The sequence below is a fragment of the Pantoea sp. WMus005 genome (genome assembly GCF_013415305.1).
Lineage (GTDB): Bacteria > Pseudomonadota > Gammaproteobacteria > Enterobacterales > Enterobacteriaceae > Pantoea > Pantoea rara.
Window position 1 is genome coordinate 114,408 of sequence record NZ_JACBXU010000005.1, and the last position, 56,650, is coordinate 171,057.

At 56.3% G+C, this 56,650-nt stretch carries 55 protein-coding genes (2 of these 55 only partly in view); 34 read left to right on the top strand and 21 right to left on the bottom strand.

Annotation, left to right across the window (positions count from 1 at the left end; all coding sequences use genetic code 11):
* Both HZZ01_RS17430 and iolE read left to right on the top strand, forming a co-directional pair.
* On the top strand, positions 1–670 hold the 3' portion of the coding sequence (locus HZZ01_RS17430; RefSeq protein ID WP_013359358.1) for a Gfo/Idh/MocA family protein. It extends 341 nt beyond the left edge of the window; 670 of the gene's 1,011 nt are visible here — the last part of the coding sequence; its start codon lies off the left edge, out of view; it ends in the stop codon at positions 668–670.
* A 47-nt stretch (positions 671–717) separates the two neighbouring features.
* Positions 718–1,614, top strand: a complete 897-nt coding sequence (gene iolE, locus HZZ01_RS17435; protein WP_179898782.1) for a myo-inosose-2 dehydratase — start codon at positions 718–720, stop codon at positions 1,612–1,614.
* Positions 1,615–1,663: 49 nt separating this feature from the next.
* Here the strand turns inward: iolE and HZZ01_RS17440 are convergent, their stop codons facing one another.
* Positions 1,664–2,218, bottom strand: coding sequence for a DcrB family lipoprotein (locus tag HZZ01_RS17440; protein WP_003852180.1), 555 nt, complete (start codon positions 2,216–2,218; stop codon positions 1,664–1,666).
* A gap of 117 nt (positions 2,219–2,335) precedes the next feature.
* Positions 2,336–3,001 carry a 7-cyano-7-deazaguanine/7-aminomethyl-7-deazaguanine transporter gene (locus HZZ01_RS17445; RefSeq protein ID WP_003852182.1) on the bottom strand — a complete coding sequence of 222 codons (666 nt, stop codon included), beginning with the start codon at positions 2,999–3,001 and terminating at the stop codon, positions 2,336–2,338.
* Positions 3,002–3,205: 204 nt separating this feature from the next.
* Here HZZ01_RS17445 and tusA point away from each other — a divergent pair, with 204 nt between their 5' ends.
* Entirely contained in the window at positions 3,206–3,457 is a 252-nt protein-coding gene (tusA, locus tag HZZ01_RS17450) for a sulfurtransferase TusA (RefSeq protein WP_179898783.1), read from the top strand.
* A gap of 53 nt (positions 3,458–3,510) precedes the next feature.
* On the opposite strand, the gene HZZ01_RS17455 is transcribed toward tusA, so the two are convergent.
* Both HZZ01_RS17455 and HZZ01_RS17460 read right to left on the bottom strand, forming a co-directional pair.
* Complete coding sequence (locus HZZ01_RS17455) at positions 3,511–5,787, bottom strand: zinc/cadmium/mercury/lead-transporting ATPase (protein ID WP_179898784.1); 2,277 nt, start codon at positions 5,785–5,787, stop codon at positions 3,511–3,513.
* A gap of 94 nt (positions 5,788–5,881) precedes the next feature.
* Positions 5,882–6,511, bottom strand: a complete 630-nt coding sequence (locus HZZ01_RS17460; RefSeq protein ID WP_179898785.1) for a lysoplasmalogenase — start codon at positions 6,509–6,511, stop codon at positions 5,882–5,884.
* Positions 6,512–6,656: 145 nt separating this feature from the next.
* On the opposite strand from HZZ01_RS17460, the gene HZZ01_RS17465 reads away from it, so the two are divergent.
* A complete protein-coding gene (locus HZZ01_RS17465; RefSeq protein WP_179898786.1) occupies positions 6,657–7,013 on the top strand; it encodes a DUF2500 domain-containing protein in 357 nt (118 codons plus the stop codon).
* Between the two features lie 26 nt (positions 7,014–7,039).
* Here HZZ01_RS17465 and HZZ01_RS17470 read toward each other — a convergent pair whose 3' ends face one another.
* On the bottom strand, positions 7,040–7,312 hold the full coding sequence (locus HZZ01_RS17470; RefSeq protein ID WP_003852192.1) for a DUF1145 family protein: 273 nt from the start codon (positions 7,310–7,312) through the stop codon (positions 7,040–7,042).
* Positions 7,302–7,901 carry a 16S rRNA (guanine(966)-N(2))-methyltransferase gene (gene rsmD / locus HZZ01_RS17475; RefSeq protein WP_010671526.1) on the bottom strand — a complete coding sequence of 200 codons (600 nt, stop codon included), beginning with the start codon at positions 7,899–7,901 and terminating at the stop codon, positions 7,302–7,304. The genes HZZ01_RS17470 and rsmD overlap by 11 nt, the downstream gene beginning before the upstream one ends.
* Before the next feature lie 232 nt (positions 7,902–8,133).
* On the opposite strand from rsmD, the gene ftsY reads away from it, so the two are divergent.
* The 4 genes from ftsY to rpoH all read left to right on the top strand — a co-directional run bounded on the left by ftsY (position 8,134) and on the right by rpoH (position 12,547).
* Positions 8,134–9,801, top strand: coding sequence for a signal recognition particle-docking protein FtsY (gene ftsY / locus HZZ01_RS17480; protein WP_179898787.1), 1,668 nt, complete (start codon positions 8,134–8,136; stop codon positions 9,799–9,801).
* 5 nt (positions 9,802–9,806) lie between these two features.
* On the top strand, positions 9,807–10,475 hold the full coding sequence (gene ftsE / locus HZZ01_RS17485) for a cell division ATP-binding protein FtsE (RefSeq protein WP_003852197.1): 669 nt from the start codon (positions 9,807–9,809) through the stop codon (positions 10,473–10,475).
* Positions 10,465–11,448, top strand: a complete 984-nt coding sequence (ftsX, locus tag HZZ01_RS17490; RefSeq protein WP_179898788.1) for a permease-like cell division protein FtsX — start codon at positions 10,465–10,467, stop codon at positions 11,446–11,448. The genes ftsE and ftsX overlap by 11 nt, the downstream gene beginning before the upstream one ends.
* 241 nt (positions 11,449–11,689) lie before the next feature.
* Complete coding sequence (gene rpoH, locus HZZ01_RS17495; RefSeq protein ID WP_003852201.1) at positions 11,690–12,547, top strand: RNA polymerase sigma factor RpoH; 858 nt, start codon at positions 11,690–11,692, stop codon at positions 12,545–12,547.
* A 60-nt stretch (positions 12,548–12,607) separates the two neighbouring features.
* Here the strand turns inward: rpoH and panM are convergent, their stop codons facing one another.
* On the bottom strand, positions 12,608–13,003 hold the full coding sequence (panM, locus tag HZZ01_RS17500) for an aspartate 1-decarboxylase autocleavage activator PanM (protein ID WP_179898789.1): 396 nt from the start codon (positions 13,001–13,003) through the stop codon (positions 12,608–12,610).
* Positions 13,004–13,399: 396 nt separating this feature from the next.
* Here panM and HZZ01_RS17505 point away from each other — a divergent pair, with 396 nt between their 5' ends.
* From HZZ01_RS17505 to ugpQ, 10 genes are all read left to right on the top strand, one after another.
* Positions 13,400–14,512 carry a branched-chain amino acid ABC transporter substrate-binding protein gene (locus tag HZZ01_RS17505; protein ID WP_179898790.1) on the top strand — a complete coding sequence of 371 codons (1,113 nt, stop codon included), beginning with the start codon at positions 13,400–13,402 and terminating at the stop codon, positions 14,510–14,512.
* A 134-nt stretch (positions 14,513–14,646) separates the two neighbouring features.
* Positions 14,647–15,573: a high-affinity branched-chain amino acid ABC transporter permease LivH gene (gene livH / locus HZZ01_RS17510; RefSeq protein WP_009087789.1), complete on the top strand. Its 927-nt coding sequence runs from the start codon at positions 14,647–14,649 to the stop codon at positions 15,571–15,573.
* Positions 15,570–16,841: a high-affinity branched-chain amino acid ABC transporter permease LivM gene (locus HZZ01_RS17515; RefSeq protein WP_179898791.1), complete on the top strand. Its 1,272-nt coding sequence runs from the start codon at positions 15,570–15,572 to the stop codon at positions 16,839–16,841. The genes livH and HZZ01_RS17515 overlap by 4 nt, the downstream gene beginning before the upstream one ends.
* On the top strand, positions 16,838–17,602 hold the full coding sequence (livG, locus tag HZZ01_RS17520) for a high-affinity branched-chain amino acid ABC transporter ATP-binding protein LivG (RefSeq protein ID WP_179898792.1): 765 nt from the start codon (positions 16,838–16,840) through the stop codon (positions 17,600–17,602). The genes HZZ01_RS17515 and livG overlap by 4 nt, the downstream gene beginning before the upstream one ends.
* Position 17,603: 1 nt before the next feature.
* Positions 17,604–18,317, top strand: a complete 714-nt coding sequence (gene livF / locus HZZ01_RS17525; protein ID WP_008926291.1) for a high-affinity branched-chain amino acid ABC transporter ATP-binding protein LivF — start codon at positions 17,604–17,606, stop codon at positions 18,315–18,317.
* 400 nt (positions 18,318–18,717) lie between these two features.
* On the top strand, positions 18,718–20,034 hold the full coding sequence (ugpB, locus tag HZZ01_RS17530; protein ID WP_179898793.1) for a sn-glycerol-3-phosphate ABC transporter substrate-binding protein UgpB: 1,317 nt from the start codon (positions 18,718–18,720) through the stop codon (positions 20,032–20,034).
* 55 nt (positions 20,035–20,089) lie between these two features.
* The gene (gene ugpA / locus HZZ01_RS17535) at positions 20,090–20,977 is read left to right on the top strand and encodes a sn-glycerol-3-phosphate ABC transporter permease UgpA (protein WP_179898794.1); all 888 of its coding nucleotides are present in this window, start codon (positions 20,090–20,092) and stop codon (positions 20,975–20,977) included.
* Positions 20,974–21,819 carry a sn-glycerol-3-phosphate ABC transporter permease UgpE gene (gene ugpE, locus HZZ01_RS17540; RefSeq protein ID WP_179898795.1) on the top strand — a complete coding sequence of 282 codons (846 nt, stop codon included), beginning with the start codon at positions 20,974–20,976 and terminating at the stop codon, positions 21,817–21,819. The genes ugpA and ugpE overlap by 4 nt, the downstream gene beginning before the upstream one ends.
* A gap of 1 nt (position 21,820) precedes the next feature.
* Positions 21,821–22,894: a sn-glycerol-3-phosphate import ATP-binding protein UgpC gene (locus HZZ01_RS17545; RefSeq protein WP_179898796.1), complete on the top strand. Its 1,074-nt coding sequence runs from the start codon at positions 21,821–21,823 to the stop codon at positions 22,892–22,894.
* Positions 22,891–23,634, top strand: coding sequence for a glycerophosphodiester phosphodiesterase (gene ugpQ / locus HZZ01_RS17550; RefSeq protein WP_179898797.1), 744 nt, complete (start codon positions 22,891–22,893; stop codon positions 23,632–23,634). Before HZZ01_RS17545 ends, ugpQ begins: the two co-directional genes overlap by 4 nt.
* On the opposite strand, the gene HZZ01_RS17555 is transcribed toward ugpQ, so the two are convergent.
* Positions 23,631–23,918, bottom strand: a complete 288-nt coding sequence (locus HZZ01_RS17555) for a DUF2756 domain-containing protein (RefSeq protein ID WP_179898798.1) — start codon at positions 23,916–23,918, stop codon at positions 23,631–23,633. The genes ugpQ and HZZ01_RS17555 overlap by 4 nt on opposite strands.
* A 212-nt stretch (positions 23,919–24,130) precedes the next feature.
* Between HZZ01_RS17555 and ggt the strand changes: the two genes are divergently transcribed.
* On the top strand, positions 24,131–25,876 hold the full coding sequence (gene ggt, locus HZZ01_RS17560; protein ID WP_370463499.1) for a gamma-glutamyltransferase: 1,746 nt from the start codon (positions 24,131–24,133) through the stop codon (positions 25,874–25,876).
* Positions 25,877–26,124: 248 nt separating this feature from the next.
* Here ggt and HZZ01_RS17565 read toward each other — a convergent pair whose 3' ends face one another.
* Positions 26,125–26,619: a GNAT family N-acetyltransferase gene (locus HZZ01_RS17565; RefSeq protein WP_179898800.1), complete on the bottom strand. Its 495-nt coding sequence runs from the start codon at positions 26,617–26,619 to the stop codon at positions 26,125–26,127.
* 347 nt (positions 26,620–26,966) lie between these two features.
* Here HZZ01_RS17565 and HZZ01_RS17570 point away from each other — a divergent pair, with 347 nt between their 5' ends.
* From HZZ01_RS17570 to gntU, 4 genes are all read left to right on the top strand, one after another.
* A complete protein-coding gene (locus HZZ01_RS17570) occupies positions 26,967–27,662 on the top strand; it encodes a pirin family protein (protein ID WP_179898801.1) in 696 nt (231 codons plus the stop codon).
* 102 nt (positions 27,663–27,764) lie between these two features.
* Positions 27,765–28,760: a gluconate operon transcriptional repressor GntR gene (gene gntR / locus HZZ01_RS17575; RefSeq protein WP_179898802.1), complete on the top strand. Its 996-nt coding sequence runs from the start codon at positions 27,765–27,767 to the stop codon at positions 28,758–28,760.
* Positions 28,761–28,900: 140 nt separating this feature from the next.
* Positions 28,901–29,437, top strand: coding sequence for a gluconokinase (gene gntK / locus HZZ01_RS17580; protein WP_179898803.1), 537 nt, complete (start codon positions 28,901–28,903; stop codon positions 29,435–29,437).
* Between the two features lie 2 nt (positions 29,438–29,439).
* Complete coding sequence (gene gntU, locus HZZ01_RS17585; protein ID WP_179898804.1) at positions 29,440–30,780, top strand: gluconate transporter; 1,341 nt, start codon at positions 29,440–29,442, stop codon at positions 30,778–30,780.
* A gap of 24 nt (positions 30,781–30,804) precedes the next feature.
* Here gntU and HZZ01_RS17590 read toward each other — a convergent pair whose 3' ends face one another.
* The 3 genes from HZZ01_RS17590 to HZZ01_RS17600 all read right to left on the bottom strand — a co-directional run bounded on the left by HZZ01_RS17590 (position 30,805) and on the right by HZZ01_RS17600 (position 32,319).
* Positions 30,805–31,122: a DUF805 domain-containing protein gene (locus tag HZZ01_RS17590; RefSeq protein WP_179898805.1), complete on the bottom strand. Its 318-nt coding sequence runs from the start codon at positions 31,120–31,122 to the stop codon at positions 30,805–30,807.
* On the bottom strand, positions 31,119–31,544 hold the full coding sequence (locus tag HZZ01_RS17595) for a hypothetical protein (protein ID WP_179898806.1): 426 nt from the start codon (positions 31,542–31,544) through the stop codon (positions 31,119–31,121). The genes HZZ01_RS17590 and HZZ01_RS17595 overlap by 4 nt, the downstream gene beginning before the upstream one ends.
* A gap of 181 nt (positions 31,545–31,725) precedes the next feature.
* Entirely contained in the window at positions 31,726–32,319 is a 594-nt protein-coding gene (locus tag HZZ01_RS17600; RefSeq protein WP_179898807.1) for a YhgN family NAAT transporter, read from the bottom strand.
* A gap of 217 nt (positions 32,320–32,536) precedes the next feature.
* On the opposite strand from HZZ01_RS17600, the gene asd reads away from it, so the two are divergent.
* The 7 genes from asd (at position 32,537) to HZZ01_RS17635 (ending at position 44,983) form a co-directional block, all read left to right on the top strand.
* Entirely contained in the window at positions 32,537–33,646 is a 1,110-nt protein-coding gene (asd, locus tag HZZ01_RS17605; protein ID WP_179898808.1) for an aspartate-semialdehyde dehydrogenase, read from the top strand.
* A gap of 751 nt (positions 33,647–34,397) precedes the next feature.
* Positions 34,398–36,581 carry a 1,4-alpha-glucan branching enzyme gene (gene glgB, locus HZZ01_RS17610; RefSeq protein ID WP_179898809.1) on the top strand — a complete coding sequence of 728 codons (2,184 nt, stop codon included), beginning with the start codon at positions 34,398–34,400 and terminating at the stop codon, positions 36,579–36,581.
* Entirely contained in the window at positions 36,578–38,560 is a 1,983-nt protein-coding gene (gene glgX, locus HZZ01_RS17615; protein WP_179898810.1) for a glycogen debranching protein GlgX, read from the top strand. Before glgB ends, glgX begins: the two co-directional genes overlap by 4 nt.
* A 10-nt stretch (positions 38,561–38,570) precedes the next feature.
* Positions 38,571–39,863 carry a glucose-1-phosphate adenylyltransferase gene (gene glgC / locus HZZ01_RS17620; protein WP_179898811.1) on the top strand — a complete coding sequence of 431 codons (1,293 nt, stop codon included), beginning with the start codon at positions 38,571–38,573 and terminating at the stop codon, positions 39,861–39,863.
* A gap of 63 nt (positions 39,864–39,926) precedes the next feature.
* Positions 39,927–41,360 carry a glycogen synthase GlgA gene (glgA, locus tag HZZ01_RS17625; RefSeq protein ID WP_179898812.1) on the top strand — a complete coding sequence of 478 codons (1,434 nt, stop codon included), beginning with the start codon at positions 39,927–39,929 and terminating at the stop codon, positions 41,358–41,360.
* Between the two features lie 19 nt (positions 41,361–41,379).
* Positions 41,380–43,827, top strand: a complete 2,448-nt coding sequence (gene glgP, locus HZZ01_RS17630; protein ID WP_179898813.1) for a glycogen phosphorylase — start codon at positions 41,380–41,382, stop codon at positions 43,825–43,827.
* Positions 43,828–44,047: 220 nt separating this feature from the next.
* Positions 44,048–44,983, top strand: a complete 936-nt coding sequence (locus tag HZZ01_RS17635) for a LysR family transcriptional regulator (protein ID WP_179898814.1) — start codon at positions 44,048–44,050, stop codon at positions 44,981–44,983.
* On the opposite strand, the gene mdcH is transcribed toward HZZ01_RS17635, so the two are convergent.
* The 9 genes from mdcH to glpD form a co-directional block, all read right to left on the bottom strand.
* Positions 44,964–45,866 (bottom strand): malonate decarboxylase subunit epsilon, encoded by a 903-nt coding sequence (gene mdcH / locus HZZ01_RS17640; RefSeq protein ID WP_179898815.1) that lies wholly within the window; start codon positions 45,864–45,866, stop codon positions 44,964–44,966. The genes HZZ01_RS17635 and mdcH overlap by 20 nt on opposite strands.
* Complete coding sequence (locus HZZ01_RS17645; protein ID WP_179898816.1) at positions 45,863–46,480, bottom strand: malonate decarboxylase holo-ACP synthase; 618 nt, start codon at positions 46,478–46,480, stop codon at positions 45,863–45,865. Before HZZ01_RS17645 ends, mdcH begins: the two co-directional genes overlap by 4 nt.
* A gap of 1 nt (position 46,481) precedes the next feature.
* Complete coding sequence (locus HZZ01_RS17650; RefSeq protein WP_179898817.1) at positions 46,482–47,441, bottom strand: AEC family transporter; 960 nt, start codon at positions 47,439–47,441, stop codon at positions 46,482–46,484.
* Between the two features lie 134 nt (positions 47,442–47,575).
* Entirely contained in the window at positions 47,576–48,376 is an 801-nt protein-coding gene (gene mdcE, locus HZZ01_RS17655; protein ID WP_179898818.1) for a biotin-independent malonate decarboxylase subunit gamma, read from the bottom strand.
* The gene (locus HZZ01_RS17660) at positions 48,376–49,209 is read right to left on the bottom strand and encodes a biotin-independent malonate decarboxylase subunit beta (protein ID WP_179898819.1); all 834 of its coding nucleotides are present in this window, start codon (positions 49,207–49,209) and stop codon (positions 48,376–48,378) included. The genes mdcE and HZZ01_RS17660 overlap by 1 nt, the downstream gene beginning before the upstream one ends.
* Positions 49,202–49,501: a malonate decarboxylase acyl carrier protein gene (gene mdcC / locus HZZ01_RS17665; protein ID WP_179898820.1), complete on the bottom strand. Its 300-nt coding sequence runs from the start codon at positions 49,499–49,501 to the stop codon at positions 49,202–49,204. The genes HZZ01_RS17660 and mdcC overlap by 8 nt, the downstream gene beginning before the upstream one ends.
* A gap of 8 nt (positions 49,502–49,509) precedes the next feature.
* Complete coding sequence (locus HZZ01_RS17670) at positions 49,510–50,370, bottom strand: triphosphoribosyl-dephospho-CoA synthase (protein WP_179898821.1); 861 nt, start codon at positions 50,368–50,370, stop codon at positions 49,510–49,512.
* On the bottom strand, positions 50,370–52,025 hold the full coding sequence (gene mdcA, locus HZZ01_RS17675; RefSeq protein WP_179898822.1) for a malonate decarboxylase subunit alpha: 1,656 nt from the start codon (positions 52,023–52,025) through the stop codon (positions 50,370–50,372). Before mdcA ends, HZZ01_RS17670 begins: the two co-directional genes overlap by 1 nt.
* Before the next feature lie 334 nt (positions 52,026–52,359).
* Positions 52,360–53,865 carry a glycerol-3-phosphate dehydrogenase gene (glpD, locus tag HZZ01_RS17680; RefSeq protein ID WP_179898823.1) on the bottom strand — a complete coding sequence of 502 codons (1,506 nt, stop codon included), beginning with the start codon at positions 53,863–53,865 and terminating at the stop codon, positions 52,360–52,362.
* A gap of 227 nt (positions 53,866–54,092) precedes the next feature.
* Between glpD and glpE the strand changes: the two genes are divergently transcribed.
* The 4 genes from glpE to malP form a co-directional block, all read left to right on the top strand.
* The gene (glpE, locus tag HZZ01_RS17685) at positions 54,093–54,419 is read left to right on the top strand and encodes a thiosulfate sulfurtransferase GlpE (protein WP_179898824.1); all 327 of its coding nucleotides are present in this window, start codon (positions 54,093–54,095) and stop codon (positions 54,417–54,419) included.
* Between the two features lie 29 nt (positions 54,420–54,448).
* Positions 54,449–55,270, top strand: coding sequence for a rhomboid family intramembrane serine protease GlpG (glpG, locus tag HZZ01_RS17690; RefSeq protein ID WP_136198033.1), 822 nt, complete (start codon positions 54,449–54,451; stop codon positions 55,268–55,270).
* 31 nt (positions 55,271–55,301) lie between these two features.
* The gene (locus HZZ01_RS17695) at positions 55,302–56,060 is read left to right on the top strand and encodes a DeoR/GlpR family transcriptional regulator (RefSeq protein WP_179898825.1); all 759 of its coding nucleotides are present in this window, start codon (positions 55,302–55,304) and stop codon (positions 56,058–56,060) included.
* A 155-nt stretch (positions 56,061–56,215) separates the two neighbouring features.
* Positions 56,216–56,650: the beginning of a maltodextrin phosphorylase gene (malP, locus tag HZZ01_RS17700; RefSeq protein ID WP_179898826.1), read on the top strand. Its footprint extends 1,971 nt past the window's final position; 435 of the gene's 2,406 nt are visible here — the first part of the coding sequence; it begins with the start codon at positions 56,216–56,218; the stop codon falls past the right edge of the window.

The following is a 56,650-nucleotide window of genomic DNA, read 5'->3' on the forward strand; positions in this document are numbered from 1 at the left end:
TCAGGCAGGTAAACGCCTTGTGCAGGTCGGCTTTATGCGTCCTTACGATGCGGGCTATCGCGCCCTGAAAAAGGTGATTACCGATGGCGACATCGGTGAGCCGCTGATGCTGCACTGCGCACATCGTAATCCGACGGTGCCAGAGAACTACACCACGCCGATGGCGATCACCAACACCCTGATCCACGAGCTGGATGTGCTGCGCTGGCTGACAAACGACGACTATAAAACGGTGCAGGTGATCTTCCCGCGCGTGACGTCGAAGTCGCATGGCCAGCTGAAAGATCCGCAGATCGTCCTGTTCGAAACCCACAAAGGGGTGCGCATCGACGTTGAGATCTTCGTTAACTGCGCTTACGGCTATGACATTCAGTGTGAAGTGGTCGGTGAAGAAGGGATTGCCCGCCTGCCGGAGCCTTCTTCAGTACAGCTGCGCAAAGATGCCCGTCTGTCGAACACCATTCTGGTGGACTGGAAAGATCGCTTTATCGAGGCGTATGACGTTGAGCTGCAGGCGTTTATCAACGACATCAAAGCGGGCCAGCTTACCGGTCCTTCTGCCTGGGATGGCTTTGCCGCCTCTGTGGCAGCCGATGCCTGCATCAAAGCGCAGAACAGTGGTGCGATTGAGCCGGTAGAGATGCCGCCGCGTCCTGCTTTTTATAACTGATTCAGCTGTCTATGCGGCCTGGCCGCTCTCCGCCTGGGAATAAGAAAATGAACAAAGAGAACGTAAAACTGGCGATCGCGCCGATCGGCTGGACCAATGATGACATGCCGGATCTCGGCAGTGAAAATACCTTCCAGCAGACCGTCAGTGAGATGGCGCTGGCTGGCTTTACCGGCAGCGAAGTGGGGAGCAAATACCCGCGCGATCCGGCGATTCTGAAGCCGATGCTCGACATTCGCGGCATCGAAATCTGCAACGCCTGGTTCAGCACCTTTTTCGCCAACGGCGACAAAGAGAAAACCATCGAACAGTTCATTGAGCACATGAACTTCCTGCATGCGATGGGCGCACGGGTGATTGGCTGCTCCGAGCAGAGCAAAAGTATTCAGGGCACCACGCTGGCGGTGTTCGAGAAGAAAGCGATCTTCACCGATGAAGAGTGGCGGTTAACGGCAGAAGGCTATAACGAACTTGCCCGCATAGCGGCAGATAAGGGGATGCGCGTGACGCTGCATCACCACATGGGTACCGGCATTCAGACCACGGAAGAGATCGACCGGTTTATGGCGATGACTGACGAGCAGGTCGGGTTGCTGTATGACACCGGCCACGTTTACTACTCCGAAGGCTCCCAGCAGAAGATGCTGGCAGTGCTGGAAAAATATCTGCCGCGTATCTTCCACGTTCATCTCAAGGATGTGCGTGATGAGGTGGTCGCCGAGGTGCGTGAGAACCATCTCTCGTTCCTGGAGGGCGTGAAAAAGGGCACCTTTACCGTGCCGGGCGATGGCGTGATCGACTTCAAACCGGTTTTCAAAATCCTGGATGATTACGGCTACAAAGGCTGGATGGTGGTTGAAGCGGAGCAGGATCCTGCGCTGGCTAATCCCTTTGAATATGCAGTGAAAGCGCGGAAATATATTCGGGAAAATACAGGTTTATAACGTGCTCTGAACAAAGGCTGGCTTTCCTGTGGAGAGCCAGCCTTTTGTTTTATTTCAGCGTAATGCTTTTCACAATGTTGTCAGCATCGCTCTGTGCCTGCTGCTGATTATCGCCTGGCAGCGTAATCTGCAGTGTCACCAGCTTGCCATCCACTTTTGCCAGCACCACGGAAGACCATGAGGTCTGGTTGTTGGCAGAAATCACGGTATCCAGCTGCTGTGCGGGCTGATCTTTCAGCGTCACAGATTTGTTCGAGACGACCTGCAGCTGCGGGTCGCGGTTACGCTGCTGCTGTTCCATGCGCTTTGACAGCACATCCAGCCCATCACTGGTCGGGTCACCGGCAATCACAATAATGGCGCGGGCACCGGTTTCATCCGCATAAACGTGCATGTTTGTGGTCTGCGAACCCAGTTTCCCGCTTTTGTCTGACATGCCTGGTGGCAGTGAGAAGCTCAGTTTGCCATCCATCAGCGTGACAGTCTGCGCCGACTGACTGGCGCTGACGCCGTTGTCATTTGCCGCTTCATCTTTCTTCTGGTCACAGGCCGCTAAGCCAAGAACCAGTAAACCCATTCCTACATATTTCACCAGGTTGCGCATCAGAATCCCTTTTTAAGTTTCCAGTCAGGCAGTAATACAACAGGAATCAGGTTGCAAACGCAACCTGATGATTGTCAGAAGATCTTAGCGGGTAATGGCAGAAAACTGTATGGGCGCTTAGCCGAAATTTACCTGACGGGCGGTCTGGCGCTCCGCCAGACGTTTCAGCGCGGCGTTGAGCAGCACGCCGTAGGCGGGCAGGAAGAAGACCATGCAAATCAGCACTTTGAAGCTGTAATCCACGAGGGCGATCTCAACCCAGTGCTGCGCCATAAACGCATCAGGACTTTTATAGAAGGCGATAAAGAAGAAGGCCAGCGTATCGCTGATATTCCCCAGGAACATGGCACAGCCCGGTGCTATCCACCACTGTGGCAGACGACGCAGACGGTTGAACACGTGAACGTCGAGGATCTGACCCAGCGCATAAGCCATGAAGCTGGCGCAGGCGATACGGGCAACAAACAGGTTCATCACTTCCAGTGCCTGCCATCCCTGCCATTCACCCTGATAAAACAGCGCGGAGACGCCGTAAGAGATAAACAGCGCCGGGATCATCACGGCCAGAATAATGCGCCGGGCCAGCGGTGCGCCAAAAATACGCACGGTAAGATCGGTCGCCAGGAAGATAAAGGGAAAGCTGAATGCACCCCAGGTAGTATGGAAACCAAAGACAGAAATAGGCAGTTGAACCAGATAGTTACTTGATGTGATCACCAGCAGGTGAAACAGCGACAACCAGAAAAGCGCATGCATGCGCTGACGCGAAGAAAATGCGAGCATATTCAACCTTTTTAATGTTGGGGTGAGGGAACCCATTGCGGGACGCCGTTCGGGCAGCGCCTGGCAGTTTTATGAGCAAAAAGCGGCGGCATCTTACCGCGTTGTGCTTTTTATGCAATGGTTAATTTTAGCGCAATCGTTATCGCCTTGATTCACCGCCAGCACGCGCTAGAATGAGCGCCCTTTACCTGAACCGAGTTGATTATGAGCGATGCTTTTTTCTCTGCCGACCATCAGCTGGATGCCCGTGGCCTGCGTTGCCCGGAGCCGGTGATGATGGTGCGCAAAACCGTACGCGGCCTGCAGGATGGCGAGACGTTGCTGATCATCGCCGATGATCCGGCGACGACCCGCGATATTCCCGGCTTCTGCCGCTTTATGGAACATGGCCTGCTGGCGCAGCAGACCGACACGCTGCCCTACCAGTTTCTGATCCGCAAAGGCATGGCAGGTTAACGACAGCCGTTCGGGCCGTCTTAAACCTTACTCTTCGATCAGAAGCCTCACACTCAGGCGCGACGACGCAGTAACCGCAACGCGTTGGCGGTGACCAGCGCAGTCGCTCCCGAATCTGCCAGTACCGCCAGCCAGAGTCCGGTCAGGCCCATCAGGGTAGTGACCAGGAAAATCGCCTTCAGACCCAGCGCAATTCCGATATTCTGGCGAATGATGCGTCGTGTCCGGCGTGCCAGCGCAATCATCGGGGCCAGATTGCTGAGCTGGTTACGCGTCAGTGCTGCATCGGCCGCTTCCAGCGCGACATCGGTGCCACTGCCCATCGCAATGCCCAGCGTCGCCGCTTTCATCGCCGGGGCGTCGTTAATGCCATCTCCGACCATCGCCAGCGGCTGTTGCTGACTCAGTTCACGGATCGCCGCCACCTTATCGGCGGGCAGCAGGCTGGCGCGATAATCTATATCCAGCTGGCGGGCTATCGCTGCCGCAGCGCGCGGATTGTCACCCGTCAGCATCAGGCTCTCAATACCCAGCTTTTTCAACGCTTTTAACGCCGCCACGGCGTCGTCGCGCAGCTGATCGCGCAGGGCCAGCGCCCCCAGCGCTTCGCCATCGCGCATCAGCACCACCAGGGTTTCACCTTCGGCTTCCTGCTGAGCAATCTGCGCATTTTGCTGCGGCGTCAGACCGGGAGTATGGCCGGGCGTCAGCAGCTGAATCTGCTGGCCTGAGACCTGCGCACTGATACCGCGTCCGGCCTGCACCTGCTGATCCTGCGCGTCAGGAATAACAAGGTCACGCGCCTGCGCGACCGACACGATAGCGCTGGCGAGTGGATGGGTCGCACCCTGTTCCGCAGCGGCGCTCAGCGCCAGTATCTCTGATTCGCCGGTCTTGCCAAATCGCAGGATCTGCGTCAGCTGTGGCTTGCCCAGCGTCAGCGTGCCGGTTTTATCAAACGCCATTCTGCGCAGCGAACTCAGCCGTTCCAGCGCCGCACCGCCTTTAATCAGTGCGCCCTGTCGCGCCGCCGCTGCCAGCCCCGAGGTGATTGCAGCGGGAGTTGAGATCACCAGCGCACAGGGGCAGCCAATCAGCAGCAGCGTCAGCCCTTTGTAGATCCACGGCTGCCAGTCACCTGCGAAGAACAGGGGCGGCACCACCATCACTAACAGTGACAACAGCATCACCAGCGGCGTGTAGATGCGACTGAACTGGTCGATAAAGCGTTCAACCGGCGCACGGTGCGTTTCCGCTTCCTCAATCAGCTGCAGGATACGGTCAATCGCGCTTTCACCTGGCTTCGACACCACTTCAAGCATCACCAGCCGATCCACGCTGGTGGCACCGGCGAGGATTTTTTCGCCGCTGGCGCGGGTTACCGGCAATGATTCCCCGGTTAACGCACTCTCATCGAAACTGGCGAGTGTGCTCATTAAACGGCCGTCGACCGGCAGGCGGCTGCCCGCTGCGACTTCAATCACATCGCCGGGTTGCAGCGCCGCCAGCGGTACTTCAAGACGTTTGCCCTGTTCAAGGCGAATAGCCGATTCAGGCCGCAACGCCATCAGGCTGGTGACACCGCTGCGCGCCCTGGAGGCGGCATAGCTTTCCAGCTGTTCGCCCAGCTGAAACAGTACCAGCACCATCGCGGCTTCGGCATGCGCACCAATAATCAGCGCACCAGCCGACGCCAGGGTCATTAATGTTTCAATGGTAAAAGGCGATCCGCTGCGGATGCGCTGCCATGCACCGCGCGCGACCGGGACCAGACCAGCCAGTGTGGTCAGCACAAACAGCCGATCGCCCCAGGCGGGCGCGAACTGGCTGAGAATGCTGCTGGCAAGCACCAGCAATGCCAGCAAAATCAGCAGGCGGTTTTGCTGCCAGCCCGGACTGGCGGGCAGGGTGGCTGACGGGGTAGCGAGCTGGAAGCCGGCTTTTTTCACTGCCTGTTCAACGGCATTTTGCACATCCTGGTCGGCGTTGACGACCAGCTTCTCGCTGCTAAACAGCACGCGAGCGTCGGTCACGCCTTTTACCTGACGGACGGCGGTTTCAATAGTGCGGGCGCAGCCAGGGCAATCCATCCCGCTGACCTGCCAGCTAAAGGGCCTGGAGCCTCGCCGGTCGCTTTCTTCGGTGGCGTCGGCGTCATTGCCAGGGCTGCTGTTACTGTCACAGCAACAGCCCGCTGTATCCGCCGTTACCGGCGTAGCAGCATGAATAGAAAGGGAGAGGGGACGGGCCTGACGAACCTGGCACAGCGGTTTTGCTGCGGCGTGGCTGGCACGCGGTTTGCCGCAGCCACAGGCGTGATGTTGATGCATATGACCTCCAGAGTATAAAAATAGCGGGACGAGCAACCCGGCTCATCCCTCCATCCTACACTCTGGAGTGAACTCCAGAGTCAAGACTATTTTCTCAGACGACCCACAAGGAGCGCACGATCATAAAGTGACCCGCAAAGTAGCAGGCGGCAACAATCGCGCTGTCAGCGGTGAAGCGACGGCGATAGTGCGAGATAAACCAGACGGCGTTTGCCAGCAGCAGCAGACCGGCACCGACCATGATCGAGAAGCTGTAATCGGTCGGGCGGAAGAAGTACTGCTCGGTTGCTATCCAGGTCATCACCAGCGTCATGCCGATAAACGTACAGACAGGCCAGCGCAGATCCTCCAGTCGGCTCCAGATGATGCCAATCAGTGCGGCACCGATGATCAGCAGCGTCAGCGGAATCGGCCAGAAGAAGGTCATGGTCATGCTGGCAGCGAAGCAAAGCGTATAGAGCAGGTGCGACAGGAAGAAAGCCCCGACGGCATAGAGCATCTGCTGACGTGGCAGCAGCGTTAACGCATCACCGACCAGCGTCGCGACCAGACCGGCCAGAATCAGGTAGTCAGTGGTCTGCAGCACCGGTGCCTGCCAGGCCAGGCCAACGAGAAGCAGCAGCGTGACCGGTTTAAACAGCCAGCGTTGCCACTGCGGGCCGCGATAGGTGGCATCGACATAGAGCCAGCCGGAGAAAAGTACAGCGAGGAAAGACCAGAGCATTGTTTCTCCCTTTTTTTACTCAAAATGGTGAAAGATCCCAAAATATCCCTTCCAGTTTAGGTTAAGCCTCTGAGATGTGACAATCAGGCAACTCTGGTTGTATGCTTTGCCGCCTCATTCATTCTCCCGCAGGCAGGAAAGCGCTATGAGCAAACCGCCGCTAATTTTTATCATCGTCCTGGCGATTATCGCCGTGCTGGCGACCCGTCAGTTCATCAGGCAACGCCGTGAAGTGGCGGTCAATGATGCGTCACCGGCGCGTTCTCTGCAGGCTGAGGTCAAAACCAAACGTGAATTTCCTTCTCCCAATCGCCGTTCACGGCAGCGCGAAGTGATCGCCGGAGAAGAGATGCGATTTGAGGTGCTGTTTCATCCACTGAACGGGGCCAGCGACATTAAAGTGCAGCTGAAAGAAGAGGAATATCACCAGCTGGATAAAGGCGCGAGAGGCGAACTGAAGATGCAGGGCACGCGCTTTATCAGCTTCACGCCTTTACAGTAACGGGCGGGCATTGCGCCCGCACGGCACTATTTCTTGCGTGGGAAGTTTTTCTTCTGCCAGGCGACCAGTTCGAACACCCCGAACAGAAACACTTTGGCCTGGGTGACGCGGTCAATCGGCGGCGCATCTTTGGTCTGCGTGGTGCGCAGTAACACCAGCTGCAGGCCATGCATCAGGATCATGAAAATCAGCGCAACGTTGATAAAATAGGTCAACGGTTTCGGGTAGGGATGAACCAGGTTAGCCAGTAAAAATCCCCACACGCAAAGCATCAACAGACGCCCCAAATTAAGTAACATCCTGCGTCTCCTGTTGACGTTGATACAAACGATAAGCCACTTGTCCGGCTATTTTCTCGCGATAAAGATCCCACTCTGGCGGCACCGGCGGTGCGCCATTTTCTACTTCACTTTCGACGTAAATCAGCGCCTGATCGGCCAGCCAGTGATTCTGCTCCAGCAACTGCAACGTCTGTTCCAGCAATCCCTGACGAAACGGCGGATCGATAAATACCACATCAAAGGGCTCGCCCGGCTGTGCCAGCCAGTTTAACGCATTGGTCTGGATCACGGTGCCATTACTGGCGCGCAGCGTCTGCAGATTTTTTGTCAGTTGCTGCGCCACCGGACGTTCCAGCTCCAGCAGGGTCGCCGATCCCGCGTAACGCGATAACGCTTCCAGTCCTAATGCGCCGCTTCCGGCAAAGCAGTCGAGGCAGCGCGCCTCTGGCAGCACCGGGGCCAGCCAGTTAAACAGCGTTTCACGCACCCTATCGGTGGTCGGGCGCAGTCCGGCGCTATCCGGCACCGGTAATTTACGTCCGCGCCACTGGCCGCCAATGATGCGAATCTGCCCGGCACCGCCTGTACTGCGGGGGTTTTTATTCATCTCGCTCACAACTCGTCATAATTTGTTGCGTAGTTTAACGGGCGAATGGGTGAGAAGAAACGTTAAAAAAGGGTGCTGTGGTGAGCTGGCTGGAAAGTGTTAGACTACTGAGTTGCTGAAGTCATGCATTATTCTGCGGTTTACGCTGGTCTGGCGCTGACCGACTTTCATTGATTTACCCCTGGAAACCACGCGCGACCAGGACAAAGCCATCGAGGAGTGTCGTCACACAATGGCAAAAGAGAAAAAACGTGGCTTTTTTTCCTGGCTGGGATTTGGCAAAGAGGAAGAGAAACAACCTGCAGCAGAGGAGCAGACGCAAGAGGTCACTGAACCTGCACAGCAGCAGACAGAACAGGAAGCCCCGGCATTAAGCCAGGCTGAAGCGCAAGCGGAAGAGACTGTCGTTATCACCGAAACGGTGGCCGGACAGCAGCGTGAGGCGGACGTCACCGCGGCAGCGCCGCATGAATCAGCACCTATGGTGCTCGATGAAGCTGAGCCGATTGAGGCCGATCCTGAAGCGCTACTGGACGTCTCCGCACCTGAACATGACGCGACACCGGGTATCGACGCCGACGACGTGGTCACGCCGATCGCTGACGAGGCTCCTGCAGACGCACCGTTAAGCGAAGAGGAGCTGACCGCGCTGGCGCTGGGCGACGCTCCGATTGTTGAAATCCCGGAGAGCGAAGCAGACGCACCGTTAAGCGAAGAAGAGCTGACCGCGCTGGCGCTGGATGACGCCGGGATCGTTGAAACGCCGCACAGCGAAGAAGAGCTGACGCGGGATGACGCCCCGATCGTTGAAACGCCGGACAATGAAGCGGAGCCGCTGACGGAAGAAGAACTGACCGCGCTGGCACTCGGTGACGCCGAAGTCACTGACGCGGAACCGGCTGATGCGTTATCCGATACCGTCAGCGATCTTCCGCTGGCCGCCGCGCCTCTCATCGTGCAGGAGCAGGAGCGTCCAAGCAAAGAGGGCTTCTTTGCCCGCCTGAAGCGCAGCCTGGTAAAAACCCGTCAGAACCTCGGTTCCGGTTTTATCAGCCTGTTCCGTGGCAAAAAAATTGATGATGACCTGTTTGATGAGCTGGAAGAGCAACTGCTGATTGCGGATGTGGGTGTGGATACCACACGCCGCATCATCACCCATCTGACCCAGCAGGCAAACCGCAAGCAGCTGCGTGACGCGGAAGCGCTTTACGGCCTGCTGAAAGCGGAAATGGCTTCTATTCTGGCGAAAGTGGATGCGCCACTGGATGTCTCAGGCAAAACGCCCTTTGTCATCCTGATGGTTGGCGTTAATGGCGTGGGTAAAACCACCACCATCGGTAAGCTGGCGCGCCAGTATCAGGCCGAAGGCAAAACGGTGATGTTAGCGGCTGGTGATACCTTCCGTGCGGCGGCGGTTGAGCAGCTGCAGGTGTGGGGTCAGCGCAATAACATTCCTGTGATTGCTCAGCACACGGGCGCAGATTCCGCTTCGGTGATCTTCGATGCCATTCAGGCAGCGAAATCGCGTGGCGTTGACGTGCTGATTGCCGATACGGCCGGTCGTCTGCAGAACAAATCGCATCTGATGGAAGAGCTGAAAAAAATCACCCGCGTGATGAAAAAACTGGATGATTCAGCGCCACACGAAGTGATGCTGACGCTGGATGCCAGCACCGGACAGAATGCGGTCAGCCAGGCCCGACTGTTTAACGAAGCCGTCGGCCTGACCGGTATTGCGCTCACCAAGCTGGATGGCACGGCCAAAGGCGGTGTGATCTTCTCGATAGCCGATCAGTTCGGTATTCCGATTCGCTACATTGGCGTGGGTGAAGGCATTGAAGATTTACGGCCGTTTAAGGCGGAAGATTTTATTGAGGCACTGTTTGCCCGAGAGGACTAATTAGGATGATTCGCTTTGAAGAGGTCAGTAAGGCATATCTCGGCGGACGTCAGGCGCTACAGGGCGTAGATTTCCGTCTGCGTCCAGGCGAAATGGCGTTTCTGACCGGCCACTCCGGTGCCGGTAAAAGTACCTTGCTGAAGCTGATTTGTGGCATTGAGCGCCCGAGTGCTGGAAAAATCTGGTTCAGCGGCCATGACATTTCCCGCCTGCGTAACAGTGAGGTGCCTTTTCTGCGTCGTCAGATTGGCATGATTTTCCAGGATCACCATCTGCTGATGGATCGTTCGGTTTATGACAATGTGGCTATCCCACTGATTATTTCCGGTGCCAGCGGCGAAGATATCCGTCGCCGCGTCTCGGCGGCACTGGATAAAGTCGGCCTGCTCGACAAAGCGAAAAGTTATCCGATTCAGCTTTCGGGCGGTGAACAGCAGCGTGTGGGCATCGCCCGGGCGGTGGTGAACAAACCGGCCGTACTGCTGGCAGATGAACCGACCGGTAACCTTGACGATGCGCTGTCAGAAGACATTCTGCGCCTGTTTGAAGAGTTTAACCGTGTCGGCGTCACCGTTCTGATGGCGACGCATGACAGCGGCCTGATCGCCCGACGCAATTACCGGATGATGACGCTGAATCAGGGACGTCTGCACGGAGGCCACGATGGTCAATAAACGCATTAAACGTCCGGCTGCACCGAAAGCGAAGCAGCAGTCGAAGAGTAAAGCGCTGAAGGGCGGCTGGCAGGAGCAGTGGCGTTATGCACTGCGCGGCACGCTTTCTGATATGTGGCGTCAGCCGCTGGCTACGCTGCTGACGGTCATGGTTATCGCCATTTCACTGACGCTGCCCAGCGTCTGCTACATGGTGTGGAAAAATGTCAGCCAGGCGGCCACACAGTGGTATCCGGCTCCACAGTTAACGGTTTATCTCTCCAAAACGCTGGATGATACAGCGGCAGAAAACGTGGTGGCGCAGCTCAAGCAGGTCGATGGCGTGGATAACGTCAACTACCTGACGCGGGAAGAGGCGCTAAACGAGTTCCGCAACTGGTCAGGCTTTGGCGGCGCAATGGATATGCTGGAGCAGAATCCGCTGCCTGCGGTAGCCATCATCACGCCGAAGCTCAACTTCCAGAATTCAGACACCATGCAGAACCTGCGCGATCGGGTGAGCAAAGTGCAGGGCGTGGATGAAGTGCGGATGGATGACAGCTGGTTTGCAAGACTGGCAGCGCTGACCGGGCTGGTGGGGCAAATCGCCTCAATGATTGGCGTGCTGATGATTGTGGCAGTGTTCCTGGTGATCGGTAACAGCGTCCGTCTCAGTATCTTTGCCCGACGCGACACCATTAACGTGCAGAAGCTGATTGGTGCTACCGACGGCTTCATCCTGCGTCCTTTCCTTTACGGTGGGGCGCTACTGGGCTTCAGCGGCGCGGTGCTGTCATTGCTACTGTCAGAAGTGCTGGTGCTGCGTCTGCAATCTGTTGTCGCCAGTGTGGCGACCGTATTTGGTACCACCTTCTCGCTGGAAGGCTTCTCCTGGGATGAGGCGCTGCTGCTGTTACTGATTTCAGCGATCATCGGCTGGGTAGCGGCGTGGCTGGCAACGGTACAACATTTACGTCGATTTACGCCGCAGTAAACGCCTGCAACATTTTTTTGTTATAATGGTCCTCTGCTGCCGAGGGTGGGTGCAGAGGATTTTTTTCCCTCTTCCCTTCCTGTCATCTGTGTGTAAAATATTCACTGCTACAATTGAACTTGTGGATAACTTTACCACTCTAAGTAGCACAGATTGCTTTCGGATCTCGCGCGACGTTGACGTAATGTATCGTCTGCGCAGGGAAATGTGCGGCAATTCCACTGAATTTGTGAGGGTTTGAATGACCAAAGAAATGCAAACTTTAGCTATTGCTCCTCTTGGTAACCTGGAGTCTTACGTCCGGGCTGCGAATACCTGGCCGATGCTCTCGGCTGAAGAGGAAAAAGCGTTGGCTGAACGGCTGCATTACCAGGGCGATCTGGAAGCAGCAAAGACGCTGATCCTGTCTCACCTACGCTTTGTAGTTCATATCGCTCGTAATTACTCCGGCTACGGTCTGCCACAGGCTGACCTGGTCCAGGAAGGCAACATCGGCCTGATGAAAGCGGTACGTCGCTTCAACCCTGAAGTGGGCGTGCGTCTGGTTTCATTTGCCGTGCACTGGATTAAAGCGGAGATTCACGAATACGTGCTGCGTAACTGGCGTATCGTGAAAGTCGCGACCACCAAAGCACAGCGTAAGCTGTTCTTTAACCTGCGTAAAACCAAGCAGCGTCTGGGCTGGTTCAATCAGGACGAAGTCGAGATGGTTGCGCGTGAGCTGGGCGTAAGCAGCAAAGATGTACGTGAAATGGAATCGCGTATGGCCGCGCAGGACATGACCTTTGATATGTCTGCTGACGACGAGAGCAGCGAAGGCCGTTCGATGGCGCCGGTGCTTTATCTTCAGGATAAAACCTCTGACTTTGCTGACGGCATTGAAGAGGACAACTGGGATGCACACGCCGCTGACAAGCTGAGCTATGCGATGGAAGGTCTGGATGAGCGTAGTCAGCACATCATTCGCGCCCGCTGGCTGGATGAAGACAATAAAACCACGCTGCAGGAGCTGGCCGATCAGTATGGTGTATCAGCCGAACGTGTCCGGCAGCTTGAAAAGAACGCCATGAAGAAACTGCGTATGGCGATCGAAGCGTAACGCACTTCAACACCTCAAGGGGCGACAGATGATGTCGCCCTTTTTGTTTTCTGCACCTGTCTATTCTACCGCCCGTATCCAGCCATCACTCTGCGCCCTGAAACCACACGCCTGCATGAACGCTGCCCGTACCTGCTGATCGTCACTGCCATCATCGGCAATCCACCAGTCTGATATCGACCTGTTCTGCCTGATTGTCTCCTCCAGCAAATACTGACCCACGCCGCGTCGGCGGGTGACATCGCGCACCGTCAGCCGGTGAATCTTGCCATGCATCCCCGAGATTTCCAGTTGCAAACCCGCCAGCAGCCGATCGTTAAAGCGCGCGGCGTAGAGACGATGTCGCTCACTCATACTCTGTTCCAGTTGTTCAATCTCCAGATCCGGCCAGACTTTGCCAAGATCGATGCGGTCCTGCGCAGTCAGCGTGGTTAAACGCTGAATAGTGAGCTTCATAACAAAAACCTCTGTAATAGGGGGAAAGTGCAGCGAAAGTATACAACCAGAGTGCCACCACATTTTCATCAATAAAACAGGTCAAAAGATGGCCTGGATGCCAGGATAATAGTTGTAAACAGGGATAGCAGGCGATCAATCCAGCACAACGCGCTGGCAAAGTGGTCATAAAGCGGCCGTTGCCTCCAGTGTATTATGCTGTTTCACTCAGTCAATTCTGAATATGTCAGTTGATTTACAGAATAAACTTCCTGTTTAATAACCTGAAAAATAAAGCCTTATTACTAAAAAATGCCAGAAAAGTACGCTAACTCCTTCATGCTTAATCAGTTTTCGGCTTTATCTGGCAACGCAAGCACGCACAACATACACGACAAAACAAATGGGGTAGTCAGGATGAAAATGAAAGGTCGCGCATTACTGGCAGGATGTGTAGCACTGGCGATGAGCCATGCGGCGCTGGCTGAAGATATCAAAGTGGCGATTGTCGGCGCAATGTCGGGTCCGGTGGCACAGTACGGTGACATGGAGTTCGCGGGTGCCACGCAGGCGATTGAAGATATCAATGCCAAAGGTGGCGTAAACGGTAACAAGCTGGTTGCAGTGAAATATGATGACGCCTGTGACCCGAAACAGGCGGTTGCGGTAGCGAACAAGGTGATTAATGACGGCATCCATTACGTGATCGGCCACCTCTGCTCTTCCTCTACCCAGCCCGCGTCTGACATCTATGAAGATGAAGGCGTGCTGATGATTACCCCGGCTGCGACCGCACCTGACCTGACTGCCCGTGGCTATAAACTGATTATGCGCACCACCGGCCTCGACTCCGATCAGGGCCCGACCGCCGCGAAATATGTGATGAGCGAGCTTAAGCCCAAGCGCATCGCCGTGGTTCATGACAAACAGCAGTATGGCGAAGGCCTGGCGCGCTCCGTGCAGGAGAGCCTGAAAAAGCAGGGCGCTAATATTGTGATGTTTGAAGGTATCACTGCAGGCGACAAAGATTTCTCTACCCTGGTGGCGCGCTTCAAGAAAGAGAATGTCGATTTCGTCTATTTCGGCGGTTACTACCCGGAAATGGGCCAGATCGTGCGTCAGGCACGTGCTGCAGGCCTGAAAACCCAGTTTATGGGGCCTGAAGGCGTGGGTAACGCCTCGCTGTCGAATATCGCCGGTGCGGCTTCTGAAGGCATGCTGGTGACCCTGCCGAAACGCTACGACCAGGTTGAAACCAACAAACCGATCGTTGACGCGCTGAAAGCGAAGAAACTGGATCCGACCGGACCGTTCGTCTGGACTACCTATGCGGCTCTGCAGTCGCTGGCAACCGGTATGGAGCGCAGCAAAAGCACTGAGCCGGACGCTATCGTGAAAAACCTCAAGGAGGGCGCTGCAGTGCCAACCGTGATGGGCAACCTGAACTGGGATGAGAAGGGCGATCTCAAGGGCTTTGAATTCGGCGTCTTCAAATGGCATGCCGATGGCACCTCGACCGCAGTGAAGTAAACCAGGCTGTTTTGTGGTGAGCAGGAAGCCGAATAACCGGTTTCCTCTCACCAGCGACACGAACGCCTGGTGCTCGTCTGCCAGGCGTTTTTTGTACCCCGTTCGCCTGCGATCGGTTAAGTAAGGGTCAAGGTATGTCCGAGCAGTTCCTCTATTTTATTCAGCAGATGTTTAACGGTGTGACCCTGGGTAGCACCTACGCGCTGATCGCCATCGGTTACACCATGGTTTACGGCATTATCGGCATGATCAACTTCGCCCACGGCGAGGTCTACATGATCGGTAGCTACGTCTCCTTTATCGTCATTGCTGCCCTGATGATGATGGGCATCGACACCACCTGGCTGATGATTGCAGCCGGCTTTGTGATGGCCGTCATTATCTCCAGCGCCTATGGCTGGAGCATTGAGCGCGTCGCCTACCGGCCTGTGCGTTCATCCAAGCGCCTGATTGCGCTGATCTCCGCCATCGGGATGTCGATATTCCTGCAAAACTACGTCAGCCTGACGCAGGGCTCACGCGACCTGGCGCTGCCGAGCCTGATCACCGGACAGTGGACGGTAGGCGAGAGCAACGGTTTTGCCGCCACTATCTCCACCATGCAGATTGTGATCTGGGTGGTGACGTTCCTGGCGATGCTGGCGCTGACCACCTTTATCCGCTATTCCCGCATGGGACGGGCCTGTCGCGCCTGCGCTGAAGATCTGAAAATGGCCAGCCTGCTGGGAATAAACACCGACCGTGTGATCTCGCTGACCTTTGTGATCGGTGCCGCGATGGCGGCGGTCGCAGGCGTGCTGCTGGGCCAGTTCTATGGTTCGATCAACCCCTTCATCGGCTTTATGGCGGGCATGAAAGCCTTCACCGCCGCCGTGCTGGGCGGGATTGGCAGTATTCCGGGGGCGATGATTGGCGGCCTGGTGCTGGGCATTGCTGAAGCGCTGACTTCGGCGTATCTCAGCACAGAATATAAAGATGTGGTCTCGTTTGCTCTGCTGATTGTGGTGCTGCTGGTGATGCCAACCGGGATTCTGGGCCGCCCGGAGGTCGAAAAAGTATGAAGACTTCCTTTATCAACGCCCTGATCTCCTCAGTGATGCTACTGGTGCTCGCCACCTTCTTTATGGGGCTACGCCTGAATCTGGACGGCACCAATCTGGTGGTTCAGAACGCCGGTAGTGTGCGATGGAACTGGATCGCTGCAGGCTGTGCGGTGGTGTTCCTGTTCCAGCTGCTTCGCCCGGTATGGCAAAGCGGCCTGAAGAAAATTTCCGGCCCGGCGCTGGTGTTACCGGGTCTGGATGGTTCGACGCCGAAGCAGAAGCTGGTGATGGCGGTGATGATTATCGCCGCGATTGCCTGGCCATTCCTGGTATCACGCGGCACCGTCGATATCGCTACTATGACGCTGATCTACGTGATGCTCGGTCTGGGCTTAAACGTCGTCGTCGGACTCTCTGGCCTGCTGGTGCTGGGTTATGGCGGCTTCTACGCCATTGGTGCTTACACCTTTGCGCTGCTGAACCACTATTACGGTCTCGGTTTCTGGCAGTGCCTGCCGCTTTCCGGCATGGTGGCCGCACTGTTTGGTCTGCTGCTGGGCTTCCCGGTGCTGCGACTGCGCGGTGATTATCTGGCGATTGTGACGCTAGGCTTCGGTGAAATCGTGCGTATTCTGCTGCTGAACAACACTGCCCTGACCGGCGGACCGAATGGCATCAGCCAGATCCCGAAACCGACGCTGTTTGGTCTGGAGTTTGGCCGTACGCCACGTGAAGGCGGCTGGGATACCTTCCACAACTTCTTTGGGCTGAAGTATGATCCCAGCGACCGCATTATCTTTCTCTACCTGGTGGCGCTGCTGCTGGTGGTGCTGACCCTGTTCGTGATTAACCGGCTGCTGCGTATGCCGCTGGGCCGGGCCTGGGAAGCGCTGCGCGAAGATGAGATTGCCTGCCGTTCACTGGGCCTTAGCCCGACCCGCATTAAGCTGACTGCCTTTACCATCAGTGCCGCGTTTGCGGGCTTTGCCGGCAGCCTCTTCGCGGCGCGTCAGGGCTTTGTCAGCCCGGAATCCTTTACCTTTGTCGAATCCGCCTTTGTACTGGCGATTGTGGTTCTGGGCGGGATGGGCTCGCAATTTGCGGTGATTCTGGCGGCCATTCTGCTGGTGGTGTCACGCGAGCTGATGCGCGATCTTAATGAGTACAGCATGCTGGTGCTGGGTGGTCTGATGGTGCTGATGATGATCTGGCGTCCGCAGGGATTGTTGCCAATGAAGCGTCCGCATCTGAAGCTCAGAACCGCTAAAAAAGGAGAGCAGGCATGAAGCCTTTATTAGCCGTTGAAGGCCTGATGATGCGCTTCGGCGGTCTGTTAGCCGTGAACAATGTGGCGCTTGAGCTGCGTCCGCAGGAGATCGTTTCGCTGATTGGCCCCAACGGTGCTGGTAAAACCACCGTGTTCAACTGCCTGACCGGCTTTTACAAGCCCACCGGCGGCACGATTAAGTTACGTGAGCAGCATCTGGAAGGCTTGCCGGGCCAGAAGATTGCGCGGATGGGCATCGTGCGCACTTTCCAGCACGTGCGTCTGTTCCGTGAGATGACAGTGATTGAGAACCTGCTGGTGGCGCAGCATCAGCACCTGAAAAGTGGTGTCTTTTCCGGTTTACTGAAAACGCCGGCGTTTCGCCGCAGTGAGAGCGAGGCGCTGGATCGTGCGGCGACCTGGCTGGAGCGGGTCGGTCTGCTGGATCTGGCTAACCGGCAGGCAGGCAATCTGGCCTATGGTCAGCAGCGTCGGCTGGAGATTGCGCGCTGCATGGTGACGCGCCCGGAGATCCTGATGCTGGATGAACCGGCGGCGGGCCTTAATCCCAAAGAGACGCACGAGCTGGACGCGCTGATTGCGGAACTGCGTGGTGAACACAAGGTGTCGGTGCTGCTGATTGAACATGATATGAAGCTGGTGATGGGCATTTCTGATCGTATATACGTGGTCAATCAGGGAACGCCGCTGGCTAACGGAACGCCGGAGGAGATTCGTAATAACCCGGATGTCATTCGTGCCTATTTAGGAGAGGCCTGAGATGGCAAATGCGATGTTAACCATTGAGAACGTCAGTGCCCACTACGGCAAAATTCAGGCGCTGCACAACGTCAGCCTCTATATCAATCAGGGCGAAATCGTTACCCTGATTGGCGCTAACGGAGCCGGAAAAACCACGCTGCTGGGCACGCTCTGCGGCGAGCCGCGCGCGACCCAAGGCACCATTACCTTTGATGGCAAAGCCATTACCGACTGGCAAACGGCGCGCATCATGCGTGAAGCGATTGCCATCGTGCCAGAGGGACGGCGGGTATTCTCGCGTATGACGGTGGAAGAGAACCTGGCGATGGGCGGCTTTTTTGCCAGCCGACCGGACTATCTGACGCGGATTAAGCGCGTATATGAACTTTTTCCGCGTCTGGAAGAGCGTAAAATCCAGCGCGCCGGAACCATGTCAGGTGGCGAACAGCAGATGCTGGCGATTGGCCGTGCGCTGATGAGCCAGCCGCGCCTGCTGCTGCTGGATGAACCGTCGCTGGGACTGGCACCGATCATCATTCAGCAGATTTTCGATACCATTGAGCAGCTGCGCAGCGAGGGGATGACGATTTTCCTGGTAGAGCAGAATGCGAATCAGGCGCTGAAGCTGGCGGATCGGGGCTATGTGCTGGAGAACGGGCATGTGGTGCTTGAAGACACCGGTGCAGCGCTACTCTCCAACGAAGCCGTCCGCAGCGCGTACCTCGGAGCCTGATGGGGCACGGCCTGGCTTACTTGCCAGGTTCGGGTTGGGCAGTGCTCGCCATCCTCACGTACTATGTGTACGCTCCGGTGGCTGCGCGCTGTCCGCCCGCAACCTGCCTGCGCCGCCGACGGTCTTGAATATCAGTGATGATAGAACCGTAATTAGCGTTTGAGTGAAGTGAAAACCCGCATCGCACGTTTTCACTTCCTCATCGATCTGCCATTTATGTAACTAAAAACGGGCAGCGTGGGCGTTTTGCCGCCGCGCTGTCTGCGTCCTCTTTTCCTCTCTTTCGCCTGTCATCTGGCTGTCATCTGGTTGTTATTAATCCGTCATTTCCCCGTGTCATGTTACTTCGCGAAACAGAAATCCGTGATTTCACGCGTATTTACCTGCACAGGAAAATTCTATGTCCGTCGTTACCTTTCGTCGTAGCCTGATGAGCGCGCTGCTCGGTCTGACGCTCAGCAGCCATGCCATGGCCGCCACTGAGATCCCTTTCTGGCACTCCATGGAAGGCGAGCTTGGCAAAGAAGTGGATTCGCTGGCACAGCGTTTTAACGAGACGCATCCCGATTACAAAATTGTTCCGACCTACAAAGGTAACTACGAGCAGAGCCTGGCAGCAGGGATTGCGGCAGTGCGCAGCGGCAAGGCGCCAGCCGTACTGCAGGTCTACGAAGTCGGTACGGCGACCATGATGGCCTCAAAAGCGATTGTGCCGGTGCATCAGGTTTTTAAAGACGCCGGAATTCCTTTCGATGAAAAACAGTTCGTGCCAACGGTGGCGGGCTACTACAGCGACAGCAAAGGTCAGTTGATCTCTCAGCCGTTCAACAGCTCAACGCCGGTACTCTATTACAACAAAGATGCCTTTAAGAAAGCGGGTCTGAACCCGGACCAGCCGCCTAAAACCTGGCAGGAGCTGGCGACGGATGCCGCCGCACTGCGTAAATCGGGTATGAGCTGTGGCTACGCCAGCGGCTGGCAGGGCTGGATCCAGATTGAAAACTTCAGCGCCTGGCATGCTCTGCCGGTCGCGACTGAAAACAACGGATTTGACGGGCTTGATGCGGTGCTGGAGTTCAACAAGCCGGTACTGGTTCGTCATATCGAACTGCTGGAAGCGATGAACAAGAAAGGGGACTTCACCTACTTTGGCCGCAAAGATGAATCCACCGCCAAGTTCTACAACGGCGACTGTGGTATCACCACCGCCTCATCCGGTTCGCTGGCTGATATCCGTCACTATGCCAAATTCAACTTCGGCGTTGGCATGATGCCGTATGACGACACCGTGCCAGATGCGCCGCAGAACGCCCTGATCGGCGGTGCCAGCCTGTGGGTGATGAAAGGCAAAGATGCGGCAACCTACAAAGGCGTGGCCGAGTTCATGCAGTTCCTGGCTAAACCGGAAATCGCTGCGGAATGGCACCAGAAAACCGGCTATCTGCCGATTACTACCGCCGCCTACGCGCTGACGAAACAGCAGGGCTTCTACGATAAGAATCCGGGTGCGGATATCGCCACCCGCCAGATGATGAACAAGCCGCCATTGCCGTTCACCAAAGGGATGCGTCTGGGCAACATGCCGCAGATTCGTACCGTGATCGACGAAGAGCTGGAAAGCGTCTGGACCGGCAAACAGTCACCGCAAAACGCGATGGATAACGCAGTGAAACGCGGCAACGAGCTGCTGCGCCGCTTCCAGCAGCAGGTGAAGTAATCTCCTCTTGCGGGCCAGCGCAGGCTGGCCCCTCTTTTCTGACGTCAGGTACGCCATGTCTTCATCTCGTCCGGTCTTTCGCACCAGCCTGTTGCCCTATCTTCTGGTGCTGCCGCAACTGCTGATTACCGCTATCTTCTTTCTCTGGCCTGCCGGTGAAGCGCTGTGGTACTCGCTGCAAAGCCTCGATCCTTTTGGCATCTCCAGCAGCTTTGTCGGGCTGGAAAACTTCAGACGGCTGTTTGCCGATCCTTACTATCTGGATTCGTTCTGGACCACCATCAAATTCAGCGGCATGGTTACGGTGTTCGGCATGGTCTTGTCGCTACTGCTGGCAGCGCTGGTAGATTATGTGGTGCGACTGCGCCGCCTCTATCAGACCCTGCTGCTGCTGCCCTACGCCGTTGCGCCCGTGGTAGCTGCGGTGCTGTGGATGTTTCTGTTTAACCCTGGCCTGGGCCTGTTCAGCTACCTGCTGAACCACGTCGGCTACAACTGGAACTACGCGCAGAACAGCGGTCAGGCGATGTTCCTGGTGGTGCTGGCATCGATCTGGCAGCAGATGAGCTACAACTTCCTGTTCTTCTTCGCCGCATTGCAGTCTATCCCCAAATCGCTGGTGGAAGCCGCCGCGATTGACGGTGCCGGACCGGTGCGTCGTTTCTTCAACCTCTCACTGCCGCTGATTACGCCGGTCAGCTTCTTCCTGCTGGTGGTGAACCTGATCTACGCCTTCTTCGATACCTTCCCGGTGATCGATGCTGCAACCGGCGGCGGGCCGGTGCAGGCGACCACTACGCTGATCTATAAAATCTATCGCGAAGGCTTTACCGGGCTGGATCTCTCCTCGTCCGCGGCGCAGTCGGTAGTGCTGATGCTGCTGGTGATTGGGTTGACGGTGCTCCAGTTCCGCTTTGTTGAACGTAAGGTGCAATACCAATGATTGAGAATCGACGCGGACTGGATATCTTCAGCCACATTGTGCTGGTGCTGGGCGTGCTCACTATTCTGTTTCCGCTCTATGTCGCCTTTGTGGCGGCGACGCTGGATAACGAGGCGGTCTATCAGGTGCCGATGACGCTGGTGCCCGGCACGCACCTCTGGGAGAACATCTCGCGCATCTGGACGCATGGCGTCAACGGCAGCGGACCGGCGTTTGGCCTGATGCTGTTTAACAGCATGATCATGGCGCTGGGTATCACCTTCGGCAAAATTACCGTATCGATGCTGTCGGCGTTTGCGCTGGTCTGGTTCCGTTTTCCGCTACGGTCGCTCTTTTTCTGGCTGATTTTCATCACCCTGATGCTGCCGGTTGAGGTGCGTATCTTCCCCACGGTGCAGGTGATAGCCGACCTTAATCTGCTCGACAGCTACAGCGGATTAACCCTGCCGCTGATGGCCTCGGCGACCGCAACTTTCCTGTTCCGTCAGTTCTTTATGTCGCTGCCGGATGAACTGGTGGAAGCCGCGCGCATCGACGGTGCCAGCGCAATGCGCTTCTTTATCGACATCGTTCTGCCGCTGTCGAAAACCAATCTGGCGGCGCTGTTTGTGATCACCTTTATCTACGGCTGGAACCAGTATCTCTGGCCACTGCTGATCATCAATGATGCCAGCCTCGGCACGGCGGTGGCGGGGATCAAAAGTATGATCTCCACCAGCGGATCGCCGACCCAATGGAACGAAGTGATGGCGGCAATGTTATTAACCCTGATTCCGCCGCTGGTGGTGGTATTAGTCATGCAGCGTGCCTTTGTGCGCGGTCTGGTTGAGAGTGAGAAATAAGATGGCAGGCGTAACCCTTCAGGCAGTAACCAAGTCCTACGATGGCAAAAATCAGATCATTCAGCCGCTGAACGTCACCATCAATGAAGGCGAGTTTATGGTGATGGTCGGGCCATCTGGCTGCGGAAAATCGACCCTGCTGCGCATGGTGGCCGGACTGGAGTGCGTCACCTCTGGTGATATCTATATCGACAACCGCCGCGTCACCCAGGAAGAGCCGAAAGATCGCGGCATTGCGATGGTGTTCCAGAACTATGCGCTCTATCCCCATATGTCGGTGGAGGAGAACATGGCCTATGGCCTGAAAATCCGCGGGATGGGCAAAGAGCAAATCCGCCAGCGCGTGCTCGACGCGGCCCGCAGTCTGGAGCTGGATCACCTGCTGATGCGTCGGCCTCGCGAACTCTCCGGCGGACAGCGTCAGCGCGTGGCGATGGGACGCGCTATCGTGCGTGAACCGGCAGTGTTTCTGTTCGATGAGCCGCTATCGAATCTCGATGCCCGCCTGCGTGTGCAGATGCGTCTGGAGCTGCAACAGCTGCACCGCCGCCTGCAGACTACCAGCCTCTATGTGACGCACGATCAGGTCGAGGCGATGACGCTGGCGCAAAGAGTGATGGTGATGAACAAAGGCGTGGTCGAACAGCTCGGCACGCCGGTCGACGTATATGAACGTCCGGCCAGCCAGTTTGTGGCCTCGTTTATCGGCGCGCCCGCCATGAACCTGCTGAAAGGGCAGTTCAGCAGCGATGGCTCGCGCTTTAACCTCGATGCCTCGCATGCCCTGCCGCTCAGCGACAGTAAAGCGAAATGGGCTAACCGGCCGGTGGTGCTGGGCATCCGGCCAGAGCATATTCAGCTCAGCAGCCGCGAGCAGGGTGGTGTGCCGCTGCGGGTCGATACCCTGGAGATGCTGGGAGCCGATAATCTGGCACATGGCCGCATCGGTGACACGCCACTGGTGGTACGCTTAGCGCACAGCGAACGACCGCAGCCTGGCAGTACGCTGTGGCTGCATCTGCCATCAGATGCGTTACACTTCTTTGATTCAACCCATGGAAAGCGACTGGAATGAGCACACAACACTGGCCCTATCCCCGCATCGTCGCCCATCGTGGCGGCGGTAAACTGGCACCGGAAAACACGCTGGCCGCGATCGACACGGGCGCGAAATATGGTCATCAGATGATTGAGTTTGATGCCAAATTATCAATGGATGCGCAGATCTTCCTGCTGCATGACGATACGCTGGATCGCACCAGTAACGGCTGGGGCGTGGCGGGTCAGTTGCCGTGGGAGAAGCTGTCGCAGCTTGATGCGGGCAGCTGGTTTGGTCACGCATTTACCGGCGAGAAGCTGGCGCGGCTGGATGAGGTGGCGGCACGCTGTCGTCAGCATCAGATGATGGCGAACATTGAGATCAAGCCGACCACCGGCAGTGACGCTGAAACCGGACGTGCCGTAGCGCAGGCTGCCGCGATCCTGTGGCAGGATCAGACTGCACCGTTGCTCTCTTCGTTCTCTTTTGACGCGCTGGAAGCGGCGATGCAGGTCGAGCCGCAGCTGCCACGTGGCCTGCTTTCGCACAGCTGGGATCCCGCGTGGCAGGAAAAAACAACCGCGCTGGGGTGCGTGTCGATCCATCTCAATCACAAAGTGCTGACCGCCGAGCGGGTCGCCGAACTGAAAGCCGGCGGACTGAAGATTCTGGTTTATACCGTGAACAGCCCGGATCGGGCGCGGGAGTTACTGAAGTGGGGCGTCGATGCCATCTGTACCGACAGCATCGACATCATTGGCCCCGATTTTCATTAGTTCTGGTTTTGATTCTGATTCGGCTGGCCCGGCTGCGAGGTAATCACCCGCTGCTGGGCGCTGTTCCGCTGTTCCTGCATTTTACGCTGCATGTCCTGCGTCTGACGCTGCTGATCCTGGCGCAGCTTGAGCTGTTGCTGCTGCTGGCCGGTCTGCATCTGCGACTGCATCCGCTGCTGACTCGGGTTATAGCCAGGTTTGTTCGGATCGTTGGTGCTGTTCAGCGTGTTCGCCTGGCTGGCGAAAGGCAGCAGGGCGGCTAAAACAATTATCCACTTTTTCATCTCTCCTCCTTCCTTAACGCGACAGGGTTTTGGGTGCACAACGGCGCACACCGATATCAGGGTCGCACTCATAAGTTTACCCGATATCACAGACCTTACTTTCAGATGTATTCCTGATTTGACTTAACCCTGATTATTTTGCTGTATTTGTAGAGACTTGCAGAAATGATAAAAAAATGTAAATAACAATACGGGATGGTGGCAGGATGAAAATGCAGCAAACAATGCGTCAGCTTAGCTGGTCGCTGGTGATGAGTTTCACGGTGGTGGCAGGTGCTAACGCTGCTCCTGTTCAGGCTCCGCCGGTCTCCTACGGCGTAGACAGTGATACTTTTCACCCGGTAAAAGCGCAGCACGGTATGGTGGCATCGGTGGATGCGATGGCAACCCAGGTGGGCGTTGAAATCCTGCGTCAGGGCGGGAATGCGGTGGATGCCGCGGTCGCTGTGGGTTTTGCGCTGGCCGTGACCCATCCGCAGGCAGGCAACCTGGGCGGCGGCGGCTTTATGCTGTTGCGCACCGCGTCTGGCCGCGCGACTGCCATCGATTTCCGTGAAATGGCACCGGGCCATGCCTCGCGCGATATGTTCCTGGATAAGCAGGGCAATGCCGACAGTAAGCTGTCGCTGACATCACATCTTGCCTCCGGTACGCCGGGCACGGTGGCCGGACTGGCGCTGGCTGCGCAGAAATATGGCACCCTGCCGCTGAGCACTCTGCTGGCACCGGCGATCAAACTGGCGCGTGACGGTATTCCGGTCAACGATGCGCTGGCGGATGATTTAAAAACTTACGGCAAAGAAGTACTGGTCACCCATCCCAACAGCAAAGCGATCTTCTATAAACCGGACGGCACGCCGTGGCAGAAGGGCGATCGGCTGGTGCAGAAAAACCTGGCCCACAGCCTGCAACTGATTGCCCGTCAGGGACCGGATGCCTTTTACAAAGGTGAAATCGCGGATGAGATCGCCGGAGAGATGGCGCAACACGGTGGTCTGATCAACAAAGCTGACCTGGCGGCCTATCGTGCGGTCGAGCGTAAGCCCGTCAGCGGGACTTACCGTGGTTATGAAGTTTTCTCGATGCCACCTCCGTCATCCGGTGGTATCCACATCGTGCAGATCCTCAATATCCTGGAGAACTTTGATCTGGCGAAGATGGGCTTTGGCAGCGCTGACGCTATGCAGGTGATGGCGGAAGCGGAAAAATATGCTTATGCGGATCGCTCGGAGTATCTCGGCGACCCCGATTTCGTGAAGGTGCCGTGGCAGGCGCTGACCAGTAAAGCGTATGCCAGATCGCTGGCGCAGCACATCGATGTGGCGAAGGCGCGCCCTTCCAGCGAGATCAAGCCCGGCAAGCTCGAACCTTATGAAAGTAATCAGACGACTCATTTCTCGGTGGTGGATAAGCAGGGCAATGCGGTCGCGGTGACCTATACGCTTAACACCTATTTCGGCAGCGGGATTGTGGCGGGCAACAGCGGCATCCTGATGAATAACGAAATGGATGACTTCTCAGCCAAGCCAGGCACGCCAAATGTCTATGGGCTGGTCGGCGGGGAAGCGAATGCGGTGCAGCCAGCGAAACGTCCGTTGTCATCAATGTCGCCGACTATCGTCGCTAAAGGAGGCAAAACCTGGCTGGTAACTGGCAGTCCTGGCGGTAGCCGCATTATCACCACGGTGCTTCAGATGGTGGTGAACAGCATTGATTTTGGGATGAACGTTGCGGAAGCCACCAATGCACCGCGCTTCCATCATCAGTGGTTGCCGGATCAGCTGCGGGTGGAGAAGGGCTTCAGTCCGGATACGCTTCGTCTGCTGGAAGCCAAAGGTCAGCATGTGAAGGTACTGCCATCGATGGGCAGTACGCAGAGCATCATGATCGGGCCGGATGGCATGCTCTATGGCGCTTCCGATCCGCGCAGTATTGATGATTTAAGTGCGGGTTATTGATATCTGAGGATAAAGTCAGAACTGACTCGTTGTGAGCCCGAACTTGCTCAGGGAACACGGTCAGATCGGAAAGACGCAAAAGCGTCATCCCTGACTACTCGGCCCGCGCCGTCCCTGGCGCGGGACGCTTTCCTCTTCTGCCCGTGTTCCCTGCGCGTCAGGCTAATACGTTGCTGCCAGTTTCACCGTACTTTGGATGTGTTATCAGTCAGAAGGGCACCGGGAAGTATCCTTCTGACGCTCAGATATCAGGCTTTAACCCGCGCCATATAATGCGCGTCGATCAGTTCACCGTGACGTAGTGCGAAGCCTTTAGCCGTTCCCTCAATCTCAAAACCGAAACGCTGATAAAGGGCGATGGCCGGGCCATTATCGACGAATACCGTCAGCTCCATCCGGCTCACCTGTAACCAGTTGTCGCATAACATGACCATTTCACGCATGAGTGCAGTGCCGACGCCTCGCTGCCGGTAGCGTTCATCCACGCCCATTCCCAGAGAGGCGACGTGACGGCGTCTGGCGCGATCTTCCACATGCAAAGCACACTGACCGACGACCTCCTCATCAATACAGGCCACCAGCAGATGCGCATTGGGCTGAGGTGTGGCGAGACGGGTATGCCACATCTGGAGTGATGAGTGGGGCAAATGGAGTGTGCTGGCCTGGGTATCTGGCTGACCGTAAATTCTGTGCAGCGCAGCAGCATCTTCTGGCGTGACGTGACGGACAACGATTTCACTCATGGTCTCTCCTTTAGCCGATAAAACCTTTTAAACATCAAGGTATTCACCCTGAGAATCAAGCTAAAAAACAGGGAAAAGGCTTTACAGATACGAATGATAATGATTATTATTGCTATGCGTTCCCGGGAGGTCGCCTGACAGCCTGAGAAAGCACGACATTGCTCACATTGCTTCCAGTATTATTTCGCCAGCTTATCCGCTGGCTTTTTTTTGCCTCCTCTCCTTCAATGCTTTTCAGTCACGGGTTCACGCTCATTCAACTATTTTGAACAGAGGAGTGAAGTTTTTCAGCTATCAATCAAACCACCTCAGAGACACACTATAAAAAACATTGAGGAGATTTGAACATGATCTACGTACGCAAAGCTGAAGAACGCGGTCACGCAAACCATGGCTGGCTGGATAGCTGGCACACCTTCTCTTTCGCCAGCTATCACGATGCGAACTTCATGGGTTTCTCCGCGCTGCGGGTCATCAATGAAGATGTGATCGATGGCGGTCAGGGGTTTGGCACCCATCCCCATAAAGATATGGAAATCCTGACCTACGTGCTTTCCGGCACGGTTGAGCATCAGGACAGCATGGGAAACAAAGAGCAGATCCCGGCAGGGGAGTTCCAGATCATGAGCGCCGGCACCGGCGTCCGTCACTCAGAATACAATGCCAGCGAAAGCGATCCGCTGCACCTCTATCAGATCTGGATCATTCCTGAGCGTACCGGCATTGAGCCACGTTACGATCAGCGCCGCTTCCCGGATATTAAAGGGCGTCAGCTGGTGTTAAGCCCGGATGCACGTGAAGGATCGCTGAAAGTTTATCAGGACATGACCTTATCACGCTGGGTACTGGCTGCCGGTGAGCAGGACAGCGTCGCAATTGATGCAGGACGTCGTATCTGGATTCAGGTGGTGAAAGGTGATGTGACCGTTAACGGCAACGCGATCACCACCAGCGATGCCCTGGCGATCTGGGATGAAAGCGCGCTGACAATTGAAGCCAGCTCGGCTGCAGAAGTCCTGCTGTTTGATCTGCCACCGGTCTAAGCCGATAACGGGCGCGCATCGTCGCGCCCGGTTGGCAATTTTGTGACAGAAAAGTGATAGACTCATCGTACTTTAGCTTTCAGGGCGATCCCAGGCGCTACGATGAAGAAGAAAAGACCGGTATTACAGGACGTTGCCGATCGCGTCGGCATTACAAAAATGACCGTCAGCCGTTACCTGCGTAATCCTGAGCAGGTCTCTGTTGCTCTGCGGGACAAGATTGCAGTGGCACTGGATGAGCTGGGTTATATCCCTAATCGCGCCCCCGATATGCTTTCTAACGCCACCAGTCGCGCCATCGGCGTGCTGTTGCCGTCACTCACCAACCAGGTTTTTGCCGATGTCCTGCGCGGCATTGAAGCTGTCACCGACGAAGCCAACTATCAGACGCTGGTCGCCCACTTTGGCTACAACCCACAAAAAGAGGAGCTGCAACTGCGCTCGCTGCTGGGCTGGAACATTGATGGCGTGATCCTCACTGAACGCACCCATACGCCAGGCACGCTACGTATGCTGGAAGTGGCCGGGATTCCGGTGATAGAGATGATGGACAGCGTCACACCCTGCCTGGATATGGCGGTCGGCTTTGATAACGTCGAAGCGGCCCGGCAGATGACGCGGGCTATCCTCAGCAAAGGCCATCGTCACACCGTCTACCTTGGCGCACGTCTTGATGAACGTACGCTGCAGAAGCAACAGGGTTATGAAATCGCGATGTGTGAAGCGGGGCTGACGCCGCGCAGCGTGATGATGGAAGAGGCTTCTTCATTCAGCGCCGGTGGTGATTTGCTGCGTGAGGCGCAACGTCTCTATCCTGAAACGGATAGCCTGTTCTGCACCAATGACGATCTGGCGGTCGGCGCAATGTTTGAGTGCCAGCGCCAGGGATTGCAGGTGCCCACCCAGATGGCGATTGCTGGTTTTCACGGGCATGACATCAGCCAGGTGGTGACGCCACAACTGGCAACGGTGCTGACACCACGTGACCGCATGGGACGTGAAGCGGCAGCACTATTACTGGCGCGAATCGCCGGTGAAAGCAGTGATAATAAGCTGCGGGATGTCGGTTTTGAGATCAGTGAAGGTGGCAGCATCTGATTGTGTTGTTTTTATGAGTCAGCTCACACTTTCGTGCTTTTCCTGGTAAAAAGGTTGCCAGGCTGTTAACCGGCCAGGAGAATGAGAGACGCCATTGTTATCGGTAACATTGGCAAATTCTCACCTGCCGGAGCAGAAAAATGACAACGCAATCCCCGTCACATCACGTCTTTATCCTGATGGGCGTTTCAGGCAGCGGAAAGTCTGCCGTCGCCAACCAGGTTTCTCACCAGCTCAATACGGCCTTTCTTGACGGTGATTTTCTTCATCCCCGCGCCAACATTCTGAAGATGGCCGATGGTCATCCGCTGGATGACAGCGATCGCCAGCCGTGGTTACAGGCGCTGAACGATGCCGCCTTTGCCATGCAGCGCACTCAGGCGATTTCAATCATTGTCTGTTCAGCCCTGAAGAAAAGTTATCGCGACATTCTGCGTCAGGGAAATGACAACCTGCGTTTCGTCTACCTGAAAGGCGATTTCGACACTATTGAAGCCCGCCTGAAAGCGCGTAAAGGGCACTTCTTTAAGCCGCAGATGCTGGTCACCCAGTTTGCCACGCTGCAAGAGCCGGCCAGTGATGAGTCGGATGTCCTGGTCGTGGATATCGCGCATTCACTCGACGACGTGGTGGCGGCTACGGTTGCGACTATCCAGGACGCTATCAGCCAGGATTAGAGATGAATACCGCAACACTCGTTTTGACCGCAGCAGGCTCCGTCCTGCTGCTGCTTTTTCTGGTGATGAAGGCGCGCATGCACGCCTTCGTCGCGCTGATGTTAGTCTCCATCGGTGCCGGCCTGTTTTCCGGCATGCCACTGAACAAAATCGCTGAAACGATGCAGAAGGGGATGGGCGGTACGCTCGGCTTCCTCGCCATTGTGGTCGCGCTGGGCGCAATGTTCGGCAAAATCCTGCATGAAACCGGCGCCGTGGATCAGATCGCTATACGGATGCTGAAAACCTTTGGTCAGAGCCGCGCCCATTATGCGATGGGCATTGCCGGTCTGATCTGCGCGCTGCCGCTCTTCTTTGAGGTTGCTGTGGTGCTGTTAATCAGCATTGCGTTTGCGGTGGCGCGGCGAACCGGCGGCAATCTGGTGAAGCTGGTGATCCCGCTGTTTGCAGGCGTTGCGGCGTCGGCGGCCTTCCTGTTGCCCGGACCGGCCCCAATGCTGCTGGCCTCGCAGATGCATGCGGACTTTGGCTGGATGATCCTGCTGGGTCTCTGCGCGGCAATCCCCGGCATGCTGATTGCCGGGCCTCTGTTTGGCAATTTCATCGGCAACCACGTCACCTTCAGCGCGCCACCGGAAGATCATCAACCGGATGTTGATGAGAGCAAGCTGCCGTCATTTGGTTTCAGCCTCTCACTGATTCTGTTTCCACTGGTGCTGGTCGGCCTGAAAACCATCGGCGCACGCTTTACAACCGAAGGCACCACGCTTTACGAGTGGCTCGAATTTATCGGCCATCCTTTCACTGCGATCCTGCTGGCGTTGCTGGTGGCGATTTATGGCCTGGCTTACCGTCAGGGCATGGATAAAGAGCGGGTGATGCAGGTGTGCGGCAGCGCGCTGCAACCGGCCGGAATTATCCTGCTGGTGATTGGTGCGGGCGGGGTGTTTAAGCAGGTACTGGTAGATTCTGGCGTCGGTCCGGTGCTGGGTAATGCGCTGACCGGCGCAGGACTGCCCATTGCGCTGGCCTGCTTTATTCTGTCGGGTGCGGTGCGGGTGATTCAGGGATCGGCCACGGTCGCCTGTCTGACCACTGTGGGCTTAATCATGCCGGTGATTGAGCCGCTGCACTATAGCGGTGCCCAGCTGGCGGCACTGTCGATCTGCATCGGCGGTGGCTCTATCATTATCAGCCATGTGAATGATGCCGGTTTCTGGCTGTTTGGTCGTTTCACCGGGGCCAGCGAAGCGGAAACGCTGAAGACCTGGACGCTGATGGAGACCATTCTTGGTACTACCGGGGCTATCACAGGTATGATTGCTTTCGAACTGCTTTCCTGACCAACCCGACGGGTTATATGCCCGTCAGGTCTTTTCCCGCGAGCGGGGGAAGAGTAAAAAAGGGAACAGCAGATAAGGCGCAACTATCAAAAGAATAATGACGCCGGACGAATAGCCAGCGTCATTTATTCTTCTTACCGCGCAGGAAAAAACAGGCAAAATAAACAGCAGCAGCGCGATTAAGCCTATTTCACGCAGTGGCCCGGTAAACCATTGCAGATAACTGCAGAACCAGGCCAGCTGGAACAGCAGGAAAATAAAATAGCGCGTCCTTCCTTCACGCCCTTGATAGTTAAACGTGCGCAGCAGACAGCTTTTGATAATCTGCAGCAGACTGTTCATGCCCATTTTCTTCTTATCAAAGCAAAAACAACCAGCGTAATGGCGGAGGCAACTAAGTAAACCCAGGCAAAATCAGTGACGTCAACCTGCATCAGCTGCGCGTCATTCAGCGCCGCTTTCTGGCCCGAGAAGGATAGTACGGTCAGGCCAGCTAAACAGAGTATATTTGCCAGAAAAAACAGCGCCTGAAAGGCTGTTTCTTTAGCCACGGACAGGAAGGCAATTTTTCTGAACGCCCACCAGGCTGCCAGATAAACCAGCAGCCAGAGCAACGCGCAGAGTAGTGGAGCAACCAGATAACTGCGCATATCTGTGATCACCCCTGAATGGCCGCTGATGGCATACTGCAGGACTTCCTGAAGAGAGAAGTAACCTGTTATCAGATAGAGCGCGCCGAAAAAAAAGGGTAATAACAACCTCATTGCGTTTCCTTCCAGATTTTCAGACGCTGCATCTGATTTTCGATACTGCCCGCCATAGAAATCTCTTTTTTTACAAAACTATATAATACTATTGTTCATTTCAATGCCGTAACGCTCTGATAAAACGGCTGAATTAATGTGGCTGTCTGCCGGCCTTTCAGGGTAAACGGCAAAATTGTACTTACAGCTTCAGATAAGCCCGAATGCCATCCAGGAACATCTGGGTGGCCAGCATAATCAGTATCAATCCCATCAGTCGCTCTAGCGCATTCACACCCTTATCACCCAGCAGACGCAGGAACAGTCCTGACATCAGCAGAATGCCAACCGTCACGCCCCAGGCGATCAACAGTGCGCCGACCAGATGCGACATCTGATGCGGATACTGATGTGACAGCAGCATCAGCGTCGCTAGCAGCGATGGCCCGGCGACCAGTGGAATCGCCAGCGGTACCAGGAAGGGCTCTTCACCCGCCGGTAAGCCGGAACTGCTGCTTTCAGCCGACGGAAAAATCATCTTGATGGCAATCAGAAACAGGATAATCCCGCCGGAAATCGACACGGTTTCGGTGCGCAGATTTAAAAACGCCAGGATGCGTTCGCCAGTAAACAGGAACAGCAGCATGATGATCAGCGCGATCAACATTTCGCGCATTAGCACAACCCGCCGCCGTTTCGGCTCCAGATGCTTTAAAACCGACATAAAAATCGGCAGATTGCCCAGCGGATCCATAATTAACAACAATAATATTGTCGCCGAAATCATTTCAGTCATCGGTTTTGCGCCATGTTGTTCGCGAAAAAGCAGCGTTATTAGTTACGCTGCTGAAAAAGTTAGCGTAATCGAATTAATTCACTTGCTACCCGGCCTGCATTTTGTAGAGTGAGGGGACACAGGTAAATCTTATTATTACGCAGAGCGGCGTGAAAATAGCACGCCGCTCTCTCCTCTGAAATGAAAAGCAGGTGTAACTGCCTTAGACGGACACGACATGAAGAATGTAGGTTTTGTTGGTTGGCGCGGCATGGTCGGCTCAGTGCTGATGTCCCGCATGAGTGAAGAGCGTGATTTTGATGCAATCAATCCGGTCTTCTTCTCGACGTCGCAGCATGGTCAGGCGGCACCCGCGTTTGCGGGCAAACAGCAGGGCACATTGCAGGATGCGTTTGATATTGAGGCGCTGCGCGCGCTGGATATCATTATTACCTGCCAGGGCGGCGACTACACCAGTGACGTCTATCCTAAGCTGCGCGACAGCGGCTGGCAGGGATACTGGATTGATGCGGCCTCCACGCTGCGCATGAAAGAAGATGCCATCATCATCCTCGATCCGGTTAACCATGCTGTCATTCGCCAGGGCATCGACCGTGGCATCAAAACCTTTGTCGGGGGTAACTGTACTGTCAGCCTGATGCTGATGTCACTGGGCGGCCTGTTTGCGCAGGATCTGGTGGAGTGGGCCTCGGTTGCCACCTATCAGGCAGCCTCTGGCGGCGGTGCGCGCCACATGCGCGAACTGCTGACCCAGATGGGCATGCTGCACGATCACGTTGCCCCAGCGCTGCAGAACCCGGCTTCCGCCATCCTCGACATTGAGCGTAGCGTGACCGACTTTACCCGTTCTGGCACCTTACCGACCGATAACTTCGGCGTACCGCTGGCAGGCAGCCTGATTCCGTGGATTGATAAGCAGCTGGATAACGGCCAGAGCCGCGAAGAGTGGAAGGGCCAGGCAGAGACCAACAAGATCCTCGCCACTTCTAAGGTCATCCCGGTTGACGGATTGTGTGTGCGCGTCGGTGCGCTGCGCTGCCACAGCCAGGCCTTTACGCTGAAGCTGAAACGCGACCTGCCGCTGGCTGAAATCGAGCAGCTGCTGGCCTCTCACAATGAGTGGGTCAAAGTGGTGCCGAATGACCGCGAGCTGACGATGCGTGAACTGACCCCTGCCGCTGTGACTGGCACGCTGACCACCCCGGTTGGCCGCCTGCGTAAACTGAACATGGGGCCGGAATATCTTTCTGCCTTCACGGTAGGCGACCAGCTGTTATGGGGCGCAGCCGAACCGCTGCGTCGGATGCTGCGGTTGTTAACCAACTAACCAGCAAACATCGCCACAGGGCGGATTGATGATCAATGCCGCTCCGGTGATACAGATGATCGGTTAACCGCCTGGTTGCTCTGTTAAAGCCCGTAATCATTCCTGATGGTTACGGGCTTTTTTGTTGTGCGTACAGGCGTGAAATTCATTAAACACAGGGTTTACAGACATTACAGCGCTGACTGGAAGCAGGTTCACGTCTTACCCTGTTTATGAACCCATGCTGCCCATATCAGAAACATGTCGTTAACCGTCGCTTTACAACACGTTATCAGGTAGCTTTTCTTAACTGTCGTCTGCACGCATCGCGCCTGGCGTCTGACCGGGAGCGGCGGCAGAGCTACCGTTTAGATACGGTAAAAATGTTGTTTCATCAGTCAGGGCGTTCCGGGCAGCTTAAATGAAAATAATCATCACTTTATCCGGCTTTTTCATCTTTGCCGTACACGAAACAATCTGCCGTTTCGCTTACTAAGTGATCAGATTCCCTTTTTTGCCGTTCAATGAAGAATATTTTGCTTAAGTCCGTGGCAACTCCCGTGACCAAGCTATGATTTAACCATGATGTGCCACAGGTAACTCTTGTGCTTTCCGGATTAAATGGTTGTGGTACACGGCAAAAACACTTTTCCCACGGAATGGCCTGACTTCTTTGTCGTTGTACGTATGGCTCAATGAAGAGCAGCGCAGGTGACTCGCGACAGGTTATGTTGCGTTCATTTCGGCTGCCAATTATCACAGGAAGAAAGTCATGTCAGAGCTTCCCGATCGCGATGCGATCAATGCCCTTTTTGCGGGCAATTATGCTGACCCTTTTTCGTTACTAGGGATGCACCGAACTCAGCAAGGCCTCGAAGTCAGGGCTTTGCTCCCCGAAGCGCTGGAAGTGTGGGTCATTGAAACCTCCACCGGGCGCAAACTGGCTCAGCTGATGTGCGAAGATGCACGCGGCTTCTTCAGTGGCGTCATTCCACGCCGTAAAAACCCGTTCCGCTATCAGCTGGCGGTCAACTGGCATGGCCAGCAAAACCTCGTCGATGATGCCTATCGTTTCGGCCCGCTGCTGCAGGAGATGGATCTGTGGCTGCTGGCGGAAGGCACACACCTGCGCCCTTATGAGACGCTGGGCGCACACGGCGACGTCATTGATGGCGTCTTTGGTACCCGCTTCTGCGTCTGGGCACCCAATGCCCGTCGCGTTTCAGTGGTTGGCGATTTCAACTTCTGGGATGGCCGCCGTCATCCGATGCGTCTGCGTCAGGAGCTGGGTATCTGGGAGCTGTTTGTGCCGGGTGCGGTCAACGGGCAGCTCTACAAATATGAAATCATTGATGCCAATGGTGAACTGCGCATCAAAGCCGACCCATACGCCTTTGAGGCACAGATGCGTCCGCAAACGGCGTCGATGATTTGTGGTCTGCCAGAGCCGGTTGAGATGAAAGAGGAGCGCAAGGCCGCCAATGCCTTCGACGCACCGATTTCGATCTATGAAGTCCACCTGGGCTCCTGGCGTCGTCACACCGACAACAACTTCTGGCTGAGCTACAAAGAACTGGCAGAACAGCTGGTGCCCTACGTCAAAGAGATGGGCTTTACCCATATCGAACTGCTGCCGATCAATGAACATCCGTTTGATGGCAGCTGGGGCTATCAGCCACTGGGCATGTATGCCCCGACCCGTCGTTTTGGTACCCGTGACGAGTTCCGCACCTTCATTGACGCCGCTCATGAAGCAGGCCTCAACGTGTTGCTCGACTGGGTGCCGGGCCATTTCCCCAGCGACGATTTCGGTCTGGCGAAGTACGACGGCACCGAACTCTATGAACATAGCGATCCGCGCGAAGGCTTCCATCAGGACTGGAACACCCTGATCTATAACTTTGGCCGCCGCGAAGTGAGCAACTATCTGTCAGGCAATGCGCTCTACTGGACCGAGCGCTTTGGCATTGATGGTCTGCGCGTGGATGCGGTAGCGTCGATGATCTACCGCGATTACAGCCGCAGTGAAGGAGAGTGGGTGCCGAATCAGTACGGTGGCCGTGAGAACCTTGAAGCGATTGAGTTTCTGCGTTACACCAACCGCACGCTCGGCACCGTAGCCTCCGGTTCAGTGACGATGGCCGAAGAGTCTACGGACTATCCTGGTGTGACGCGTCCGACGGAAGGCGGCGGGCTGGGCTTCTGGTTCAAATGGAATCTGGGCTGGATGCACGACACGCTCGACTACATGAAGGTCGATCCCATCTATCGCAAGCATCATCATGACCTGATGAGCTTCGGCATGATGTACAACTACACCGAAAACTTTGTGCTGCCGCTGTCGCATGACGAAGTGGTGCACGGTAAGCGCTCGATTCTCGATCGTATGCCGGGCGACGCCTGGCAGAAGTTTGCCAACCTGCGTGCCTACTACGGCTGGATGTGGGGCTTCCCGGGCAAGAAACTGCTGTTTATGGGTAACGAATTCGCCCAGGGACGCGAGTGGAACCACGACGTCAGCCTTGACTGGCATCTGCTGGAAGGGGAAGACAACTGGCACAATGGCGTTCACCGTCTGGTGCGCGATCTCAACCACACCTATCAGTATTACACGCCGCTGCATCAGCTCGACTTCGATCCGGCAGGTTTTGAGTGGCTGGTGGTAAACGATGCAGAGCACTCCGTGTTCGCCTTTGTGCGTCGTGACCGTGAAGGCAACGAAGTGATCGTGGTCAGTAACTTTACTCCGGTGCCGCGTCCGGGTTATCGCTTTGGCGTCAATCAGCCAGGCTACTGGCGTGAAGTGCTGAACACCGATCAGCATGAATATCATGGCAGCGACGTGCGCAACAATCGGGTGCATACCGATGAGCAGGAGAGCCACGGACGACCGCAGTCGCTGAGTCTCAATCTTCCGCCGCTGGCAACAGTATGGCTGGTGCGGGAGGCTGAATGACAATCACTGCCGGCGATCCCGAACCGCTTGGTGCCAGCTACGATGGCAAAGGCGTTAACTTCACCCTCTTTTCTCAGCATGCAGAGCGCGTAGAGCTCTGCCTGTTTGATGAGCAGGGTGCAGAACAGCGTCTTGACCTGCCTGGCCGCAGTGGGGATATCTGGCATGGTTATGTTCCGGCGTTAAAACCGGGACAGCGCTACGGCTACCGGGTGCATGGCCCCTGGGCGCCGAAGCAGGGACACCGTTTTAATCCGGCGAAGCTGCTGGTTGACCCCTGCGCCCGCGCGGTTGAAGGCGATGTTCCTGATGATCCCTTGTTTCATGGCGGCGAAGCGCAGCCCGACCCGCATGACAACGCGGCAATTGCGCCGACGTCCCGGGTAGTCGCGGAAGATTTTGACTGGCAGGGCGATGTCGCACCGCGAACCCCATGGGGCAACACGGTGATTTATGAAGCCCACGTGCGCGGCCTGACGCAGCAACATCCGGAAATTCCGGAAACGCTGCGCGGGACTTACGCGGCGCTGGGTCATCCTGTTATGGTGAATTACCTGCGCAATCTGGGGATTACCACCCTTGAGCTGCTGCCGGTGGCCCATTTCGCCAGCGAACCGCGACTGTTGCAGCTCGGCCTGAGTAACTACTGGGGCTACAACCCCTTTGCGCTCTGGGCAGTGGATCCCCGTTACGCCTCCGGTCAGCCTTGCGTGACGCCACTGCAGGAGTTTCAGCAGGCGGTTAAAAATCTGCATGCTGCGGGTATCGAAGTGGTGCTGGATGTGGTGTTCAACCACACCGCCGAACTGGACGAGTCTGGCCCGACGATCTCTATGCGCGGCATCGACAATGCCAGCTATTACTGGCTGGATGAGCAGGGCGATTATCAGAACTGGACCGGTTGCGGCAACACGCTGAATATTCACCATCCGCAGGTGATGGCGTGGGCCCTGGAGGCGCTGCGCTACTGGGTGCGGGTCTGCCATGTCGACGGCTTCCGCTTTGACCTTGCGCCCGTGCTGGGTCGCACGCCCGATTATCAGCGTGATGCGCCTTTTTTTGAGGCGGTACGCGCCTGTCCGCTGCTTTCTCAGGTCAAGCTCATTGCTGAACCCTGGGATATCGGCCCTGACGGCTATCAGGTTGGCCGTTTTCCGCCGCTGTTTGCCGAATGGAACGATCAGTTTCGCGACACCGCGCGTCGTTACTGGCTGCACGGCGACGTAAGCAACGGCGACTTCGTCCACCGCTTTGCCGCCTCCAGCGATCTCTACCAGCATGATGACCGGTCGCCCCACGCCACGGTTAACCTGATCACCGCCCATGACGGCTTTACGCTGTGGGATGTGGTGAGCTTCGAACGCAAACACAACGAAGCGAACGGAGAAGATAACCGTGATGGTCATGGCGATAACTACAGCCACAATCACGGCAAAGAGGGGCTGAACGTCAGTTATGACGTGATTGAACGGCGCCGTCGCAGCGTACGGGCACTGCTGACCACGCTGCTGTTGTCACAGGGCACGCCGATGTTACTGGCTGGCGATGAGCGCGGCCATACCCAGCGCGGCAACAACAACGCCTACTGTCAGGACAACGTCCTGAGCTGGCTTGACTGGCAGGCGGATGAGAAGGGATTAGTCGGATTCACCGCAGCACTGATTGCTCTGCGCCAGCGCATTCCGGCGCTGACCGCAGATCGCTGGTGGCAGGACGGTGACGGCAATGTGCAGTGGCTCAATGCCGGTGGCCAGCCACTGCAACACGATGAATGGGCTCAGGGGATGCACAGATTGCAGATCCTGCTGTCCGGCCGCTGGTTAATAACAATAAACGCCACGGATACGGTGAATGACATCGTGTTACCAGACGGAGAATGGCGTGCCCTTCCTCCTTTCGCCGGGGACGACAACCCCATCCTGCTAACTGTCTGGCATGGTCCCGCACACGGTGTGTGCGTGTTCCAAAAGCAATCATAAGGAGTCAGACATGGTTAAGTTAGATAGAACAGATCACCTGATGCTGGCTCGCCAGCTCCCTACACAGACGGTTGCTCTGATCCTCGCCGGCGGACGCGGCACGCGCCTGGTCGATTTAACGGCCAAACGAGCCAAACCGGCGGTGCATTTCGGCGGCAAGTTCCGCATTATCGACTTTGCCCTCTCGAACTGCGTCAACTCCGGTATCCGTCGGATTGGCGTCATTACTCAGTATCAGTCCCACACCCTGACTCAGCATATCCAGCGTGGCTGGTCGATCTTCAATGAAGAGATGAATGAGTTTGTTGATTTGCTGCCAGCGCAGCAGCGCTTTTCGACCGAACAGTGGTATCGCGGTACGGCAGATGCCGTGACGCAAAACCTTGATGTGATTCGCCGCTATCAGGCGCAGTACATCGTGATCCTGGCCGGGGACCACATTTATAAGATGGATTATTCACGCATGCTGCTGGATCACGTGGTCAACGAGGCGAAATGTACCATCGCCTGTTTGCCGGTGCCGGTGCATGAAGCTACGGCGTTTGGTGTGATGGCGGTGAATGAAGAGAACATGGTGATCGACTTCGTAGAAAAACCTGCGAAGCCGCCCACTATGCCGGGTGATGATACGCAGGCGCTCGCCAGCATGGGGATCTACGTTTTCAACGCAGACTATCTCTATGCGTTACTGGAGGAAGATCTGCAGACGCCTGGCTCTAACCATGACTTCGGCAAAGATATCCTGCCGAAAATCGTGGCAAGCGGCGAAGGCTATGCCCACTCTTTTGCGCTCTCCTGCGTACAGAACGACGATACCGCGCCGCCATACTGGCGTGACGTCGGGACGCTGGAGGCCTACTGGCGCGCCAACCTCGACCTGGCATCGGTGATGCCAGAGCTGGATATGTATGACGTCACCTGGCCGATTCGTACTCACATGGAGCCGCTGCCGCCAGCAAAATTTGTTCAGGATCGTTCCGGCAGTCACGGGATGACCATGAACTCCCTGGTGTCGGGCGGCTGCATCATCTCCGGTTCGGTCGTGGTCAACTCGGTGCTGTTTCCGCGCGTTCGTATTAACTCGTTTTGCAATATTGATTCAACCGTCCTTCTGCCTGATGTGGTGGTCGGCCGATCGTGTCGCCTGCGTCGCTGCGTGATTGATCGCGCCTGCGAACTGCCGGAAGGCATGGTTATCGGCGAAAACCCCGATGAAGACAGTCGCCGGTTTCACCGTTCGGAAGAAGGGATCGTACTGGTTACCCGCGCCATGCTGGCCAGATTGGCCAAAGCGGGGCAGTAAGCGATAAGCGGAACTTACGCAATCGGTACGCGGAGCGTGCCGGATAACTTAATGAGGTCGAGGATGCAGGTTTTACATGTCTGTTCAGAACTTTTCCCGCTGCTGAAAACAGGCGGACTGGCTGATGTTGTCGGGGCATTACCTCAGGCGCAAATTGCGGGCGGTACGGATACGCGGGTACTGTTGCCTGCTTTTCCCGCATTGCGCAAAGGCATACCTGATCTCCAGGTAGTGACGGAGCGAGAGACATTTGCCGGTCATATACGTCTGTTATATGGTGAATTTAACGGTGTGGGCATCTACTTAATTGATGCTCCCGGCCTCTACGATCGTCCCGGCAGTCCCTATCATGACGAGTCGCAGTTTGCGTATGTCGACAACTATCTGCGCTTTGCGCTGCTGGGCTGGGTCGGCTGTGAACTCGCGTGCGGTATGGACTCCATGTGGCGTCCCGATATCGTCCATGCGCATGACTGGCACGCGGGCCTGACCTGCGCCTATCTTGAAGCGCGTGGCCGTCCGGCTAAATCGGTGTTCACCGTGCACAACCTGGCGTATCAGGGACTGTTCATGGCGCACCATCTGGAAGAGATAGGCCTGCCGTGGTCGTTCTTTAACATGCATGGGCTGGAGTTCTTCGGTCAGATCTCCTTCCTGAAAGCGGGCCTCTTTTATGCCGACCATATCACGGCGGTCAGTCCGACTTATGCCCATGAAATTACCTCTGCCGAATATGCTTACGGCATGGAAACCCTGCTGGCACAGCGTATGCGCGAAGGGCGCCTTAGCGGAATCCTTAATGGCGTTGATCCCTCTATCTGGGACCCGGCCCACGACCTGCTGCTGAGTGCGCGCTATAACCGTGACACGCTGGAAGCAAAAGCAGAGAACAAACGTCAGCTGCAGGTGGCAATGGGTCTGAAGGTGGATGATAAAGCGCCGGTGTTCTGCGTCATCAGCCGTCTGACCAAACAGAAAGGGCTGGACCTGGTGCTGGAGGCGCTGCCTGGCTTGCTGGCGCAGGGCGGACAGCTGGTGCTGCTGGGTCAGGGCGATGCCGAACTGCAACAGGGATTTCTGGCGGCAGCGGCAGAGCATCCGGGCAGCGTGGGCGTGCAGATTGGCTATCACGAAGCGTTTTCACACCGCATTGTCGGTGGCGCGGATGTGATCGTGGTGCCGAGTCGCTTTGAGCCCTGTGGTCTGACTCAACTCTACGGACTGAAGTATGGTACGTTGCCGTTAGTGCGCCGTACGGGTGGACTGGCCGATACCGTAAATGACAGTTCGTTAGAGAATCTGGCTGACGGTATCGCCAGTGGATTCAGTTTCGAAGATGCCAATGCCTGGTCGCTGTTGCGGGCCATCCGGCGCGCGTTTGTATTGTGGTCTCGTCCTTCGCTATGGCGCTATGTCCAGCGCCAGGCGATGGCAATGGACTTTAGCTGGCAGGTGGCAGCAACAGCCTACCGTGATCTCTACCAACGTTTGATGTAACGGATTGGGAAAACTGGATATGAATGCACCTTTCACTTACGCCTCACCAACGTTGACGGTTGATGCCTTAAAGCATTCGATTGCCTACAAACTGATGTTTACCATCGGCAAAGATCCCTCTATCGCCAATAAGCACGAGTGGCTCAACGCCTCGCTGCTGGCGGTGCGTGACCGGATGGTGGAGCGCTGGCTGCGTTCCAGCCGTGCGCAACTGTCTCAGGATGTCCGCCAGGTTTATTACCTGTCGATGGAGTTCCTGATGGGCCGCACGCTGGGGAATGCGCTGCTGGCGATGGGGATTTATGACGATCTCAACCAGGCGCTGGATGAGATGGGTCTGGATCTGGCCGAGCTGATGGAAGAGGAGAACGATCCGGGGCTGGGCAACGGCGGTCTTGGTCGCCTGGCAGCCTGTTTCCTCGATTCGCTGGCGACGCTGGGCATGCCGGGCCGTGGCTACGGCATCCGCTATGATTACGGCATGTTCAAACAGAACATCGTGGAAGGTGAACAGAAAGAGTCACCGGATTACTGGCTTGAGTATGGTAATCCGTGGGAATTCCAGCGTTTCAATACCCGTTACAAAGTCCGTTTTGGCGGTCGCGTGCAGCACGAAGGCGCGAAAGTGCGCTGGCTGGAGACCGAAGAGATTCTGGCGATGGCCTATGACCAGATCATTCCAGGTTTTGACACCGATGCCACCAACACCCTGCGACTGTGGGGCGCCCAGGCCAGCAACGAAATCAACCTCGGTAAGTTCAACCAGGGTGATTACTTTGCGGCGGTGGAAGATAAAAACCACTCTGAAAACGTGTCGCGCGTGCTCTATCCGGATGACTCAACGTATTCAGGCCGTGAGCTGCGTCTGCGTCAGGAATATTTCCTGGTCTCCGCCACGGTTCAGGACATCCTGAATCGTCACTGGCGTATGCACCAGACCTGGGACAACCTGGCGGACAAAATCGCCATCCACCTGAATGATACGCATCCGGTGCTGGCGATTCCCGAACTGATGCGCCTGCTTATTGACGACCATAAATTCAGCTGGGATAGCGCCTTTGATGTCTGCTGTCAGGTCTTCTCCTATACCAACCATACGCTGATGACCGAAGCGCTGGAGACCTGGCCGGTGGATATGATCGGTAAGATCCTGCCGCGTCACCTCAGTATCATTTTCGAGATTAACGACTTCTTCCTCAAGACGATTCAGGATCACTATCCTGAGGACCTGGATCTGCTGTCGCGCATTTCGATCATCGATGAGAACGATGGCCGCCGGATTCGCATGGGCTGGCTGGCGGTTGTGGTCAGCCACAAAGTGAATGGCGTGTCTGAACTGCACTCGAATTTAATGGTGCAGTCGCTGTTTGCCGACTTCTCCCGCCTGTTCCCTGGACGCTTCTGCAATAAAACCAACGGCGTGACGCCACGTCGCTGGCTGGCGCTGGCAAACCCGGCGCTGTCAGAGGTGCTGGATGAGGAGATTGGTCGCAACTGGCGCACCGATCTCAGTCAACTGGGCGAACTGAAAGCGCAGATTGACTATCCGGCGTTTATCGAAAAAGTGGCGGTCGCCAAACATCAGAACAAACGTCGGCTGGCTGACTGGGTGGCGAAGAATCTGGACGTGGTGCTCGATCCTAATGCGCTATTCGATGTGCAGATCAAGCGTATTCACGAGTACAAACGCCAGTTGCTCAATGTGCTGCATGTGATAACGCGTTACAACCGCATCAAGGCCGATCCGCAGGCGGAATGGGTGCCGCGCGTCAATATTTTCGCCGGTAAAGCGGCATCGGCTTATTACGTTGCCAAGCACATCATTCATCTGATCAACGATGTCGCGAATGTGATCAACAACGATCCGCAGGTGAAGAACAAGCTGAAAGTGGTCTTCATCCCAAACTACAGCGTGAGCCTGGCGCAGATCATTATCCCGGCAGCCGATCTCTCTGAGCAGATATCGACCGCAGGAACGGAAGCGTCCGGCACCAGTAACATGAAGTTTGCACTCAATGGCGCGCTGACCATCGGTACGCTGGATGGGGCTAACGTTGAGATGCTGGATCACGTTGGTGAAGAGAACATCTTTATCTTCGGTAATACCACGCCGCAGGTCGAAGCGCTGCGTAAGAACGGCTACAACCCGCGAGACTATTACGAAAAGGATGAAGAGCTGCATCAGGTGCTGACCCAGATTGCGTCGGGTGTATTCAGCCCGCAGGATCCGGGCCGCTACCGCAATCTGTTCGATTCCCTGGTTAACTTCGGCGATCACTACCAGTTACTGGCGGACTATCGCAGCTACGTGGATACCCAGGATAAGGTGGATGCACTTTACCGTAAACCGGATGAGTGGCAGCGCCGCGCGGCGAAAAACATTGCCGGCATGGGCTACTTCTCGTCGGACCGTACTATTCAGGAGTACGCCGATGAGATCTGGAATATCTCGCCGGTAAGACTGTAAAGCACGTGCAGTAAGCTGTTCTGAATTTCCTTGCGGCCGAGGGATCGGCCGCACTCTTCGTTCTTCCTGCTCACCAGCCATCCCACACACCTCCAGAAAATTCAGCCTCTTATCATCTCTGCGCCCCTAAGTGCCCGTTGTGCGAACCAGATCATTACACCCTGGCTGAGAATCGCTACTATGCGGAAATGCAAAACGACCCTACAGGCAACTACAGCCAATGAGTGACAACATCAACCAGGAAATTACCTTTCGTAAGCTCAGCGTCTTCATGATGTTTATGAGCAAAGGGAATATCGCCCGCACGGCGGAAGCGCTGGAACTGAGCAGCGTCAGCGTGCATCGCGCACTGCACACGCTGGAAGAGGGCATCGACTGTCCGCTATTTATCCACAAGGGCCGCAATCTGGTGCCGCTGCCTGCCGCCTGGACGCTGCTGGAGTATTGCCGCGACGTGACCACCCTGATGGGCAAAGGCATTGAAGAGGCACGCAAGGTGGCGGGCATCGGTGGGGGTCGCCTGCGGCTTGGTACGCTCTATTCGCTGACGCTCGAAACCATTCCCCGGCTGATCATGGGTATGAAACTGCGCCGTCCCACGCTGGAGCTTGATCTGACCATGGGTTCGAATCAGATGCTGCTGAATATGCTGGAAGATGAGGCGCTGGATGCGATTCTGATCGCCACCGATGAGGGCGAACTCAGTGAGGCGCATTTCGATGTGATTCCGCTGTTTGAAGACAGGATCTTTCTGGCCGCACCGGCCGGAGAAACACAGCAGGAAACCGGTCCGGTTGATCTGCGTGAGTTTGCCGACCGGGATTTTGTCTCACTGGCGGAGGGGTTTGCCACCTATGCCGGTTCGCAGGAGGCATTTCAGATTGCCAGATTTGAACCGCGCATCGTCACCCAGGTAAATGACATCTTCTCGATGATAAGCCTGGTGCAGGCGGGCGTTGGCCTGGCGCTGATTCCGGGACGGATGAAGAAAGTCTATGAAAACAATATTCAGTTGCTGACGCTCGCGGAGCCTTATCAGATGCGTCAGCAGATCTCGATAGTCTACTCACATCACCGCGAACGGGATAATGACCTGCTGGCCCTGGCAGCAGAAGGGCGGATGTATGCCCGCAGCCTTACTGACTCAGCCGTTTAGCCAGATGCAGCGCAACCTCAACGCTGTTGCGCTCCAGACAAATTGCTTCGCCCTGCCAGTTGGCCTGCAGCGTCAGGCCGGTCAGCACATTGCCAGGCGGCATCTCAATCGCCAGTCGGGCATCGCGCTGATTAGCGGAAACCACCGCATCATTCCACTGCACCGTGCGTGCCATGTTAAAGGCAAGATCGTCGGCAATTTTCTCCGGCTCCCAAATCACCCGCGCGGTTGAGCCGCTGAGGTAAGCGCAGTCGGGGCGGGAGAGAGTGACGGACTCAAAGGCGCGAGCCAGTTCGGCGGCGGGCTTATCCAGCAGCGCACAGTGCGACGGCACGCTCACTGCGAGTTTAATCGCTTTGCTGGCACCGGCATCCAGTGCCTTCTGTGCAACCACCGCCATATCCTCGTCACGGCCGGCAATCACAATCTGCGTTTCCGCATTTAAATTCGCGATGTAGGTGTTGCTGTCAGGCAGCAGTTTCTCCAGACGACTCAGCGTTAAGCCGGCGATCGCCGTCAGGCCATATCCGTGTGGATACGCCTTTTCCATCAGATCGCCGCGCAGCGCAACCAGCCGCAGAGCGTCGCTGAAATCCAGCGCGCCGGCGATCACCGCAGCAGGAAACGCGCCAATCGACAGACCGCTGACCATATCCGGTTTGAGTCCGCGGCGGATTAGCTCACGCGCCCAGGCGACACCGGAAATCAGCAGACAGAGCTGCACGGCGCGGGTGTGGCGCAGCGCATCAACGCTGTCGAGCTGGTCAGTTTCGTCGCCCAGCACTGCACGTACGTGGCTTAAGATCGCCTCACCCTCGGGCAGATGCTGTAGCATTCCGGCACGCTGGGTGCCCTGGCCAGGAAAGGTAAAAAGTATTTTCATGGATTCTCCCTGCTCCAGGGTGAAGCGGTCAGTATCGGTCCGGTGTCGGTTTTTAACAGCACGCGTCCCTCGCGCAGCCACTCGTTCAGGGCAAATGCGCCAGCGGGCGTTTCCACCTGGGTATCCACCCTGCAGCCCAGCGCGTCGGTCTCTGTCTGCCACTGTTGCATCGCGTCGCGTGGCAGCGGCTGCGGGGCGCGGATGATTAAATCCAGATCGCTGGCGGCATGCAACACAGGGCATTGCGTTGCCAGGGCATAACCGGTGCTGCCGGTAATGCCCCAGCGCCACGGCCAGATGGTCTCACTGAGCGCTATCGCCGCGCTGACAGGCGCATAAACAGTAAATGGCGAATCCAGCAGCAGAGTGCGTTCCGCCAGCCTCTCTGGCGTCATCACGCCGATAATATCGGCTGACGTGATCCAGCCGGCGGCACGCTGCTCACGTCGCTCACCACGTACACCAATCGGGATCAAGCCGGATTCACGGTGATCGCGCCGCACCACCACCGGCAGCTCGGGATGCCAGCACTGGCTGACCCAGCTCTCTTTGATCGTCGCTAACGCGCTGCTGTCTCGCAGCCAGAGGAGATCGTGGGGGCGCGGCACACTCATATTACATTCCTGATGTCAGCGTGATGAACAACGGTAAAGATAAAATACACAGAATCGAGCTTAACAGCAGCACGGCTTCAGCATCGGGAGACTGCACGCCAAAGCGGTTGCCGAACACCACACCAAAGAAACCCGCTGAGAGTGCAATCATCAGAATCGCGGTAATCGCGACCGGTCCGCTTAAACCCAGTGCCAGTACGAGCCCCCAGGCAATAAACGGCTGAATCAACAGTTTAGTCACTGTACCGATGCCGACAACGGCATTAAGTTTCAGCCTGCGAGCAGAGAGGATCACACCGGTCAGGAATAGTGCTGCAGCGGTGGCCGCCAGGCCCAGCGGTTTAATCGCAGCCAGGACCAGATCCGGCATTTTAATGCCCAGCGCCGACAACACCACGCCGATCAACGGTCCCATCACGATAGGTTTTTTCATTGAGCGCCACATCAGAATCGGCAGCATTGTCAGCGTTGAACCGTGTTCCATACCCGCCGCAAATGCTTTTTCGCGTTCCAGAATCAGCAGGCACAGTGGGGTAAGCAACACTGAACCACAGGCGATAGAGACAGCGACCGACAGCGACGTGGTGGCATTTTCACCCAGTACGCTGGCCAGAATCGGCAGGCCCAGGGCGGCATAGTTGGGCAGTGCCACGGTCAGCGTCAGCACAGCCGCATCCTGCGGTGATTTTTTGAAAACCCGGGTGGCAAGGAAATAGATCGCCGCATAGGTTATCCACATCGCGCCGGTAATCACCACAATAAGCGGCCATTGCGCCGCGATGCCCGACCAGGGCGTCTGTACCGTGGCGCTGAACAGTGCAGCGGGTAGCGCAAAATCCATTACGAAGATATTGAGCAGTGAAACATCTTTGTTATTGACCATTCCGGCCTTGCCGGCCCAGAAACCCAAAAGCATGATGACAAAGATAGGAGCAAGGGCATGAACAATTATATAAATCATAAATCACCTGTATTTAAGAAAGAATTCTTTAAAAAACAGCGATGTTTATAATTCTAAAAGCGGCCACTGCTCCGGGGCGCAATAAGCGATGCGCCCCGTCAGACCGGTTTCGGCAGGTTTATTTTTTTATGTAATTACCAGGTCGCGCGCATACGTTCGCGAACCAGGGAGGAACTGTGACGATTGGATGCGCCAAGGCGATTTTTCAGGGTGGGATCCTGACGCGCATCGCTAATCGCTTTCTGCACAGCGATCTCTACCATCGCCACATCGGCGTCAGAAGGCGCATCCGGGTCGGCAACGTTCAGCAGATCGGAGAGCAGGCCCAGCGTGGCGAAGTTATTTACGTCATACGCCATGGGGGGAATAGTGGCGGCCAGTTTTTCCAGCGCCTCCACCGAGCGCAGCGTAATTCGCGCTGCAGATTCTTTGCCCATCGCATGCACCAGCACGCCCTGATCGTTAAGCGCTATCAGCCGGTTGGCCTGATAACCATGTGCCAGGAACGCACCAGACATCGCCTTACCCACAATCAGGCCAATCACCGGATGACCGGCCAGCCGCGCTTTGGCATAAGCACCGGCAGCGCCAGCCAGTGCCTGATGAATACCAAAGGCTTCTTCACGGCGGCCATAGGCCTGACTCGGTACGTCGATCACTGCCACAATTGGGCGTTTTACGTCACTGTTGATATCCGCTTCAATGGTTTCATTTACCACTTTCGCCAGCGTCCAGCCTTCCAGCAGACCGACTTCACCCTGCGCGGCGCGCGGATAGTGGTTTTGTGCATCGGTCACCACGGCGATAAACCGTACGTTTTCGCCATTGAGCTGGCCGTCAGCCACCTGAACAGAAGCGCAGAGGCCATCAAGACGTTGAGCATGGGGTGCGAGTTTTTCCAGCCAGGTTGCACCGCGGCTGATTGTCTGCGTCATTATTTATCCTCCCGGGCGAAAAGCTGTTTAATCTGCGCCGTGTCCGCCTGCTGGCGGGTGTCGAACTGCATCAGACGTGGCAGAAAATCGGCATATTTGTCGCTACGGTTCTGCGCCGGAACGCCGCGGGCAATGAAATCATTTACGGCCGTTTTAACCGCGTTAATGCCATCACTGACGAGCGCATCGACCAGGCCGCTGGCGTAGCGGATTTCGCCGCCGGTCATGCTCCAGATAAACGGACGATCGCGTGAGTCATACTCTTCAATGCCCGCTTCCTGCTCAATCACCTGTGGACCGTTCAGTCCCAGACGGGCCTCGCGGGTCACAATCAGGTAGCTGCATAGCGCGGCGGCGATAGACATCCCGCCGAAGCAGCCAACCGTACCGCTGACGATGCCAATTACCGGCGTATAGCGACGCAGATCGACAATGGCTGCATGAATATCCGCAATCGCTGCCAGTCCCAGATTCGCTTCCTGTAAGCGCACGCCACCGGTCTCCAGGCAGAGCACCGCCTGGGTCGGGATTCCGTTGCGATTATCTTCTGCCGCCAGCTCCAGCGCCGCCGCCATTTTCGCACCGGAGACTTCGCCCATGCTGCCACCCTGGAAGGTGCCTTCGATGGCGATCACCACCGCAGACTGACCGTTCAGCGTGCCGCGAGCCACCACCATGCCATCATCTGACTGAGGTACCACGCCCTGCGGAGCCAGCCACGGCGACATGATGCCTTCAAAGGGATCAAGCAGTTCGCGGTAGCTGCCTGCGTCCAGCAATGCATGGGCACGTTCACGGGCCCGTAATTCAATAAAACTGGCATCGTTACGCATGGCTCACCTCTTCAAAAACCTGTTCAATACGGATACGCGCCACGCCGGGTGTCGCGCCGAAATCATGAATAATCATCTTTCCGGCGGGCAGGCCGTTGATTAAGTTCAGGCGGTCAAACAGCGCTTTCCAGCGGGCGTCGCTGTTATCCAGGGAGGTGGTGATATCAATGGTCAGTGTCTGGCCTTCGGTTGCGGTGTACAGCACTTCCATATCACCGGAACCAACGACCCCTGCCAGCGCTCTGCCACTGAGCAGGCGGTTAGCAGGTAGAGCTAATGTGATGTGTTCCATAATGGCCTCTAAAAATAAGTATGTTCAGGCGAACAGACCCGATCGATAAACAGCGTTGCGGCCAGCAAGTCGGCAGCTCCACCCGGCGAGGCGTTGAGCGCCAGCATCCGACGGTCGAGCTGCTGAAGCGCCACCTGACCCGCAGCTGTACGGCAGCCGCCCGCCAGCAGCACGGCACGTGCTCCCTGTTGCATGGCGTCGAGTCCGATCATGCCTGCACGTGACAGCACGCAGGTATCGCTGAGTGAAGTCATGATCGCCATCAGCGCATCCAGCCGGGCTTCGCTTTCACTGGCACCTACCGCACGGCTGGTCAGCAACTGCGGAAGCGCCAGTTTCATCACGTGAGGAAACGCCTGTTGCGCCTCTTCGCGTGCGCCGGGTACCTGATAGCGGTGCGTCGCTTTTAATCCTTTGCTGAACACTCTGGGGGCGTGGCTGTCGGGCAGGCTCGCCAGCGCGGCAGCGGTGCGGGTCAGATGATCAGCACTGACTGCACCACCCTGCATCGCTGCGGCACTGACCAGCAACCCCAGCGCCCAGATCGCGCCCCGATGGGTGTTCACGCCGCTGGTTGCTGCCATCATCTGCTGTTCGCCGTCGCGGCCAAGCCGACCGACTGTTTCGCGCAGGGCGATATCGGCGGGGCGAAGCCAGCTGTGACGGGCCAGCGCCAGAAAGGCTGGCATCAGGCTATGAGCGGAACGCTCCATCAGCGCCAGCGTCAGATCCCGATGTGCGCCGTTTCCCCGACTGTCTACCAGACCCGGCTTGGGGCTCAGGCGTGCTTCATCGATCAGGCAATCGCGCGCTATCGTCGCCAGATGACTGGCCTGCGCCTCGGCATGTGTCTGTGACAGGAGTTTCATTACCAGCTCCGGAATTTGGCTGGCGGGTTGTACAGGCCATCTGACCATTCAACCAGGTCAGCGACGCTGCCCGCTGCCAGCAGTGAACGGGTGGCGTCGGAGCGGCGGATACCCATATCTTCCGGATAAACGACTTTGCCGCTTTTACGCAGCGCGGCGACGCGGGCAGCATCCACGCCCAGACCAATATCGGTAATCCCGGCTACTGCAGCGACCATGGCGCGACGCTCTTCCAGACTTTCCGCCCGATAGAGATAGGCGATGCCTTCCTCGGTCAGCACATGCGTGACGTCATCGCCATAGATCATTACCGGAGCCAGCGGCATACCGGAGGATTTCGCGACTTCAACCGCATCCAGGGTTTCAACGAAGGTCGGTTTCGCACCGGCCTGGAAGGTTTCGACCATCTGCACCACCAGTTTTTTGCCGCGCTGCATCGGGTCTGGCTCGGTGATCATATTCAGCCAGGCGGGCGTCGCGTGACGGCGGCCATGGGGATCGTGACCCATGTTTGGTGCACCACCGAAGCCAGCAAGACGACCCCGGGTGACGGTAGAGGAGTTCGCCAGACCATCAACCTGCAGGGTGGCACCGATAAACATATCAACCGCGTACTGACCTGCCATCTGACAGAAAGCGCGGTTAGAGCGCATTGAGCCGTCGCTGCCGGTAAAGAAGATGTCGGGACGAGCACGAATGTACTCTTCCATCCCCATTTCGCCACCGAAGCAGTGCACGCTCTCTACCCAGCCGCTCTCAATTGCTGGGATCAGTGTTGGGTGTGGGTTCAGCGTCCAGTGTTTACAGATTTTGCCTTTCAGACCCAGCTGTTCACCGTAGGTGGGCAGCAGCAGTTCAATGGCGGCAGTGTTAAAACCGATTCCGTGGTTCAGTGACTGCACCTGGTGTTCAGCGTAGATACCTTTAATCGCCATCATCGCCATCAGGATGTGTTCCTGCTTAATCAGGCGCGGATCGCGGGTGAACAGCGGTTCGATAAAGAAGGGTTTATCAGCCACCACAACGTAGTCGATCCAGGAGCCAGGAATATCGACGCGCGGCAGGTCGGTTTCGTCATCGACCAGTTCATTGACCTGGGCTATCACGATACCGTCACGAAACGCGGCTGCTTCCACCAGCGCCGGGGTATCTTCAGTACTGGGGCCGGTGTAGAGATTGCCTTTGCGGTCGGCTTTGTAGCCGGCAATCAGCGCCACATTCGGGCTAAGGTCAACGTAGAGACGGGAATAGAGTTCGATATAGGTATGAATAGCGCCGATTTCTAACTGACCATCCTGCAACAGCTGAGACATGCGCAGACTCTGCGGACCGGAGAAAGAGAAGTCGAGTTTGCGGGCAATGCCTTTTTCAAAAATATCGAGATGTTCGCTGCGGCCGACGCTGGGCATAATCATATGCAGGTCGTGAATCTTTGCCGGATTCACCGCAGCCAGCGTACGGGACAAAAAGTCAGCCTGCTTCTGGTTATTCCCTTCAAGCACCACGCGGTCACCTGGCGCAATTAACTGTTCAAATGCTTCAACGGCTCTTTCGGTAGGAATTACTTTGCCATCAAGGGAAAAGGAGGTCATACGACGCGCTTTTTCACTGCGGCGTGTGTTCCAGTCCCGGGCAGGCGTTTGGCCTGTGTTCATTTCAACCTCCTGATTAGAATCGGTGTGCTGACGTGTATGCTGAGGGAAGTCTGAGCTTTCTTATTACCCTGTTCAATTAAGCAAAAAAGCGGAACGTTAGATTTAAGGTAACGATGGAGAAAGGGGATGGATAAGCGAAGCCTGGAGTATAGGCTGTGAGAGATGAATTAAAGGTTACAGCGGTGAATATTTCTGGCTGGCACTAGTTATTGAAATAAAAGGTGGGTGAAAGCTATTCTTCGGCTAGCGTTTAACGGGCGAGGGGACCGAATAGCCGATAACCAGACAATAAAAAAGCAGGCCGGAGCCTGCTTTCTGATCGGTTACTGTCCGCTTATGAAGCCAGCGACAGTGCCGGTTTCGCTTTCGCGGCCAGCCATTCAGCCACGCGCGCCTGCTGCTCTTTGGTCAGCCACATGCCCTGTTTAGTACGACGCCAGATAGCATCATCCAGCTCACGCACCCACTCATGCTGGACCAGGTAGCGTAACTCCGCCTCATAGAAATCATGACCGAAATTCTCACCCAAATCGTCCAGGCTTTTCGCTCCGTTCAGCAGGGTTTCAGTGCTGCTGCCGTAAGTACGTGAGAAGTGGCGCGCCATGTTTTCGGTAATGAACGGATAACGACGACGCAGGCTGACCGCATAATCCTCGCTGGTGCCGTTAATGTTACCGCCCGGCAACACGCATTTCTTCGTCCAGGCCGGACCAGCGTTCGGGTAGTACTTCGCCAGTTTCTCCAGCGCATGTTCTGCCAGCTTACGATAGGTGGTCAGCTTGCCGCCAAACACGGAAAGCAGTGGAGCCTGACCATTATCATCGCGCACATCCAGCGTGTAATCACGGGTGATTGCCTGCGGTGAATCAGATTCGTCATCACACAGCGGACGGACACCCGAGTAAGACCAGACGATATCGTCGGCGGTCAGTTGCTTTTTAAAGTGTCCGTTAAACACTTTCAGCAGGTACTCAGTCTCGCTGTCATCGATATGGACGCTTTTCGGATCGCCTTTGTACTCTACGTCGGTCGTCCCGATAATAGAGAATTCATCCATCCACGGGATGACAAACACGATGCGGTTATCTTCGTTCTGCAGAATATAAGCCTGCTTCTCGGTATGGACGCGCGGCACCACGATGTGGCTGCCTTTGATCAGACGGATACCATAAGGCGACTTCAGCTTCAGGCTGTCATCAAACAGCTGCTTAACCCACGGGCCGGCCGCGTTAACCAGACCTTTCGACTGCCAGGTAAAGGTTTTACCGGTGTCGACATCTTCCGCTTCGACCTTCCACAGGCCGCCTTCACGCCAGGCGCGCGTCACACGGGTGCGGGTACGCACTTCGCCGCCATGCTTCACCACTTCCTGCGCATTCAGTACCACCATGCGGGCATCATCGACCCAGCAGTCTGAATATTCGAATCCGCGCGTAATTTCCGGCTTAAGGGCCGAATCCGCGCCAAAGCGCAGACTTTTACTGCCTGGCAGGCTGGTACGCTTGCCAAGATGGTCATACATAAACAGGCCAGTGCGGATCATCCAGGCCGGACGCAGATGCGGACGGTGCGGAAGACGGAAGCGCATCGGGAACGCCAGGTGCGGCGCCATTTTCAGCAGTACTTCACGTTCGGCCAGTGCTTCACTGACCAGACGGAATTCGTAATGTTCAAGGTAGCGCAATCCGCCGTGAATCAGTTTTGAACTGGCAGAGGAGGTCGCGCAAGCCAGATCCCGCGCCTCCAGCATTAACACCGACAGTCCGCGTCCTGCAGCGTCTGCTGCAATGCCGGCACCGTTGATGCCGCCGCCGATCACGATCAGGTCTTTGGTTTCCACGTCATCTCCTCCGATGTTCGGAATAGTTCATTAATGTTCGTTTTCGAGCATAATCATAATCGCAAACCAACATTGACGCCAGCTTTTAACCGGGTAAAAACATTTTTGCGTGATATAGCTAACATTCTGCCCACCAAAAAAACAGATACCCGTAACGATTGTCAGGTTATCGGCGTGGATTATCGGGTTACACTACGGGCTATTGTGACGCTGTTATGAGAGATCCCATGGAAACGTTCGAATGTATTGATGTGCAGCAGGCGCAGGCGCGTCTGGCGCAGGGTGCGCTGCTGGTGGATATCCGCGATCCGCAAAGTTATGCCCTGGGCCATGCGACGGGTGCGCTGCATTTGACCAACACTAACCTCAGCGACTTTGTCAGTGGTGCCGATCACAGCCTGCCCGTGCTGGTCATGTGCTATCACGGCAACAGCAGCAAAAGCGCAGCACACTATCTGCTGGGACAGGGGTTTAATGAGGCCTACAGCATTGATGGCGGCTTTGATGCCTGGCGTGCCGCTTTCCCTCAGCAGGTTGCCTCTGGCAGTGAATAAATGGCTGCTCGTCACATGGAGAGTTACTGATGCGCATTACCCAATTTAATCAGCCGCGCATGGCGCAGGCGTTTGTTGACTACATGGCGACGCAGGGCATCACGCTGCGTATCGAGCATGAAAATCACTACGTCATCATGCTCGATGATGAGAGCAAAATTTCGGTGGTCGAAAACGAACTTCAGCAGTTTTTGCACGACCCTAACCATCCGCGTTATCAGGCCGCCAGCTGGCACAGCGGCAAGACCGACAGTGGTCTGCGCTATGAGCGCAGCAATATCTGGGCGAACATCCGCGAGCGTGCCGGTCCGCTGACCATGACCCTGATGGTGCTCTGCATCGCAGTCTTTATTCTGATGCAGGTCATGGGCGATCAGGCCGTGATGGCGTGGCTCTCCTGGCCGGATGCCGATCAGCACCTCCAGGTCTGGCGCTGGTTCAGCCATGCGCTGCTGCACTTCTCACTGCTGCACATCCTGTTTAATCTGATGTGGTGGTGGTATCTGGGCGGCGTGGTTGAGAAGCGTCTTGGCAGCGGCAAACTGTTTGTGATTATGCTGATTTCGGCGCTGCTCAGCGGCTGGCTGCAGGCGAAGTTCAGCGGCATCTGGTTTGGTGGTCTGTCGGGCGTGGTCTATGCCCTGATGGGTTACTGCTGGCTGCGCGGTGAGCGCGATCCCGACAGCGGCGTCTATCTTGAACGGGGATTGATCGGTTTTGCAGTGGTCTGGCTGGTGATTGGCTGGTTCGGCGTCTTTGGTCTGGCTATTGCCAACGCGGCGCATGTCGCTGGTCTGGTCGTTGGGCTGGCGATGGCGCTGGTCGATACGCGTAACGTCACGCGTCGATAGACAGTAATAAGCGGTTTAACAGGAGAGGAACGTGAAGCAGACGCAACGTCATGACGCGATTATCGATTTAGTCCGTCGTCAGGGATATGTCAGTACTGAGGAGCTGGTGGATCATTTTGAGGTCAGCCCGCAAACTATTCGTCGCGATCTCAACGATTTGGCCGATCAGAACAAAATTCAGCGCCACCACGGTGGCGCGGCGCTCCCTTCCAGCTCTGAGAATACCGCCTGGCACGATCGTAAAATGATGTGGTCAGCGGAAAAAGCGCGGATTGCGCAGCGGGTTGCCAGCCAGATCCCGGATGGGGCCACGCTGTTTATCGACATCGGCACCACGCCGGAAGCGGTGGCGCATGCGCTGCTCAACCACAGCGATTTACGCGTGGTGACCAACAACCTCAACGTCGCAATGCTGTTGATGGGCAAGCCCGATTTCCGGGTGATTATCGCGGGCGGTGAAGTGCGAACCCGCGATGGCGCGGTGATGGGGGAAGCGACGCTCGACTTTATATCCCAGTTCCGTCTCGATTACGGCATCCTGGGGATCAGCGGCATCGACATGGATGGGTCGCTGCTGGAGTTCGACTATCACGAGGTTCGCACCAAACGCGCCATCATTGAAAATTCGCGCTGCGCGATGCTGGTGGTGGATCACTCGAAATTTGGCCGCAACGCCATGGTTAATCTTGGCAACATGAGCCTGCTGGATTATCTCTACACCGATAAAGTGCCGCCAGCCAGCGTCATGAAAGTGATTGAGCAGCATGAGGTTCACCTGGAACTCTGCTGATTCCTGCCACGCCAGCCTCCCGGCTGGCGTTTTTCTTTGATTGTTGTCGCTTTTTCCCCCACTCGCGTCTTAACTTAACGGTTGCTGGCACCCGGTTGTCAGCCCGTGCGCTTTCTATTTTTGCTTCACCTCATTGCGTAACAGAAGGGAGTGATATGTCGCAGCAAAAATTTAATAAAGCCCGTTTTAATGCCGCACTGACCCGCCAGTGGCAACAGTTGAGTCTCAACGCCGCCCAACAGATGACCTCGCACCAGGCGTGGCAGGCGGTCAGCGCGGCACTGGCAGAACTGCTGGACACCCAACCGGCTCCGCGCCCGGCTAAGCAGCAGCGTCACGTAAATTACCTGTCGATGGAGTTTCTGATTGGTCGTCTGACCGGCAACAATCTGCTGAATCTGGGCTGGTATGACGAGGTTAAAGCAGCGCTGGCTGAGCAGCAGCTTGATTTAACGGAATTGCTGGAGCAGGAGATCGACCCGGCACTCGGCAACGGCGGGCTGGGACGACTCGCCGCCTGCTACATGGATTCGATGGCAACGGTGGGGCAGTCCGCCACCGGCCACGGACTGAATTATCAGTATGGCCTG

Coding starts and splice junctions, on each gene's coding strand:
- iolE (WP_179898782.1), top strand. CDS start 718: ATGAACAAAGAGAACGTAAAACTGGCGATCGCGCCGATCGGCTGGACC.
- HZZ01_RS17440 (WP_003852180.1), bottom strand. CDS start 2,218: ATGCGCAACCTGGTGAAATATGTAGGAATGGGTTTACTGGTTCTTGGC.
- HZZ01_RS17445 (WP_003852182.1), bottom strand. CDS start 3,001: ATGCTCGCATTTTCTTCGCGTCAGCGCATGCATGCGCTTTTCTGGTTG.
- tusA (WP_179898783.1), top strand. CDS start 3,206: ATGAGCGATGCTTTTTTCTCTGCCGACCATCAGCTGGATGCCCGTGGC.
- HZZ01_RS17455 (WP_179898784.1), bottom strand. CDS start 5,787: ATGCATCAACATCACGCCTGTGGCTGCGGCAAACCGCGTGCCAGCCAC.
- HZZ01_RS17460 (WP_179898785.1), bottom strand. CDS start 6,511: ATGCTCTGGTCTTTCCTCGCTGTACTTTTCTCCGGCTGGCTCTATGTC.
- HZZ01_RS17465 (WP_179898786.1), top strand. CDS start 6,657: ATGAGCAAACCGCCGCTAATTTTTATCATCGTCCTGGCGATTATCGCC.
- HZZ01_RS17470 (WP_003852192.1), bottom strand. CDS start 7,312: ATGTTACTTAATTTGGGGCGTCTGTTGATGCTTTGCGTGTGGGGATTT.
- rsmD (WP_010671526.1), bottom strand. CDS start 7,901: ATGAATAAAAACCCCCGCAGTACAGGCGGTGCCGGGCAGATTCGCATC.
- ftsY (WP_179898787.1), top strand. CDS start 8,134: ATGGCAAAAGAGAAAAAACGTGGCTTTTTTTCCTGGCTGGGATTTGGC.
- ftsE (WP_003852197.1), top strand. CDS start 9,807: ATGATTCGCTTTGAAGAGGTCAGTAAGGCATATCTCGGCGGACGTCAG.
- ftsX (WP_179898788.1), top strand. CDS start 10,465: ATGGTCAATAAACGCATTAAACGTCCGGCTGCACCGAAAGCGAAGCAG.
- rpoH (WP_003852201.1), top strand. CDS start 11,690: ATGACCAAAGAAATGCAAACTTTAGCTATTGCTCCTCTTGGTAACCTG.
- panM (WP_179898789.1), bottom strand. CDS start 13,003: ATGAAGCTCACTATTCAGCGTTTAACCACGCTGACTGCGCAGGACCGC.
- HZZ01_RS17505 (WP_179898790.1), top strand. CDS start 13,400: ATGAAAATGAAAGGTCGCGCATTACTGGCAGGATGTGTAGCACTGGCG.
- livH (WP_009087789.1), top strand. CDS start 14,647: ATGTCCGAGCAGTTCCTCTATTTTATTCAGCAGATGTTTAACGGTGTG.
- HZZ01_RS17515 (WP_179898791.1), top strand. CDS start 15,570: ATGAAGACTTCCTTTATCAACGCCCTGATCTCCTCAGTGATGCTACTG.
- livG (WP_179898792.1), top strand. CDS start 16,838: ATGAAGCCTTTATTAGCCGTTGAAGGCCTGATGATGCGCTTCGGCGGT.
- livF (WP_008926291.1), top strand. CDS start 17,604: ATGGCAAATGCGATGTTAACCATTGAGAACGTCAGTGCCCACTACGGC.
- ugpB (WP_179898793.1), top strand. CDS start 18,718: ATGTCCGTCGTTACCTTTCGTCGTAGCCTGATGAGCGCGCTGCTCGGT.
- ugpA (WP_179898794.1), top strand. CDS start 20,090: ATGTCTTCATCTCGTCCGGTCTTTCGCACCAGCCTGTTGCCCTATCTT.
- ugpE (WP_179898795.1), top strand. CDS start 20,974: ATGATTGAGAATCGACGCGGACTGGATATCTTCAGCCACATTGTGCTG.
- HZZ01_RS17545 (WP_179898796.1), top strand. CDS start 21,821: ATGGCAGGCGTAACCCTTCAGGCAGTAACCAAGTCCTACGATGGCAAA.
- ugpQ (WP_179898797.1), top strand. CDS start 22,891: ATGAGCACACAACACTGGCCCTATCCCCGCATCGTCGCCCATCGTGGC.
- HZZ01_RS17555 (WP_179898798.1), bottom strand. CDS start 23,918: ATGAAAAAGTGGATAATTGTTTTAGCCGCCCTGCTGCCTTTCGCCAGC.
- ggt (WP_370463499.1), top strand. CDS start 24,131: ATGCAGCAAACAATGCGTCAGCTTAGCTGGTCGCTGGTGATGAGTTTC.
- HZZ01_RS17565 (WP_179898800.1), bottom strand. CDS start 26,619: ATGAGTGAAATCGTTGTCCGTCACGTCACGCCAGAAGATGCTGCTGCG.
- HZZ01_RS17570 (WP_179898801.1), top strand. CDS start 26,967: ATGATCTACGTACGCAAAGCTGAAGAACGCGGTCACGCAAACCATGGC.
- gntR (WP_179898802.1), top strand. CDS start 27,765: ATGAAGAAGAAAAGACCGGTATTACAGGACGTTGCCGATCGCGTCGGC.
- gntK (WP_179898803.1), top strand. CDS start 28,901: ATGACAACGCAATCCCCGTCACATCACGTCTTTATCCTGATGGGCGTT.
- gntU (WP_179898804.1), top strand. CDS start 29,440: ATGAATACCGCAACACTCGTTTTGACCGCAGCAGGCTCCGTCCTGCTG.
- HZZ01_RS17590 (WP_179898805.1), bottom strand. CDS start 31,122: ATGAACAGTCTGCTGCAGATTATCAAAAGCTGTCTGCTGCGCACGTTT.
- HZZ01_RS17595 (WP_179898806.1), bottom strand. CDS start 31,544: ATGAGGTTGTTATTACCCTTTTTTTTCGGCGCGCTCTATCTGATAACA.
- HZZ01_RS17600 (WP_179898807.1), bottom strand. CDS start 32,319: ATGACTGAAATGATTTCGGCGACAATATTATTGTTGTTAATTATGGAT.
- asd (WP_179898808.1), top strand. CDS start 32,537: ATGAAGAATGTAGGTTTTGTTGGTTGGCGCGGCATGGTCGGCTCAGTG.
- glgB (WP_179898809.1), top strand. CDS start 34,398: ATGTCAGAGCTTCCCGATCGCGATGCGATCAATGCCCTTTTTGCGGGC.
- glgX (WP_179898810.1), top strand. CDS start 36,578: ATGACAATCACTGCCGGCGATCCCGAACCGCTTGGTGCCAGCTACGAT.
- glgC (WP_179898811.1), top strand. CDS start 38,571: ATGGTTAAGTTAGATAGAACAGATCACCTGATGCTGGCTCGCCAGCTC.
- glgA (WP_179898812.1), top strand. CDS start 39,927: ATGCAGGTTTTACATGTCTGTTCAGAACTTTTCCCGCTGCTGAAAACA.
- glgP (WP_179898813.1), top strand. CDS start 41,380: ATGAATGCACCTTTCACTTACGCCTCACCAACGTTGACGGTTGATGCC.
- HZZ01_RS17635 (WP_179898814.1), top strand. CDS start 44,048: ATGAGTGACAACATCAACCAGGAAATTACCTTTCGTAAGCTCAGCGTC.
- mdcH (WP_179898815.1), bottom strand. CDS start 45,866: ATGAAAATACTTTTTACCTTTCCTGGCCAGGGCACCCAGCGTGCCGGA.
- HZZ01_RS17645 (WP_179898816.1), bottom strand. CDS start 46,480: ATGAGTGTGCCGCGCCCCCACGATCTCCTCTGGCTGCGAGACAGCAGC.
- HZZ01_RS17650 (WP_179898817.1), bottom strand. CDS start 47,441: ATGATTTATATAATTGTTCATGCCCTTGCTCCTATCTTTGTCATCATG.
- mdcE (WP_179898818.1), bottom strand. CDS start 48,376: ATGACGCAGACAATCAGCCGCGGTGCAACCTGGCTGGAAAAACTCGCA.
- HZZ01_RS17660 (WP_179898819.1), bottom strand. CDS start 49,209: ATGCGTAACGATGCCAGTTTTATTGAATTACGGGCCCGTGAACGTGCC.
- mdcC (WP_179898820.1), bottom strand. CDS start 49,501: ATGGAACACATCACATTAGCTCTACCTGCTAACCGCCTGCTCAGTGGC.
- HZZ01_RS17670 (WP_179898821.1), bottom strand. CDS start 50,370: ATGAAACTCCTGTCACAGACACATGCCGAGGCGCAGGCCAGTCATCTG.
- mdcA (WP_179898822.1), bottom strand. CDS start 52,025: ATGAACACAGGCCAAACGCCTGCCCGGGACTGGAACACACGCCGCAGT.
- glpE (WP_179898824.1), top strand. CDS start 54,093: ATGGAAACGTTCGAATGTATTGATGTGCAGCAGGCGCAGGCGCGTCTG.
- glpG (WP_136198033.1), top strand. CDS start 54,449: ATGCGCATTACCCAATTTAATCAGCCGCGCATGGCGCAGGCGTTTGTT.